53 protein-coding genes and 1 pseudogene (2 of these 54 cut by a window edge) are annotated in these 57,671 nt (G+C 50.1%); 32 read left to right on the forward strand and 22 right to left on the reverse strand.

The features are described from left to right. Both GW590_RS00490 and GW590_RS24580 read left to right on the forward strand, forming a co-directional pair. Positions 1 to 1,159, forward strand: the 3' portion of a protein-coding gene (locus GW590_RS00490) for an efflux transporter outer membrane subunit (RefSeq protein ID WP_169401076.1). The gene continues 254 nt to the left of window position 1, outside the view; 1,159 of the gene's 1,413 nt are visible here — the last part of the coding sequence; its start codon lies off the left edge, out of view; it ends in the stop codon at positions 1,157 to 1,159. Between the two features lie 301 nt (positions 1,160 to 1,460). After that, positions 1,461 to 1,580, forward strand: a pseudogene (locus GW590_RS24580) (DUF1493 family protein); the annotation flags it as partial. A gap of 28 nt (positions 1,581 to 1,608) precedes the next feature. Here the strand turns inward: GW590_RS24580 and GW590_RS00495 are convergent. The 4 genes from GW590_RS00495 to GW590_RS00510 are packed head-to-tail and all read right to left on the reverse strand — an operon-like array spanning position 1,609 to position 10,714. Beyond that, positions 1,609 to 3,009 carry an efflux transporter outer membrane subunit gene (locus tag GW590_RS00495; protein WP_169401077.1) on the reverse strand — a complete coding sequence of 467 codons (1,401 nt, stop codon included), beginning with the start codon at positions 3,007 to 3,009 and terminating at the stop codon, positions 1,609 to 1,611. A gap of 54 nt (positions 3,010 to 3,063) precedes the next feature. Next, entirely contained in the window at positions 3,064 to 6,189 is a 3,126-nt protein-coding gene (locus tag GW590_RS00500) for a multidrug efflux RND transporter permease subunit (protein WP_169401078.1), read from the reverse strand. Next, on the reverse strand, positions 6,186 to 9,410 hold the full coding sequence (locus GW590_RS00505; RefSeq protein ID WP_169401079.1) for an efflux RND transporter permease subunit: 3,225 nt from the start codon (positions 9,408 to 9,410) through the stop codon (positions 6,186 to 6,188). Before GW590_RS00505 ends, GW590_RS00500 begins: the two co-directional genes overlap by 4 nt. Beyond that, positions 9,407 to 10,714 (reverse strand): MdtA/MuxA family multidrug efflux RND transporter periplasmic adaptor subunit, encoded by a 1,308-nt coding sequence (locus GW590_RS00510; protein WP_169401080.1) that lies wholly within the window; start codon positions 10,712 to 10,714, stop codon positions 9,407 to 9,409. Before GW590_RS00510 ends, GW590_RS00505 begins: the two co-directional genes overlap by 4 nt. A 446-nt stretch (positions 10,715 to 11,160) precedes the next feature. On the opposite strand from GW590_RS00510, the gene GW590_RS00515 reads away from it, so the two are divergent. The 3 genes from GW590_RS00515 to GW590_RS00525 all read left to right on the forward strand — a co-directional run bounded on the left by GW590_RS00515 (position 11,161) and on the right by GW590_RS00525 (position 13,619). Beyond that, positions 11,161 to 11,973 (forward strand): gamma-glutamyl-gamma-aminobutyrate hydrolase family protein, encoded by an 813-nt coding sequence (locus GW590_RS00515; RefSeq protein ID WP_169401081.1) that lies wholly within the window; start codon positions 11,161 to 11,163, stop codon positions 11,971 to 11,973. A gap of 3 nt (positions 11,974 to 11,976) precedes the next feature. Continuing rightward, positions 11,977 to 12,525 (forward strand): M15 family metallopeptidase, encoded by a 549-nt coding sequence (locus GW590_RS00520; protein ID WP_169401082.1) that lies wholly within the window; start codon positions 11,977 to 11,979, stop codon positions 12,523 to 12,525. Between the two features lie 206 nt (positions 12,526 to 12,731). Next, entirely contained in the window at positions 12,732 to 13,619 is an 888-nt protein-coding gene (locus GW590_RS00525) for a hypothetical protein (RefSeq protein WP_169401083.1), read from the forward strand. Positions 13,620 to 13,696: 77 nt separating this feature from the next. Here GW590_RS00525 and GW590_RS00530 read toward each other — a convergent pair whose 3' ends face one another. The 3 genes from GW590_RS00530 to GW590_RS00540 form a co-directional block, all read right to left on the reverse strand. Then, the gene (locus GW590_RS00530; RefSeq protein ID WP_169401084.1) at positions 13,697 to 14,719 is read right to left on the reverse strand and encodes an ABC transporter substrate-binding protein; all 1,023 of its coding nucleotides are present in this window, start codon (positions 14,717 to 14,719) and stop codon (positions 13,697 to 13,699) included. Positions 14,720 to 14,733: 14 nt separating this feature from the next. Beyond that, positions 14,734 to 16,842, reverse strand: coding sequence for a TonB-dependent receptor (locus GW590_RS00535; protein ID WP_169401085.1), 2,109 nt, complete (start codon positions 16,840 to 16,842; stop codon positions 14,734 to 14,736). A 207-nt stretch (positions 16,843 to 17,049) separates the two neighbouring features. Continuing rightward, positions 17,050 to 17,475 carry a DUF2000 domain-containing protein gene (locus GW590_RS00540; RefSeq protein ID WP_328803033.1) on the reverse strand — a complete coding sequence of 142 codons (426 nt, stop codon included), beginning with the start codon at positions 17,473 to 17,475 and terminating at the stop codon, positions 17,050 to 17,052. 127 nt (positions 17,476 to 17,602) lie between these two features. Here GW590_RS00540 and GW590_RS00545 point away from each other — a divergent pair, with 127 nt between their 5' ends. Beyond that, the gene (locus tag GW590_RS00545) at positions 17,603 to 18,076 is read left to right on the forward strand and encodes an Lrp/AsnC family transcriptional regulator (protein WP_169401087.1); all 474 of its coding nucleotides are present in this window, start codon (positions 17,603 to 17,605) and stop codon (positions 18,074 to 18,076) included. 180 nt (positions 18,077 to 18,256) lie between these two features. On the opposite strand, the gene GW590_RS00550 is transcribed toward GW590_RS00545, so the two are convergent. The 4 genes from GW590_RS00550 to GW590_RS00565 all read right to left on the reverse strand — a co-directional run bounded on the left by GW590_RS00550 (position 18,257) and on the right by GW590_RS00565 (position 22,045). Next, a complete protein-coding gene (locus tag GW590_RS00550) occupies positions 18,257 to 19,360 on the reverse strand; it encodes an amidohydrolase (RefSeq protein WP_169401088.1) in 1,104 nt (367 codons plus the stop codon). A 37-nt stretch (positions 19,361 to 19,397) separates the two neighbouring features. After that, entirely contained in the window at positions 19,398 to 19,865 is a 468-nt protein-coding gene (locus GW590_RS00555) for a YjiG family protein (protein WP_169401089.1), read from the reverse strand. Continuing rightward, positions 19,858 to 20,541 carry a nucleoside recognition domain-containing protein gene (locus GW590_RS00560; protein WP_169401090.1) on the reverse strand — a complete coding sequence of 228 codons (684 nt, stop codon included), beginning with the start codon at positions 20,539 to 20,541 and terminating at the stop codon, positions 19,858 to 19,860. The genes GW590_RS00555 and GW590_RS00560 overlap by 8 nt, the downstream gene beginning before the upstream one ends. 364 nt (positions 20,542 to 20,905) lie before the next feature. Then, on the reverse strand, positions 20,906 to 22,045 hold the full coding sequence (locus tag GW590_RS00565) for a M20 family metallopeptidase (RefSeq protein WP_169401091.1): 1,140 nt from the start codon (positions 22,043 to 22,045) through the stop codon (positions 20,906 to 20,908). 134 nt (positions 22,046 to 22,179) lie between these two features. Here GW590_RS00565 and GW590_RS00570 point away from each other — a divergent pair, with 134 nt between their 5' ends. Together GW590_RS00570 and GW590_RS00575 are read left to right on the forward strand one after the other, a co-directional pair. Continuing rightward, positions 22,180 to 23,079 (forward strand): LysR family transcriptional regulator, encoded by a 900-nt coding sequence (locus tag GW590_RS00570; protein ID WP_211186602.1) that lies wholly within the window; start codon positions 22,180 to 22,182, stop codon positions 23,077 to 23,079. 139 nt (positions 23,080 to 23,218) lie between these two features. Further along, positions 23,219 to 23,836 carry a hypothetical protein gene (locus GW590_RS00575; RefSeq protein WP_169401093.1) on the forward strand — a complete coding sequence of 206 codons (618 nt, stop codon included), beginning with the start codon at positions 23,219 to 23,221 and terminating at the stop codon, positions 23,834 to 23,836. A 554-nt stretch (positions 23,837 to 24,390) separates the two neighbouring features. On the opposite strand, the gene GW590_RS00580 is transcribed toward GW590_RS00575, so the two are convergent. Further along, a complete protein-coding gene (locus GW590_RS00580) occupies positions 24,391 to 24,945 on the reverse strand; it encodes an RNA polymerase sigma factor (protein WP_169401094.1) in 555 nt (184 codons plus the stop codon). 399 nt (positions 24,946 to 25,344) lie between these two features. Here GW590_RS00580 and sctV point away from each other — a divergent pair, with 399 nt between their 5' ends. The 10 genes from sctV (at position 25,345) to GW590_RS00630 (ending at position 34,596) form a co-directional block, all read left to right on the forward strand. Further along, entirely contained in the window at positions 25,345 to 27,456 is a 2,112-nt protein-coding gene (gene sctV, locus GW590_RS00585) for a type III secretion system export apparatus subunit SctV (RefSeq protein WP_169401095.1), read from the forward strand. Next, positions 27,449 to 28,336, forward strand: a complete 888-nt coding sequence (locus GW590_RS00590; RefSeq protein ID WP_169401096.1) for an FHA domain-containing protein — start codon at positions 27,449 to 27,451, stop codon at positions 28,334 to 28,336. Before sctV ends, GW590_RS00590 begins: the two co-directional genes overlap by 8 nt. Next, positions 28,327 to 29,691 (forward strand): FliI/YscN family ATPase, encoded by a 1,365-nt coding sequence (locus tag GW590_RS00595; protein ID WP_408014895.1) that lies wholly within the window; start codon positions 28,327 to 28,329, stop codon positions 29,689 to 29,691. Before GW590_RS00590 ends, GW590_RS00595 begins: the two co-directional genes overlap by 10 nt. Beyond that, positions 29,684 to 30,127, forward strand: a complete 444-nt coding sequence (locus GW590_RS00600) for a hypothetical protein (protein WP_169401098.1) — start codon at positions 29,684 to 29,686, stop codon at positions 30,125 to 30,127. The genes GW590_RS00595 and GW590_RS00600 overlap by 8 nt, the downstream gene beginning before the upstream one ends. Positions 30,128 to 30,222: 95 nt before the next feature. After that, positions 30,223 to 30,744, forward strand: coding sequence for a hypothetical protein (locus GW590_RS00605; protein WP_169401099.1), 522 nt, complete (start codon positions 30,223 to 30,225; stop codon positions 30,742 to 30,744). After that, positions 30,744 to 31,778: a FliM/FliN family flagellar motor switch protein gene (locus GW590_RS00610; RefSeq protein WP_169401100.1), complete on the forward strand. Its 1,035-nt coding sequence runs from the start codon at positions 30,744 to 30,746 to the stop codon at positions 31,776 to 31,778. Before GW590_RS00605 ends, GW590_RS00610 begins: the two co-directional genes overlap by 1 nt. After that, complete coding sequence (gene sctR, locus GW590_RS00615; protein ID WP_169401101.1) at positions 31,775 to 32,431, forward strand: type III secretion system export apparatus subunit SctR; 657 nt, start codon at positions 31,775 to 31,777, stop codon at positions 32,429 to 32,431. The genes GW590_RS00610 and sctR overlap by 4 nt, the downstream gene beginning before the upstream one ends. 7 nt (positions 32,432 to 32,438) lie before the next feature. Further along, complete coding sequence (sctS, locus tag GW590_RS00620; protein ID WP_169401102.1) at positions 32,439 to 32,699, forward strand: type III secretion system export apparatus subunit SctS; 261 nt, start codon at positions 32,439 to 32,441, stop codon at positions 32,697 to 32,699. Then, positions 32,700 to 33,497: a type III secretion system export apparatus subunit SctT gene (gene sctT, locus GW590_RS00625; protein ID WP_169401103.1), complete on the forward strand. Its 798-nt coding sequence runs from the start codon at positions 32,700 to 32,702 to the stop codon at positions 33,495 to 33,497. 4 nt (positions 33,498 to 33,501) lie between these two features. Next, positions 33,502 to 34,596, forward strand: a complete 1,095-nt coding sequence (locus GW590_RS00630) for an EscU/YscU/HrcU family type III secretion system export apparatus switch protein (protein ID WP_169401104.1) — start codon at positions 33,502 to 33,504, stop codon at positions 34,594 to 34,596. 125 nt (positions 34,597 to 34,721) lie between these two features. Here GW590_RS00630 and GW590_RS00635 read toward each other — a convergent pair whose 3' ends face one another. Next, positions 34,722 to 36,095 (reverse strand): hypothetical protein, encoded by a 1,374-nt coding sequence (locus tag GW590_RS00635; RefSeq protein ID WP_169401105.1) that lies wholly within the window; start codon positions 36,093 to 36,095, stop codon positions 34,722 to 34,724. Positions 36,096 to 36,305: 210 nt separating this feature from the next. On the opposite strand from GW590_RS00635, the gene GW590_RS00640 reads away from it, so the two are divergent. From GW590_RS00640 to GW590_RS00675, 8 genes are all read left to right on the forward strand, one after another. Continuing rightward, a complete protein-coding gene (locus tag GW590_RS00640; RefSeq protein WP_169401106.1) occupies positions 36,306 to 36,491 on the forward strand; it encodes a hypothetical protein in 186 nt (61 codons plus the stop codon). A gap of 71 nt (positions 36,492 to 36,562) precedes the next feature. Beyond that, positions 36,563 to 36,925 (forward strand): EscI/YscI/HrpB family type III secretion system inner rod protein, encoded by a 363-nt coding sequence (locus tag GW590_RS00645; RefSeq protein WP_169401107.1) that lies wholly within the window; start codon positions 36,563 to 36,565, stop codon positions 36,923 to 36,925. Further along, positions 36,909 to 37,736: a type III secretion system inner membrane ring lipoprotein SctJ gene (gene sctJ, locus GW590_RS00650; protein ID WP_235955822.1), complete on the forward strand. Its 828-nt coding sequence runs from the start codon at positions 36,909 to 36,911 to the stop codon at positions 37,734 to 37,736. The genes GW590_RS00645 and sctJ overlap by 17 nt, the downstream gene beginning before the upstream one ends. Continuing rightward, complete coding sequence (locus tag GW590_RS00655) at positions 37,717 to 38,322, forward strand: hypothetical protein (protein ID WP_169401108.1); 606 nt, start codon at positions 37,717 to 37,719, stop codon at positions 38,320 to 38,322. Before sctJ ends, GW590_RS00655 begins: the two co-directional genes overlap by 20 nt. Continuing rightward, a complete protein-coding gene (gene sctL / locus GW590_RS00660; protein WP_169401109.1) occupies positions 38,312 to 38,947 on the forward strand; it encodes a type III secretion system stator protein SctL in 636 nt (211 codons plus the stop codon). The genes GW590_RS00655 and sctL overlap by 11 nt, the downstream gene beginning before the upstream one ends. Before the next feature lie 45 nt (positions 38,948 to 38,992). After that, positions 38,993 to 39,223, forward strand: a complete 231-nt coding sequence (locus tag GW590_RS00665) for an HrpF protein (RefSeq protein ID WP_169401110.1) — start codon at positions 38,993 to 38,995, stop codon at positions 39,221 to 39,223. Between the two features lie 122 nt (positions 39,224 to 39,345). Continuing rightward, positions 39,346 to 41,310, forward strand: a complete 1,965-nt coding sequence (gene sctC / locus GW590_RS00670; protein ID WP_169401111.1) for a type III secretion system outer membrane ring subunit SctC — start codon at positions 39,346 to 39,348, stop codon at positions 41,308 to 41,310. 63 nt (positions 41,311 to 41,373) lie between these two features. Beyond that, entirely contained in the window at positions 41,374 to 41,571 is a 198-nt protein-coding gene (locus GW590_RS00675; protein WP_169401112.1) for a hypothetical protein, read from the forward strand. 78 nt (positions 41,572 to 41,649) lie between these two features. Here GW590_RS00675 and GW590_RS00680 read toward each other — a convergent pair whose 3' ends face one another. From GW590_RS00680 to GW590_RS00690, 3 genes are read right to left on the reverse strand one after another with little or no spacing between them, the layout of a single operon-like run. Further along, complete coding sequence (locus tag GW590_RS00680) at positions 41,650 to 42,909, reverse strand: PTS ascorbate transporter subunit IIC (protein WP_169401113.1); 1,260 nt, start codon at positions 42,907 to 42,909, stop codon at positions 41,650 to 41,652. Positions 42,910 to 42,941: 32 nt separating this feature from the next. Then, positions 42,942 to 43,208, reverse strand: a complete 267-nt coding sequence (locus GW590_RS00685) for a PTS sugar transporter subunit IIB (protein ID WP_169401114.1) — start codon at positions 43,206 to 43,208, stop codon at positions 42,942 to 42,944. A 13-nt stretch (positions 43,209 to 43,221) separates the two neighbouring features. Continuing rightward, complete coding sequence (locus tag GW590_RS00690) at positions 43,222 to 43,665, reverse strand: PTS sugar transporter subunit IIA (protein ID WP_169401626.1); 444 nt, start codon at positions 43,663 to 43,665, stop codon at positions 43,222 to 43,224. A gap of 215 nt (positions 43,666 to 43,880) precedes the next feature. On the opposite strand from GW590_RS00690, the gene GW590_RS00695 reads away from it, so the two are divergent. The 3 genes from GW590_RS00695 (at position 43,881) to bglB (ending at position 47,975) form a co-directional block, all read left to right on the forward strand. Beyond that, positions 43,881 to 44,903, forward strand: coding sequence for a LacI family DNA-binding transcriptional regulator (locus tag GW590_RS00695; RefSeq protein ID WP_169401115.1), 1,023 nt, complete (start codon positions 43,881 to 43,883; stop codon positions 44,901 to 44,903). 331 nt (positions 44,904 to 45,234) lie between these two features. Further along, positions 45,235 to 46,827: an MFS transporter gene (locus GW590_RS00700; RefSeq protein ID WP_169401116.1), complete on the forward strand. Its 1,593-nt coding sequence runs from the start codon at positions 45,235 to 45,237 to the stop codon at positions 46,825 to 46,827. An 8-nt stretch (positions 46,828 to 46,835) separates the two neighbouring features. Then, positions 46,836 to 47,975: a beta-galactosidase BglB gene (gene bglB, locus GW590_RS00705; protein WP_169401117.1), complete on the forward strand. Its 1,140-nt coding sequence runs from the start codon at positions 46,836 to 46,838 to the stop codon at positions 47,973 to 47,975. 47 nt (positions 47,976 to 48,022) lie between these two features. Here the strand turns inward: bglB and yghU are convergent, their stop codons facing one another. Next, positions 48,023 to 48,862, reverse strand: coding sequence for a glutathione-dependent disulfide-bond oxidoreductase (gene yghU, locus GW590_RS00710; RefSeq protein WP_169401118.1), 840 nt, complete (start codon positions 48,860 to 48,862; stop codon positions 48,023 to 48,025). A 162-nt stretch (positions 48,863 to 49,024) separates the two neighbouring features. Between yghU and GW590_RS00715 the strand changes: the two genes are divergently transcribed. Together GW590_RS00715 and GW590_RS00720 are read left to right on the forward strand one after the other, a co-directional pair. Continuing rightward, entirely contained in the window at positions 49,025 to 50,134 is a 1,110-nt protein-coding gene (locus tag GW590_RS00715; protein WP_169401119.1) for an AI-2E family transporter, read from the forward strand. A gap of 360 nt (positions 50,135 to 50,494) precedes the next feature. Then, the gene (locus tag GW590_RS00720) at positions 50,495 to 51,394 is read left to right on the forward strand and encodes a sugar phosphate isomerase/epimerase family protein (protein WP_169401120.1); all 900 of its coding nucleotides are present in this window, start codon (positions 50,495 to 50,497) and stop codon (positions 51,392 to 51,394) included. Positions 51,395 to 51,487: 93 nt separating this feature from the next. Here GW590_RS00720 and GW590_RS00725 read toward each other — a convergent pair whose 3' ends face one another. The 5 genes from GW590_RS00725 to rpiB all read right to left on the reverse strand — a co-directional run bounded on the left by GW590_RS00725 (position 51,488) and on the right by rpiB (position 56,658). After that, a complete protein-coding gene (locus GW590_RS00725) occupies positions 51,488 to 52,423 on the reverse strand; it encodes a 2-hydroxyacid dehydrogenase (protein ID WP_169401121.1) in 936 nt (311 codons plus the stop codon). 59 nt (positions 52,424 to 52,482) lie between these two features. Then, complete coding sequence (locus GW590_RS00730) at positions 52,483 to 53,805, reverse strand: MFS transporter (RefSeq protein WP_169401122.1); 1,323 nt, start codon at positions 53,803 to 53,805, stop codon at positions 52,483 to 52,485. 376 nt (positions 53,806 to 54,181) lie between these two features. Continuing rightward, positions 54,182 to 55,027 carry a sugar phosphate isomerase/epimerase family protein gene (locus GW590_RS00735; protein WP_169401123.1) on the reverse strand — a complete coding sequence of 282 codons (846 nt, stop codon included), beginning with the start codon at positions 55,025 to 55,027 and terminating at the stop codon, positions 54,182 to 54,184. 157 nt (positions 55,028 to 55,184) lie between these two features. After that, positions 55,185 to 56,165 carry a transaldolase gene (tal, locus tag GW590_RS00740; protein ID WP_169401627.1) on the reverse strand — a complete coding sequence of 327 codons (981 nt, stop codon included), beginning with the start codon at positions 56,163 to 56,165 and terminating at the stop codon, positions 55,185 to 55,187. Between the two features lie 13 nt (positions 56,166 to 56,178). Then, the gene (gene rpiB / locus GW590_RS00745) at positions 56,179 to 56,658 is read right to left on the reverse strand and encodes a ribose 5-phosphate isomerase B (RefSeq protein ID WP_169401124.1); all 480 of its coding nucleotides are present in this window, start codon (positions 56,656 to 56,658) and stop codon (positions 56,179 to 56,181) included. Positions 56,659 to 56,991: 333 nt separating this feature from the next. On the opposite strand from rpiB, the gene GW590_RS00750 reads away from it, so the two are divergent. Continuing rightward, a protein-coding gene (locus tag GW590_RS00750; RefSeq protein WP_169401125.1) for a dihydroxyacetone kinase family protein crosses the window boundary here: on the forward strand, positions 56,992 to 57,671 show its start. 1,081 nt of this gene lie beyond the right edge of the window; the window shows 680 of its 1,761 coding nt (coding positions 1–680); its start codon is at positions 56,992 to 56,994; its stop codon lies beyond the right edge, outside the window.

Raw genomic sequence — 57,671 nt, forward strand, 5'->3', positions numbered from 1 at the left:
CGATACCGCCCGCGCCACCTTCCAGATCGATCGCGCGGCACTGTTGCCAACCCTTGACGGTACAGCGGGTGAAACGGCTCAGCATCTGCCGGGCAATCTCTACTCGACCAAAGCCACGGGTCCGGCAACCTACCAACAATATAGTGCCGGTGTTGGTGTCAGTTCCTATGAGCTGGATCTGTTTGGTCGTGTGCGCAGCCTGCGTGATAAAGGTCTGGAGACCTATCTGGCCACCGCCGCAACCCAGCGCGCCACGCAAATTACGCTGGTCTCTGAGGTCGCCGAAGGTTACCTGAGTCTCGCCGCCGATAACGATTTGCTGAAACTGGCGATCGATACAGCCAACAGCCAGAACCACTCTTATGAGTTAACCAAACGCAGCTACGATCAGGGCGTGAGCAATACTCAGGATCTGGTACAGGCTGAAACCACGGTGCGCAGTGCTCAGGCCGATATCGCGCAATATACCCGCCAGGTTCGTCAGGACGTTAATGCCCTGACGCTGCTGGTTGGTGCGCAGATCCCGGAAAAACTGTTGGCTAATGCCAGCCTCGATAATAACTGGAGCTTCCCGGCAACGCCTGCGGGTCTGCCTTCCGACCTGTTGACCCGTCGCCCGGATATTATTGCCGCCGAGCATACGTTAAAAGCGGCCAATGCCAATATCGGTGCCGCCCGCGCCGCTTTCTTCCCGCGTATTACCCTGACCGGTTCCGCCGGGACAGAGAGCGGCAGTCTGAGCAATCTGTTTAGTGGCGGTTCCGGTTTCTGGAGCTTTGCCCCGTCGCTAAATATTCCGATCTTCGACGGCGGCGTTAATCAGGCCAACCTGGATATTGCCAAAGACACCAAAAAGATCGAGATCGCCAACTATGAAAAAGCGATCCAGACAGCCTTTAAAGAGGTTTCTGACGGTCTGGCCGGTCAAGCTACTTATGGCGATCAGTTGAAATCCATTCAACTGGAAACCGCAGCTAACCAACGCAACTTCGATCTGTCGCAGATGCGCTTTAAAGGCGGTATCGACAGTTATCTGAACGTACTGGTGGCGCAACGCTCCCTGTATGGCACGCAGAAAACGCTGATCTCCACCAAACTGGCGCAGTTGAACTCGGATATCACGCTGTTCAAAGCGCTGGGCGGCGGCTGGAAAAAGTAATTCTCGTTGCAAAGCCAATAAGTTGTTAACTATAACGCCAGCGCAAGCTGGCGTTTTTTATTGGCTATTTAAATAATGCGGCCAAGCAAAACATGACTGGGAGTTATACTTTTCGCTTAATCAAGTAAATATATTATCCAACTACGCAGGCATCACTTAGATACCAGACTTTCAACGATTACTTTAAAACATTTAATATTGATCCTGCCGAATTCGATGTGGATAAATATTGGCACGTCGAAACCGGCGTTATCCCTAACTTTTTATTTCCCAAATCGATGAGAGTTTATAAGGTCGAACCACCCTACATATGCTAGCTGAATCGGCGAAAGCAGATCGCTGGCTTTACGATGAACGCCAGCGATCGTTACCATTGTCTCCGCGGGTATCTGGCAAAATAATAAATGCCAGCTTGCAATGACGAGTATTACCCCGCCCTACTCACTCTTTTATTTTATACCTTGCCAACCACCACCCAGCGCCGCGATTAGTTTCACGCTGGTAACCATTTGCGTACTTAATAGCGATAATACACTCTGTTGCTGACTCAGGCTGGTGTTCTCGGTGGAGGCAACATCAAGATAATTAATCATCCCGGCCTGATACTGATTGTAAGTCACCCGCGCCGACTCTTTGGCAGCATCCGCCGCGTTCTTTCTTGCCGCCATTTCAGCGTCCAGCGTATGCAGCTCAACCAAATAATCTTCCACTTCGCCCATGGCCGTCAGTACGCTTTGGCGATAGGCAGCAACGTCGGCATCATAGGCGGCTTCGGCTTCGGCGACCTTGCCTTTGGTAGCGCCAAAATCCAGCACTGTCTGACTTAACTCCGGCCCCAATGACCAGACGCGATTAGGCAATGAGAACAGATTGTGGAAGGCCGAACCGGCGTAGCCGCCGCTGGCGCTAAGGGTTAAATCAGGGTAATAGGCAGCAGTAGCAACACCTACAGCGGCGTTGGCCGAGGCCATGGTACGTTCTGCGGCGGCGATATCCGGACGACGCTGCAACAGCTGCGATGGCAAAGCTGCCGGCACCGCAGGCAGCGTCAGTTTAACCGGCTGGGCCGCCAGAGAAAATTGTGCTGGTGCCTTGCCTATCAGGATGGCAATGGCATGTTCCAGCTGCGCGCGCTGCCATTGCAGATCCAGCGCCGATGCCTTGGCGCTTTCCAGTTGAGTCTGCGCCTGGGCCAGAGTGGCTCGTGAAGTATCGCCGCCCTGATACTGGTGCTCAATCACCGCTAAATAACGTTGATAAGCGTCGATACTGCGCTGATAGAGGGCAATTTGTTGATCCATCACCCGCAGTTGGAAATAATCCTGCGCCAGTTCAGACTGGGCGCTCAGGGTGGCGTTGGCCAGATCGGCGGCACTGGACTGGGCGTTGGCTTTCTGCTCTTCCACCGTACGGCGTAGTTTGCCCCAGATATCCAGTTCCCAGCTGGCGCCGAGACTGGTTGATTGCTTGTTGCTGACCGTGCTGGCCGACCCGCTACGGGTACTGTCCACCGTGGCGGTAACCTGCGGGAAGAGTTCTGCACGTGCCTGCGTAACCAATGCCTGCGCCTGACGATACTGCGCGGCATACTGCGCCACGTTCTGATTGGAAATCTGCACCTGGCTAAGCAAAGCCGACAGTTGCGGATCCTGATACACCGCCCACCAGTCGCCTTTATTCTGGCTCTCTTTCGGAGCCGCAGCCGTCCAGCCTTTGGCTTCTTTAAACTCGGCTGGCATGGCGACCGCCGGACGATGATAGTCAGGGCCAACGGCGCAACCGCCGAGCCACAATGCCAGCGCCAGCGGAGCCAGACGAAACAGCCGAGAATTCGCGTTAGGAAGGGTCATGACCAGCTTTCACTTGTATTGGGTAATTGAAGAAAAAAAACTGCCAGATAAAGATTATTCATCAGGGTGCGCTCCCGCTGGTGTCGCATGGGGATAAAGACGCTGCCACAGACGTTTGCTGGCACGGCTTGTTCGGTCCATATACAGATAGATCACCGGCGTGGTAAACAGTGTCAGGATCTGGCTCATGGCCAATCCACCGGCGATCGCCAGTCCCAATGGACTGCGCAGATCCGCATCCCCCCCGCTGCCCAATGCCAAAGGCAAGGCACCAAAGAACGCCGCCAGGGTGGTCATCATAATAGGTCGAAAGCGCATCAGACAGGCCTGATAAATCGCCTGCTGTGGCGTCAGTCCCAGTCTACGCTCAGCGTCGAGGGCAAAGTCGATCATCATTATGGCGTTCTTTTTCACAATGCCGATCAACAGCAAAATACCGATCAGCGCGATCACCGTCAGTTGGGTGTGGGTCAGCAGCATCAGCAACAACGCCCCCAACCCCGCCGAAGGCAGCGTGGAGAGAATGGTCAGCGGATGAATATAGCTTTCATACAGCATCCCCAACACAATATATACCGCCGCCAGCGCCGCCAGGATCAGCCAGGGCATCTGCTGCGCCAGCGCCTGGAAAGCCTGGGCGGTACCGGCATAGCCGGTCTGGATGGTGTCCGGCAGAGCAATTTTTGCCATGGCGGTTTTCACCGCCGCTTGTCCTTCTTCCAGCGAGACGCCGTCGGAGAGGTTAAAAGCAATGGTGGTGGTCGCCGACTGCCCCTGATGCGCCACCGAGAGCGGTGCATTGGCGCTGCTAAATGAAGCGAAAGTCGACAGCGGGATCTGTTTGCCAGCCGCAGTGATCACATACAGCTGATTAAGCACCTCGGGGTTACTGGTGTAGTCAGCCGTCAGATTCATCACCACATGGTATTGATTCAGCGTCTTGTAGATGGTCGCCACCTGGCGCTGACTAAAGGAGTTATTAAGCAGGGTATCAATGGTTTTGACACTGACGCCCAGCTGGCTGGCGCGATTGCGGTCAATATTCAACATCACTTCCTGTCCGCCGGTCTGCGAGTCAGAATCGACGCCGGTCAACTGAGGTAACTGGCTCAATGCCTGCTTCACTTTTGGTCCCCAGTCGCGCAACAGTGTCAGGTCATCCGCCTGCAAGGTCATCTGATACTGCGAGTTGGCGCTGCGTCCGCCAATACGCAAATCCTGTGCCGCCATCAGAAATAGCTGCGATCCTGGCAGTTTGGCGGTCTCCATCATCAGTCGATTGGCAATCTGATTAGCCGTGGCTTTACGTTGGTCATAATCTTTCAGACGTACAAAGAACATCGCGGTATTACGCGAGCCAAAACCACCGCTGCCCGCTGAGCTCATTACCGCCGCTACATCGGGATCGCGTTGAATAATCTTGGCGTAATCGATCATTTGCGGCTGAATCGACTGGAAGGAGGTGGTCTGGTCAGCACGCAGCATTCCCATCAGCATGCCGGTATCCTGATCGGGGAAAAAGCCCTTCTCCACCACGGTATACAAATAGCAGTTCAACACTACGGTCAGCAATAAGCCGAACAGGGTGATTAACTGATGGCGCATCACCCAGGTCAGGCCATTGGCATAGGCCTGCAACAGACGATTTAACCCGCGTTCGATCCATTGATAAATCCGCGGCTGGCGCTGTTCTTTCGGCGGCTTGCGACGCAGAAACCGCGCACAGAGCATCGGTGTCAGCGTCAGCGACACCAGCATGGAAATGATCAGCGAGATGGTCAAGGTGACGGCAAATTCGCGGAATAAGCGGCCGACAATACTGCCCATTAGCAGGATCGGGATAAATACCGCAATCAGCGACAGGGTCATGGAAAGCACGGTAAAACTGACTTCGCGCGCGCCGCGGATCGCCGCCCGCAATGGACTCAATCCTTCCTCGATATGACGGGTAATATTTTCCAGCACCACGATGGCATCATCGACCACAAAGCCGGTGGCAATAATCAGTGCCATCAGCGACAGATTGTCGAGACTGTAGCCCAGCAGATACATGATTGAACAGGTACCAATCAGCGACACCGGCAGCGCCAGCGCCGGGATCACCACCGCCCGCAGATTACGCAGAAAGACAAAGACTACCGCAATCACCAGCAGGGTGGCTTCCAGCAGGGTGGTTTCCGTATCACGCAGCGAAGCGGAAACGGTGGGTGAACGGTCCAGTGCCAGGTTGAGTTTGACATCCCCCGGCAGTTCCTTTTCCATTTCCGGCAGGGCCGCCTTAATATCGCGGATGGTGTCGAGCATATTGGCACCGGCCTGACGGGTGACGGCAATCATCACTGACGGGGTACCATTGAAATAACCGACGTTGTATTTATCTTCCACCGAGTCATAGACATTGGCGATATCGCTCAGGCGGATCGCCATGCCGTTTTTGTAACTGACAATCAGCTTGCGGTACTGGGCGGCGGTGCTTTGCTGACCGTTGCCTTCAATCATCCACGACTGGCTGGCACCTTGCAGTATGCCTTTAGGCAGATTGGTGGTGCTGGCGGCAATCGCCGTGCGCACCGTATCAAGGGAAATGCCGTACGAGCTGATGGCCTGCGGACGCAAATCGATGCGCACCCCCGGCAAGGCACTCCCGGTCAGGGCTACCTGGCCGACCCCGTTAATCTGCGCAATACGCTGCTGCAACTGACTGGAGGCAATATCGTACAACTCACCGTTACTGCGCGTTGACGAGGTCAGCGCCAGCATAACGATGGGTGCATCCGCCGGGTTGGCTTTGCGATAGGTCGGCAGCGACGGCATGCTGCTGGGTAACAGCGAGCGCGAGGCGTTGATCGCCGCCTGCACATCGCGCGCCGCGCCGTTAATATCGCGGTTTAAATCAAACTGCAACACGATGCGCGTCGAGCCTTGTGAGCTTGACGAGGTCATTTCGTTAACCCCGGCAATCTGCCCCATCGCCCGTTCCAGCGGGGTAGCGACGGTGGCAGCCATGGTTTCCGGGCTGGCCCCCGGCAGGCTGGCAGACACCATCACCACCGGGTAATCCACCTGCGGCAACGGTGCCACTGGCAACAGGCTATAGCCGAGTAACCCCAGCAGAACAATCGCCGAGGTTAATAACAGCGTGGCCACCGGCCTGAAAATAAAGAAACGGGAAATATTCATTCTGCTTCCCGCACTTTACGGCGAGCAGGACGCCAGCGCGTCGCCAGTCGATCAAACATCAGATAAATCACCGGCGTTGAGAACAGGGTCAATACCTGACTAAAGATCAGCCCACCGACGATCACCAGTCCCAGCGGCTGACGCAACTCCGCGCCGCTGCCGCTGGCCAGCATCAAAGGCAACGCCCCCAGCAGTGCCGCCATCGTGGTCATCAGGATCGGTCGGAAACGCAGCAGGCAGGCCTGATGGATAGCATCCCGTGGCGACATATGATGCTTCTGCTCCGCTTCAAGGGCAAAGTCGATCATCATAATGGCGTTCTTTTTAACGATGCCGATCAGCAAGATCACCCCGATCAGTGCGATCAGGCTGAACTCGGTGCCGCTGAACAACAGCGACAACAGCGCCCCCACCGCCGCTGACGGCAGAGTAGAAAGGATGGTCACCGGGTGAATAAAGCTTTCATAAAGGATCCCCAACACCACATACATGGTTAGCAGCGCGGCAAGGATCAGCCACAGCGTATTGCCGGTGGCGCTTTCAAAAGAGGCTGCCGCCCCTTGATAACGCAGCTCAACGCTGTCCGGCAAGCCAATGTCCTGACTGGTTTTGGTGATTGCCGCCTGCGCCTGTTCGATGGAATAACCCTTGTTGAGGTTAAAGGAGACGGTCACCGCTGCCAGTTGATTCAGTCGCGCCTGTAACAACGCACCGGTGCGCATATGAATTTTGGCAATCGAGGTCAGCTTAATCATCCCACTGGTCGAACTGGTGGTTGCACTGCTGCTTGACGTCGAGGTAGTCGAGGCACTGTTACTGTCCGTAGTGGTGGTGGTAGTAGAACTCGAACTGCTACTGCCGGACGTTGTACTGCTGCTCGAACTTGAACTGCTGCTGGCTGCCAGATAAATATCATCAAAGGATGCCGGCGATTGCTGATACTGCGGTGCCACTTCCAGTACTACGCGATACTGGTTGGACTGAGTAAAGATGGTCGACACCAGACGCTGACCGAAAGCGTTATACAGCGCGGTATCAACATCCGAGGCGGTAATGCCATAGCGCGCCGCAGCATCACGGTTTAGCTCAACGTATGCCACCTGCCCCTGCTGCTGCAAATTGCTGACAACATCGCTAAATTCCGGCTGCTGTCTGAGTTTATCCAGCAATTTTGGCGTCCAACTGACCAGACTTTCGCTGTCGGTATCGTCGAGCGTAAACTGGTACTGGCTTGGCGTAACCTGATCGTCGACGGTGAGATCCTGTGAAGCCTGCAGATAGAGTTCGATACCAGGTATCGATGCGGTTTCCTGCTTCAGTCGGGCAATCACCGCGGGCGCGCGATCGTCACGCTCGCCAATAGGTTTCAGGCTAATTTGCAGACGACCGCTGTTAAGACTGGTGTTATTGCCATCCACGCCAATGGTCGACGCCACGCTGAGCACGTCTTTATCCTGCATAATCACTGCCGCCAGCGCCTGCTGTCGACGCCCCATCTCACCAAAGGAGACATCCTGCGAGGCCAGGGTGATCCCCTGGATCATGCCGGTATCCTGCGACGGGAAAAAACCTTTCGGTACAATCAGATAAAGCAAAGCGGTAAAGACCAGCGTCGCAGCAGCCACCAGCAGCGTTAAGCGCTGATGATCGAGCACTACGTTGAGCATGCGTTCGTAACCAGCGATCAGCTTGTCGAACACCTGGCCACCCTTGCGGTAAAAACGGCTCTGCTTCTCTTCGGGAATATGACGCAGCAGATAGGCGCAAAGCATCGGTGTCAGAGTCAGCGAGACCACCATCGAGACAATAATCGACACCGCCAGCGTAATCGCAAATTCGCGGAACAGACGGCCGACCACATCGCCCATAAACAGCAGCGGGATCAATACCGCAATCAGCGAGAAGGTCAGCGAGATAATGGTAAAACCAATCTGCTGCGATCCTTTCAGCGCTGCCTGCATTGGCGTCTCGCCGTCCTCCAGCCGCCGGGAAATATTTTCCACCACCACAATGGCGTCATCAATAACAAAGCCGGTAGCAATAGTCAGCGCCATCAATGACAGATTATTGAGGCTAAAACCGCACAGATACATCACGCCAAAAGTGCCCACCAGCGACAGCGGTACGGCAACGCTGGGGATCAGGGTGGCGGCAACATTGCGCAAAAACAGGAAGGTGACCATCACCACCAGGGCGATCGACAGCAACAATTCAAACTGCACATCGCTGATAGAGGCGCGAATGGTTTGCGTACGGTCAGAGAGAATACTGACGTTGATCGACTCCGGCAGTGATGCCTGCAATTTGGGCAATTGCGCCTTGATGCCATCCACCACGGCGATAACGTTGGCGCCCGGCTGACGCTGGACGTTAATGATAATCGCCGGTTTATTATTCGCCCAGGCGGACAGATATTCGTTCTCCGGCGCTTCGCTCAGGGTGGCGATATCTTTTAAGCGCAGCGCCGCGCCGTTGCTGTAGGTCACGATCAGATTGCCGTACTCGGCGGCAGTACGTAGCTGATCGTTGGCATCAATGGTGATCGAATGGTGTTTACCATCAAATCCGCCCTTGGAGCCGTTGACGTTGCTATTGCCGATCAGCGTATTGATACTTTCCAGCGTCAGGTTATACGCCGCCAGCGCCCGGGGATTGACCTGTACACGTACCGCAGGCTGATGCCCACCGGCCAGCGATACCAGACCGACGCCGGAAATCTGCGACAGTTTGAGCGCAACGCGGGTATTAACCAGATCCTGTACTTTGGTCAGCGGCAGCGAATCAGAGGTTACTGCCAGGGTCAGAACCGCGCTGTCGGCCGGATTCACCTTTTTATAGGTCGGGGGATTAGGCAAACCACTGGGTAGCAGGCTGTTTGCCGCGTTGATCGCCGCCTGCACTTCCTGCTCGGCGACATCCAGCGACAGCTCCAGAGAAAACTTCAGAGTAATGATCGACGAACCGGTTGAACTGGTGGAGTACATCTGGCTAAGGCCAGCCATTTGTCCGAGCTGACGCTCCAGCGGCGCAGTCACGCCAGAGGCAATAACATCGGGGCTGGCACCGGGATACAGCGTGGTAACCTGAATGGTCGGGTAATCCACCTGCGGCAATGCCGAGGTGGACAGCATATTGTAGGCAAAAATACCCGACAACAGCACCCCGACCATCAGCAAGATAGTGGCAACCGGCCGCAGGATAAACAGGCGTGATGGATTCATTTTGTCCCGCTGTCTTTGCCGGTGGTGGCGTTATCTACGCTGGTTTTATCGGTTTTTTTTCTGCCGGCGTCGCCCTTGCTCCCTGCGGCGGCAGCTTCGGCACTGGCAGCGGTTACCACCTGTACCTTGGCACCATTGGTCAGGCGATCGATACCGGTGGTGACCACCTGGTCGCCTGGCGCCAAGCCCGACAGCACGGCAATCTGGTCATCAGCGTAACGGGGACCGGATTTTACCGGTTGGCGCATCACGCTGTTATCGGCCTTGACCACATAGACAAAATCACCGTCAGAGCTGAGCTGCAGCGCGGCCTCAGGGATCACCGTCGCCTTCTCCAACAGGCCAATCTGCAAACGGGCATTCACAAACTGGTTAGGGTAAAGGGCTTCATCATTATTATCGAAAATAGCCTTCAACTTGACGCTGCCGGTGGTGGTATCAATCTCATTGCTGATAAATTGCAATTTGCCCTGCGCCAGGGTCTGGTTACCGTCCTGATCGAAGGCGGTGGTGGGCAATGTCTGGCCGCTGCGTAACGCTTTGAGAATAGTTTGCAGATAACTTTGCGGTACGCTAAAGGTGACGGCGATCGGCTGTGTCTGGGTAATGGTAACAATGCCGGTGGTCGAGCTGCTGCTAACCATATTGCCCGGGTCAACCAGACGCAAGCCGACGTGACCACTCACCGGCGCAGTGATGCGGGCAAATTGCAGATTGAGTTTGGCGGCATCAATTTGTGCCTGATCGGCCTTCACCGCCCCGCTATACTGCCCGGCGGTGGCGATCTGGCTTTCCAAATCCTGCTGTGACAGCGAGTCCTGCGCATAGAGTTTGCGATAGCGCGCCAGCGTCAGCTCTGCGCTTTTCTGCAATGCCAGGTTTTGCGCCAATGCGCCCTGATATTGTTCCAGCGTCGCCTGATAGCTGCGCGGATCGATTTGCGCCAGCAGTTGTCCCGCTTCTACCTTCTGCCCTTCGGTGAAATAGACTTTCATCAATTGACCATCGACACGGCTGGTGACCGTCACCGAGGCATTGGGTATTACCGTACCCAGCGCTCGTAAATAAACCGGCACATCGGCCTGGGCGGCAACCCCCGCCTGCACCGGCGTTGCGCCACCGGCACCCGGCATACCACGCATGCCGCGCATACCGCTGCGATGAGGTTGTTTATCAGCGCCAGTAGTGGTGGAACTACCAGAGTGAAAGATAAAAAACCAGGCCAGGAACGCCAAGAGGATAACAGCGAGAATAAACCACAATCTGGTGCGGTTCTTGGAACGAAATGAGGCAGTTGGCAGCATAAATTTCTTAAGTTCGCACTTTTGATAGGAAGAAAACAGCTGAAAAAGTCCTTCAACCAGAGAATGCTATTATCCAGAATTTACAGGTAGACTGTTTTGAGGACAACGCAAAGGTTTCGTAAGCAATCATAACGTGATAATTCAGCAGACCCAATAATTTACCTGTCAATCATAGAGGATAAACTTTGCGGGTTACAGGGGTAAAATCAGGCAAAAATGCTGCTGTTAATCAGTTTAAACCGCGATCTCCTCTGGCCAGTCATTAAATTAAATAATAATTAATATTAACCTGACCTTCACCATTGATATCTGAAGAAATTGAATTTATATATAGCCAAGGCCGTTGCCTTGAGGGTGAGCTATCACCGTTGTCGCGGCGGCCCGGTCAGGTATATCGATAATAACGCGGCGTTATTGCCCATTCACAAGGCGAAAAGCGAGTCATTATGAGCATTACCTCTCATTCAAGACCAGTTATCGGCGTGACATTAGACAGCGAAGAAAGCGGCGGTTATGCCGATTCCCCCTGGTATGCACTGCGTCAAAACTATATGTCCAGCCTGGCAGAGCTTGGTGCTGTGCCCTTGGCATTACCGCATATTGGCGAATTGGCCGACGAGTTTCTGGCCTTGTGTGACGGCATTATCGTCACCGGCGGCGCATTCGATGTGCCACCCGAACTGTTTAATGAACAACAAAGCAGCGATCAGATTCGTTTGAAACCGGCACGTACCCAGTTTGAAACGGCAATCGTTAAAGGGGCGATGATCCGTGATATGCCGTTATTGGGCATTTGCGGCGGCGAACAATTGCTGGCGGTGTTAACCGGCGGCACGCTGATCCAGCATATCCCCGATGCCTTACCCGCGGCCCTTGAGCACAGTACTACCCTGGATACAGAAAACGCCGGCGGTAAAATACGTGCCCGCCATCAGGTAGAGATCCTCGAAAATACCCAGCTTGGCAAGTTAGTTAGCACTCGCAATTATCAGGTGAACAGTTCACACCATCAGGCAGTAAAAACCCTGGGACCAGGCTGTCGTATCAATGCCCTCGCCGCCGACGGGGTGATTGAAGGTATTGAGTGTGACGATTACTTCTTTTGTATGGGCGTGCAATGGCACCCTGAATATTTGCAGCATGAGCAGGACCGCCAGCTGTTGAGCGCCTTTATTGCGGCCGCCAGCCACTATAGAGCAGCACGACGCTCTTCGGGGAAAGCAATGGCTCAGGCCATGAATCAGTCGCACGGCAACTAAGCGATGATATCTGCGGCAGATAACCGCCAGCAAATTAGCCGCTGGCTAGCGGAACTGGGCATTGACAGCGAAGTGATTGCTCACCGCACATTGCCATTTTTTAGCGAAGCAGATGAAAAGATGCTGGTCACCGCCGAAACCAACGGCGAAGGCAAAGCCTTTCGTCTGCTGCCTGCTGCCGCTGCTGCCTGGTGGCAGATGCAGCACCAGGCCCGCGTTGATGGTATTGAACTGTATCTGGTTTCTGCCTGGCGCAGCGTAGCTTACCAAATGGCGCTGATTGCCGAACAGCAGCAACAGGGCATCGCGCCGGAAATATTCTTCACTTATCTCGCCCCGCCAGGCTGTAGCGAGCATCACACGGGTTGTGCGGTGGATATTAATACCCCGGAATGTGATGAAGTCAGCGGCGTTTTTGGTGACACCCCGGCTTTTCGCTGGCTGCGCCAACATGCCGCTGGCTTTGGTTTTGTGATGTCTTTCGCTGAAAATAACCCCTGGGGATTTATATATGAACCCTGGCATTGGTGCTGGCACGCGCCTAAATCCTGAACGCAACCCGGGATATTAATATCTGAGGTTGTCAGTAAATATTACGATAAAGTTTAAACGGTAGTATTAATATAAACAGTCATCCCAATATTCCCTCCCCGTTATTTTGCTCACCACAATATCATCGCCATCGCATTTTTAAATTGCGAACCATTTTCGGTCAATAGACACTAAAAAAAGGATATTTTATTTCACAAGGAAAAATAATGAGTATTCCCATCAGTGTTAATCTATCTACTAATAAGTCGTTATCCCCCACGCTAATTCAGCAAACAACCTTCCCACCAGCCAAAAACGCCACGAATCAGATTGCAGATCCTGGTCGTCAAATTACCTATATCGATAAGCCGATCTCAGCGCCCAGGCGAGTAAAAAGGAGTGTTTTTGATCGTCTTTCACCGGCCAGCAGGCTCATAGTTGCCGGTCCGCTGGAGTTTGTACCGGGACTACGCAAGATCAATCCAGTGGGATTGCTATTGAGAATGATTTTTAGCGATCCCCCGGCCGCAAAGCCAAAAAAGAAAAAAAATCCAACACAGACCCAATGCCCCAATAATGCCCTACATCGTTGCGCCTATCGGGGAGAGAACAGAGTACAAATTTTCGTCCGCGGTGAAGCTGGCCCCTATTTTATTTCAAGCGCCACAAGTCGCGATAATCTTTATACCGCTTACCGGCGTAATCCCAACGATCCGCAAGGCAATCTGCAACCGGCATTCCTGGTTTATAAGAACCCACAGGGTCAATGGCAAAAAATGGGATTAAGGGGCGGCAGCGATCGCAATAATTACAGCGAACATCGGCAAATGGATGTCCGAATACAGGCCATATATAATCGACTTAATTCCCTTTTTGCCGCGACTCAACGCAGTATAAATCAACTCAACCATCCAGGTGAGCAGAGCGCCAGCTATGAAAATCTGACCAATTCAATTAGAGAACTTGAGTCGCGCAGAGGAGAATTAAATAATATCAGATCTGAGCTAAATCGCTTACCGGAAAGTCAATATCGTAATGACCGACGTCGGGAAATTGTCTTAACCCTGTGGCAAATAAATGAACGAATTTCGCTGATCAGAAACCATCTGCAATAGAGGCCGCGCCGGACACTGGGCACACCAGCGTCCGGAACGAACTATCTCAGCTTGCCACCCCGACTACCCAGGCAGCATCAGCGGCTTGCCGGTGGTAATGCTGCCAAAATGCGCTTTGCCTGTTCAGCGGTCAAAGCATAGTTAAAGAAACGTCGGTAAAAATCTTGCGTTACCGCCACCATATCCACCTCGGCAAAAAGGTCAGGATGCAGTTTTTGTGCTGCCCACTGAATTTGTAACGCCGCCTCGGTGCCATATCGGTCCCAGGGAAAAACCCCCGCCGGATTTTGCCAAACCTGATGCCGCTGGACGGCCTTCAAGACGGGCAAAACCTTGGCGTACTCCGCAGTATTCAGGCTACCTGCGCCCTCACCGAGGATAATGACGTCAGGTTGCCAGACCAGAAGTTGTTCCGGCGACACCTCTTTCATATTGCCCTTCACCTCGGCGGCAGCATTGATGCCGCCAGCCAACCGGATCCAGGTATCGATCAAGGTATCGCGGCCATCGACTTTTAAGGGATGCGTGGCAACAATATGCAGTACACGCGGCCTTTGCACGTCGGTCAGGTTACGGGTTTTCGCCGCAATGGCGGCAATATGGCTATCGAGATACTGGTTATATAGCGCCGCCTGCTGCCGGGCCAGCGCGGTACCCAGTACCTCGGCGGTGGTCAGTAACGCCTGTTGCATTGAGGGAAAATCGGTAAACTGCATTTCCACAGTGGGGATCTGCGCCTGACGATAAGCCGCAACGTCGCCGTTGCCCCGGGCAGTAAACAGCACATCGGTGTGAGCGCCCACCAACATTTCGCTATTAAAGGTGGTTCCCGGCACGGCCAGAGCCTTTTGCAGCGAAGGCTGTACCAGAAACATCCACGGCCGATCCTGCTGATGATTAACGGTGGCGATAATCTTGTCTCCTGCCCCCAGGGTCATCAACAATGAGTGATGGGCATACCAGGCATCGGCGATACGCACCACCTGGTCAGGTACGGTTACCTGAGTTCCCGCACTGTCCACTACCTGCCGCACTGCCTGTGCCGGTAGTATCAGGCTTAGCCACAGCGCCAATCCGCCGGTCCAGACTGCCTTTTTCATCCACTTATCCATCATTAAAAATCAATCTGCATAGAAAGTTGCGCCATGCGTGGGCTGCCTAACTGGGCACTGGCATAGCCGCTACCGGTATACCCCGTTAATGCCCCGGGCACGATATTGGTCCAGTAGTGACGGTCGGTCAGGTTGGTTACATCGAAACGGAAGGTAGTGGCGGTACCAAATAACTGCGTGTGATAGCTGCTGCCCAGATCAAAGGTCGCGTAACTGCCGACCCAGCTGCTATTGGCATTATCGGTGGCGCGACGGCCGACATAATGGACGGCACCACTGACGTCGGTGTTACGTACAAAAGGCAAGTCATAGACCATCAGCAAATTACTGGTCACGCGCGGCAGTCCTACCACCTGCTTATCTTGCGTCGCGGCACTGCCGGTATCACGCAGGCGCGGATCAAGCCAGGTGACACCCCCAAAAATATGCAAATCGGAACGCAGATCGCCATCGGCCATCAGCTCAAGGCCATGGTTACGCTGGGTGCCGTCAACGGCATAGTCACCGTTGCTCAGCGTATAAGCATAAGGTCGCTCAATCTGAAACAGTGCTGCCGTCAGCAGCGTTTTGCCGACCGCCAACTTGCTGCCTACTTCTATCTGTTTGCTGCGATACGGTGACAAAATTGCCCCGGCATTGTTGCTGCCGCTGGGTGCGACATCCCCCTGCTGCAAGCTGTCGGCATAGGTGGTGTACAGCGTCAGGTTGTCTATCGGCTTGTACATCAGGCTGGCCGAACCGCTGGTTCCGCTATCGTGAGAGTCGCTGGTGCGGCTGCCGGTCTTGGCATAATTGCTGGAAGTCAGAAAGTTTTCACTTCCGGCCAATAACAGACTCCATTGCGGGTTAAAGGTCAGAGTATCCCCGACCAGGAACGACTGCTGCGTGCTACTGGCGGAATGGTAGCGATCGGTAAAATCAGGATAATTGGGTTCGGCAAACGCCTGAGGATTGGCAAGATTCGATGAACCCAGGGTCGTGGTCCCACCGCCCAACGGATTATAGTTTTTCCAGACAAATCCGCGCATCCCCAGCGACAGATCGTGGCTTAGCCAGCCCGTATCGACGCGTCCGGTCAGATTGGCCAGATAACTGTTGATGGTAAAACGGCTGGCGGTAGCGCTGGATACCGTCGACGTATAAGCGCCGGAATTATTGGTCAGTGTATTGGTCACGCTTGTCGATTCTCGATCGGCGATCTGCCGCAGCACGCCAATTTCTCCCAGCCAGTTACCGTCGAAATCATATTTAAGATGAACGCTGGCGGTAGTGGTGCGGTTGTCATCACCGGCATAATATTGCCCATAACGACCGTCGCTGGCATCCATCGCTGTTGGAAAGACGGTGCCTTTTGCCAACGCAAACTTGGCCGGCAGCCCTTTTTGATAAAAATGGTAATAGCTGAAGTTGGTCTGCATGGTCAGCTTATCAGTCAGCTGAAAATCCAGACCCAGGCTGGCTAGTTGCCGACGGCGCGTACTGCCGCTGGTATAACCTCGCCCTTCATCATTTAACAGGTTCAGGCGATACTTCACCCGATCGCCACTGTCCAACGGACCGCTGAGTTCGGTGGAAAATAGTGTGCCAGTGCCGGTTCCAGTGCCAAGGGTCACGCTGTGCCTGGGCGTATCTGTGGGACGTTTGGAGACAAAATTAAAGATCCCGGCGGGATTGGCCGGTCCATAAAGCGCCCCCGCCAGTCCATTAAGCACCTCAATTTGCGAAAACTGTTCGGCGGCATAATCCGTGGTAGAAACCACATTCAGCCCATCGATCATCGAATTCTGCACCACGCTGCCCTGCATACCACGCGACTGCGGTCGGGCACCGTCCCCCTGCACCGAAGGCAGATAGCGATACAGGTCAGTGACGCTCTGCAACTGCTGGCGTTTAATCAGCGACGTCGGCAAAACCTCTACCGCATAGGGTGTATTGGCAATTGAACGCTTGCCCAGACTGCCCATGGTTGCCTGCTTGTCGACAGCGGCAGGTTCCGATGCCGTGCTGGCACCTGGTGCATTAGCGTTGACCACCAGGGTGTCTTCAGCCTGAACACAAGAGGAAATACACAAATAAGACACGACGCAAGTAAATAAAATTTTATTATTCATAATAATTTGGACAATAGATCCCCTACTGCAAATTAATGTTGCAGTTATGTTTCTTAATTTAGGGAATAAAATTAACGAGTTAAATAATGCTACCATCGATATATAACGATGTATACAACGAAAAACTTATGCTTTCGAATAATACATAATTAATTTAGGTGATTAATTATTTTCTGTTGTCCAAATAATTGGCGTCGCCATCTGGTTTTAATCGCGTAATAACTTCAGCGATCCCGTCAAGGATTTCACCCATTTTTCCGGACCGGCCAGCCCCAGGCCGTCGAGCATTTCGCCACTGAGACTGCATTGCGAAAATGCCTGCGCATAATGGTCAAAACTATGCATTGCGCGCGCAAAAGCCGGGAAAGGCACAATGGCGACTGACTCTGTCGATTTTAATGCCTTCTGTAAAATATCGTTTATTTGCGTCGTGGTGGCCTGCAAAATCGGTACTGGTAATTTACTGCTTACATCAATCGTTTTACCCTCGGCATCCACCAATTGCTCCCCTGCCAATACCGGGAATCTGGCTGCCAGTCCTATCGCTATCACGCTGCTGGTATTGGCCAACAAACCTCGTGAAAGTTCTGGGTTAACTATTACTGCCACGCGCATCGTATCCGTCATAAATATATTCCTTGGTCACAGGTTTATGTACAAAAATCATAACGATATTCAGCGGGAAAGTGCTTTCTTTTATTCGCCATAATGGCTTAAATTAGGTAAGTCCTACCTAATAAGAGAATACAAAGGGAAAATTATGCCTTCTCGCCTTTTTTCAACCAGCGATATCAAAATCCTCAGGCAACTGCAGCAGGCTGGACGCATCACCAACCAGCAATTGGCCGACAAAGTGGGCATGGCCACCTCGCCATGCTGGCGACGGGTGAAACAACTGGAAGAAAGCGGCGTGATTACGGGTTATCAGGCGGTGTTGGACCGGAGAAAACTGGGGCTGGGGATCCTGGCATTTATCCGCGTAAAAATTGACAGCCACAGTGAAGAAGAAGCGCAGCATTTTGAACAGCAGGTTGCCGCGCTGGAACCGGTAATAGCCTGCTTCGCCGTCGCCGGAGACGCCGACTTTCTACTTCAGGTGGTTGCCGAAGATCTCGACAGCTTCTCCACCTTTGCCATGTCGACCATTCGCCGACTGCCGGGGATCAAAGAGATGCAAACCACGCTGGTACTGCGCGAAGTGAAACCCCTGACGCCATTGCCGGTGGCGCTTTAGCGGCTAAAAAAACCTTATCACCGTGATCAGACGACGGACAAAGGCTGTTTTTAGGAAGAGCACACCGTTGGGGTCCTGCCGGGCTTACCCGCCGGAGCGCCCTTGGGTGTGCAATCATAAAGACAACCTGGTCAGCAAACGTATAACACAGGTTAAGGACGTGATTTCACCCCGCTGACTTTACCCCAACACCTTCGTTACACACTGCTTAAACACCCGCACGCCAATCGCCAATGCCTCAAGATCAAAGCGCATCTCTGGGTGATGAAGCCCTGGCGTCAGATTGCAACCCAGTCCCCAGAAGCCCGTTTTCACTTGCGGGCGCTGACGCGGGTAATGGAAGAAATCTTCACTGCCTGGCGTAAACTTGGCTTCGGTCAGTCCCTGCTCGCCCAGTACCTCAACGATAGACTCGGCAATCAACGCCGTCATCTGCTCATCGACAATCGCCGCCGGCATCTCTTTCATCACGCTGATTTCGGCGCTGGCGCCAATCGCCGCTACGCTATGTTTAATTGCAGTAAGCACTTTGGCTTTCAACTCGTCCATAGGCTCATTGTATTGCGAGCGCAGATCCCAACAGACCCGAGCTTCGGCCGGTACCGAATTGGTCACCCCGGCATCACACAGCAAACGCGTGGCTTTGACGCTCCAGGTCAGATTGGGTGCCAAATGAATACTGTTCACCGCCTGAACCGCTGCCACGGCGGCATCCAGGGCATTAATCCCCAGATGTGGACGGGCGGCGTGTGCCGGTGATCCGCTAATCACCGCTTCAACGGTAGCGCAGGCTGAGTAGAGCATGGCTGGCACCGCTTTTCCCTTCGCACACTCTTCAAGCGGACGCAGGTGGAATCCCAGCAACATATCGACATCATCCAGCGCGCCGCCCGCCACCATAGCCAGTGCGCCAGTGCCCAGTTCTTCAGCCGGTTGAAACAGGATCTTCAGGCGCCCATGGCGAACAATACCTTCCTGCATCACCTCTTGCGCGGTCGCCAGCACCACCGAAGAGTGCCCGTCATGACCACAAGTATGGCGGGCCACCAACTGACCATCAATAATATGGCCGAGCGCATCCATATCAGCGCGCAGTGCCAACACCGGTCCCGGCTTACCGCTGTCTAACTCGGCAATAATGCCGGTGGTGCCATTGACGTTACGGGTTACTTTAAAGCCGGCGGTTTCCAGTCTCTGGGCAATATAGGCCGAGGTTTTAAACTCGACCAACCCCAACTCGGGGATAGCGTGCAAATGTTGATAATGTTCCAGTGTTTTCGACACGAGCAATGTCTCCAGTCAAATGGCCGACGACCTGGGATCAGGCAATCACGCGCATAATAATCATCGAAATAATTGAGTTGAGGATGCTGGTCAGCATCAACAGCGGCCAGTATTTTTTCGGCACATCGGCAACGCCCAACAAACGCCCCATATACTGCAATTGTGCGCCCATCAGAAAAATCGCCGGTGCCAGGATGGTAATTTGCGCCGCATCCAGCGTGCCTTTGGTCAGCAAACTGATCGCCACCCCGGTGCCCGCAGAAGAGGACAACCAGGCGGTCAGCAACACTGTCACCGCCTGCCCCGGCAGCCCCAGTAACCCCATTAGCGGTGCAAAGAGATGGCCAATCAGGTTCATCACCCCCAGCAGATTGAGCATCTCTGAAATCACATAGGCCATGACCACATTGGGCATCAGATTGTTGATGGCAATATTGAAACCTTTACGGGCACCAATCACGAAAATATCAAAGGGATTATGGCTAACCTTGGCGATATTACTCATTTTCAAAGTCTCTTTTATAAACAGTATTCAACACAAAGCGGACAAACACCGCGCCGACAAATTTCATCACAAACATCACCAGCAGCGGAATAATCACCGGGATGGTTAGCGAGGCAAACATCGCCGAACCGATGGAGAAATAGTTATTAATCAAGCCGGCACCGGAATACTGCCATGCTCCCATAATTACCACATCCTTCTGGGTGATCTGTTTGTTATCGAACAGCTCTTTACTCAAGGCGGCACCGGCATCGGTACTTTGCAAATCGGTGATTAATGCCAGACCGGTATGACCAGGGATGCCTAATATCGGTTTTAACAAGGGGGTTAATAATTTATGCGCGGCACGGATAGCGCCATAGTGGGTAAATATTTCCAGCATGCCCAGCGCCAGCATCACCGTTGGCACCAGCGATAAAGCAAACATAAAACCGGCTTTGGCACTCACGCCACCGGCACCCAGAAAGGTATTACTGGCCGGATCTTTCATGGTGCCAAATGAGCCACCAAGGGTGGTAAAGTCAAAAGCGCCCAGCCAGGCCATGCCATCAACTTTTAAAAAGGCACCGGAGAACAGCAAGATAACAGCAACCAGCGACACATAGGCGCCTTTGCCAACTTTCCATTGATCGGTATCCGCAGCAGGGGTCTCTTCAGATATTCGCGTGTCGCTCATGGTCTTTCCTTCTTTGCTATAACTTTAAAAAAGCAATCATCGTCAGTCGGGGATCCATTAGCAGTGAGAAAAACAGATCACTGGTCATGTCACCCTGGGTTAGGGTTTGCACTAAAATAATATAGGCAGGAACCGTGCCAGTTTTAATAAATAGAAATAAAAAGAATAAGTGGCTATTTTGACGAAAATAACAACAAAAAAGAAAAAACAATAAATACGAAAAAACCACCCTTAGATAAATAAAGGTAAAAAAGCTGAATTGCACCTGCGGGTAAAATACTGAATATCTTATTGCACCACACTGCAATAATTCGCACCAACCTGGTGCGCAATATTTTACTTATTTGTTCTGGCTAGGGGCTAATCATATTTCCCGCCCCTGATCACCGAGAATGATTTCAGCCAACAACGCAGTTCGTAAGGTAATATCAGCGATAACGATATGCTCATGTTTGGCGTGAATACCCGATCCGGTGGCCCCCAGACCATCGAGAGTGGCGATCCCCATCGCAGAGGTAAAGTTACCGTCACTGCCACCGCCAACAGCTTTCCCCTGCAACTCGACACCGAGGCGTTTTGCCGCCTGCTGTGCCTGACGAAAGAGCGCCAGATTAGCGGCAGTCTGCTCCATCGGCGGACGGGACATTCCGCCAGTCACACTGATCGCCGCGCCGGCAAGGTAAGGCTGACAGGCGTTAATCGCCGCCTCAACCCGCGTGGCCTCGGCGAGATTGGTTACGCGTAGATCGACCCCCAGAATTGCCTCGTCGGCGACGACGTTAATCTTATTGCCGCCTTTGGCGAACCCAACGTTTACCGTGGTGCCGACCTGCGGAGCATTTAAACCATGCAGGTAAAGAATTTGCTGCGCCATCTCCTGTACCGCGCTTATCCCCTCCTCGGGATTGTTGCCGGCATGGGCTGCGCGACCGCTGATCCTGACTTCAAAACGTCCACTGCCCTTGCGGGCAATCTTGGCTTCATTACTGTGGGCAACGGCAGGTTCCGCCACCAAGACTCGCGAGGAGGAGGCAGACTGTTGTTCGATCCATTGACGCGAACTCGGGCTGCCTAACTCCTCATCCGACGGACAAATCAGGCGAATACTATGTTGCGCCAGTCCACCGGTTTGCATCAGTGCGCGAATGGCCCAGATGGCCTGGACCAGGCCACCTTTCATATCCAGCACGCCAGGGCCAAACAGCTTGCCGTCTTTTTCCAGCATCGGGATCTCATCAATATCCCACACCGTATCAAAGTGGCCCAAAATGGTCGTGATCTGCGGTCCCTCACCGATGCAGAACAGCAAATGGTTACCCAGCGTTGGCTGCTCGCATATTTGCGCTCTGACCCCCAGGCGTTCAGCAACAATGCCTTGCAGCACTTCACCGCAGTGATCTACTGCCGCTTTATTCAGTGAAGGCGACTGAGCCTGAACCAGGCGTTTTATATCTCTGAGGATTAACGCGGCATGTTGTTGTAGATAGTGATAGGCAGTTTGCATATAGGCTTCCGGGCTTATGGCGATTTCATCATCATTTTTGATTATCTATAAGCCATCACTTAATATAAATGTCGTTTTAATCACTGTATTGTTGACCTACGAGCAACAGTCAAGAGCCAGCCGCGATGAGCCAAATGTTCCACGAAAAACAGATCAGTTATCTCTATGAAGTCGGTATCCAGGGCGGTATCCGTCGTGCTGCAGATATTCTGGGCATCAATGCCTCGGTGATCAGTCGACAAATTGCCCTGCTGGAACGTACCCTGCAGTTGCCTTTACTTGAGCGTAAAGGACGTACGGTGGTGTTGACCGAAGCAGGCAAATTGCTAGCGGATGATTTTTTTGAAAGCCGTTTACGCCGAGAAAAGCTGGAGCGCCACTTAAAAGATCTGCGCTATATGAAAGGTGGTGCAATCACCATCCGCGTAGGTGCCGGGCTGGTTGATACCTTTGCCGAGCATGTACTGAAAACCTTTGCCGCATCTTATCCCAATGTTTTTGTGGAAATTGTGGCAGGAAATATGCAAGAGACGCTGGCGGCGATCGTCCAGGGTGAAGCGCATATGGCGCTGGCATTTGGGCCAATAGGCAATCCGGAACTGAAAAGACACAGTTTTCCCTGGGGACCAATTTGCGCAGTGGTCAATCCGCAACATCCTATTGCCCATTTGCCAAAAGTCTCCATTGAGGAATTAAGCAAGCATCGGCTTATTTCGCTCAGTGAGACCTTTGGCCTGCAGCGCCATATGAATGCCATGTTTCAAAGCCAGGGTTATCTGTTTACCCCCGCCTACCGTTGTAACCTGTTTTCTACCGCCATGAGCCTGAGCATTTCCGGAATGGGGATATCATTTATGACGGCGCAGGCAGCGGGAGAACGTATCGATCATCATATTCTGGTGGCCGTCCCCATCGACCATCCGATTGCCACCGAAGCGCAATGTCACCTGTTACGCAACTCGGACCGCCGTTTCACCCCGGCAGCCCATCATTTGTGGCAACTATTACTTAATTTTTTCCAGCAAAAACAATAATCACTTTTGGTTTAATATGGGAACTCTGTGGCAGGTTTATTTACATAGCTAGTACCCCCATAAAACAAAAGGAGAGAAGTAGAAAGCTGATAAGAAATGATCCTTCTTCTTTTCAGCGGGATAGCTTCTGTAGTTATTTATGCAAATTAACCTTTCAAATAATCAAATTTATAATCCAGCTCAATATGATCCCGCAGCTACAACTCTCAGTATAACTAACAGTCTGCCGGGCAATAAAAACGCTAAAATAGTAAACAGTAAAATGCAAATTACTGTAAATTGCGGCAAGCCTCTGTTACCTCCCAGTCATAATCAGCCATCGGATTGTGCCATCAGGAATGTTATAAAAAATGTATTGCGATCATTATTGAATTTTATAAAAAGCATCTTGGGCAATCATTCATCCTGCCATCAACCCCAGCCACCATGCATCGGTCAACCCGGCCAGCCTGTTCAGCCAGGTTTGCCTGTTGAACCGGGTTTGCCTATTGCGCCAGGTAAACCAGAGCAAGGACATCCCTGCGTGCCGCGTCCACCTCATAAACCGGGGAATGGTGACGCCTGTCTGCCAACCCCGCCGAATAAACCGGGTAACGGCGATATCTGCGTCCCTGGCCAACCTGGTAATGGACACCCGTGTCGTCCAAAACCTCCTGGGCATCATCATCCCCACTCCCCGGCCACCACCATCCCGGTACTCAACAGGACACCGCCATCTGGCATAATTGCTATGGCCGATAATATCAAACACAAATAAAAACAGACCCAACGGAACATATAGCCAGTCAATTAAATAATTGCCTGAGATAACTAAATGGAGGTGTTCCATGAAAATTTATCACTCGCCAATCGATGCGAGAAGGCTGGAATATGAATTGAAAAAATTAGAAAGATATGCAAAAACACAATTAACCGAGGGGATCTGTCACTCTTTTCATACGTCATTAAATAGTAATAGCAGGATCAGATTTGACTATCACCGAGGAAAAACCCCCGGCAGATAGACATTATCAACCTGTAACAACAACCCGTTAAAAATAACGCCCAGTCATTTATTTTAAATAAGTGGCTGGATGTTTCATTGCCACTCACTGCATCCTTATCAACCTGCAAAGTAAATATTACCATTCAAACGGGTATTGGCATTTCACAAAGTACAATCTTCCGACGCCTCCCCCGCGCATATTATTATAAAACACCTCAAAAAAATAGGAAGTAACAGATACCTCTTTTAAGAACCACGGCAATAGCACATGGTTCTTATATTAAAGAGTATGAAATTTGATAGCTGTGAAAAAACGTTCTTGGCAGTTAGTCGTCTGGAAAAACTTTTTGCTTTAGAAGATCACGTGCTCGCGACAATCGGGAACGAACCGTGCCAATCGGGATTTCCATGCTAAGCGCAATTTCTTTGTAACTGGAATGTTCATTTATTAACATAACAAAAATATCTTTTGTTTCGTCAGGCAATTGAGCTATATGTTTTACCACCTCCTGAAGCAGATTTGATTCCTCAACAGAATAGGAAGGCACCTCTTTATAATCACTTTCAATTGACTCCTCAAAAGCGAACACACCTTCACTCAACGAATACATATTACAATTTTTTTTATTGGTTTTGTAATAATTTTTAATCAAGTTAATTGCTATGCCAAAAATCCATGTTTCCGGTTTTGAGGCGCCGGTAAATTTATTACTATTTATCAACGCTTCAATACAGGTCATTTGGGTTAAATCTTCGGCATCGGCATTATTTGACACTCTCCTTTTTATGAAATTGAATATTTTATCATACTGGTTACATATTACTTCATTCCAATCAACATAAGAGTCATATACTTTTTCCCCGAATGAAGAACTCACCATATAATTTCCTCCATATTGTTTAAGCCTTCCTGGCTCGATATAGTGTAATAACGATATTGCCACAACAAAATCAGACTAATTAATTTAAATATCAAGATAAAATTGCAAAAAAAAATATTTTTTTTGATGTTACAACCAATATGAGTAACAGCGAATTTAATTTAGGCGGCCACTTCATCATTAATAAAAAAATTACGCAGCAACATGGAACCCGACATAAAAAAATGACACTAAAAACTTAATGGCACGATTGAAACAGAAAATACAGGAGACAAACATCAGCAATGGTAACCCGGTGGATCTCAACTGCAATGTAAAATAACGTCAGCAACGGGCACGACAATATAAAAGGTCATCATTAATTTTTAAAATCGAACAAGATGAAATAGAAAAAATAAAATGAATAATTTACTTCAAGTATTGAACAATATTGCTTTGAGTGCGGTAAACCGTTCAGAGATAATTGGTGCCTTCTTTGCCTTTGCAATTATTTTCATGCTTATTATCCCATTGCCCTTGGGGTTGATAGACTTTTTAATTGCGTTAAATTTTTGCCTATCGTCATTGCTTATTGTTTTAGCCATGTATTTACCCTCGCCATTGGCTTTCTCCAGCTTCCCCGCGGTTTTACTGCTGACCACGATGTTTCGTTTGGCGCTGTCTATTTCGACAACGCGTCAAATATTGATCCAGCACGATGGCGGCCATATTGTTGAGGCCTTTGGCAGCTTTGTGGTTGCCGGAAATCTCGCCGTTGGTCTGGTGATTTTTATGATCCTGACCATCGTCAACTTTCTGGTTATCACTAAAGGCTCCGAGCGCGTAGCCGAGGTGGCCGCAAGATTTACCCTTGACGCCATGCCTGGTAAACAGATGTCAATTGATAGCGATCTGCGTTCAGGAATATTAACCGTTGAACAGGCCAAGAAAAAACGCATTGAATTGGCAAGAGAAAGTCAGCTGTTTGGTGCCATGGATGGCGCAATGAAGTTTGTTAAAGGTGACGCCATTGCCGGATTGGTGATCCTGTTAATCAATCTGATTGGCGGGGTAAGTATCGGCGTGCTGCAACAGAATATGGAGGTGGCCGATTCTCTGCATGTCTATTCTATCTTGACCATTGGCGATGGCCTGATTGCGCAAATCCCTTCATTACTGATCTCACTGACTGCCGGGATGATCATTACCCGTGTCTCCTCGGCCACGGAAAATGATGACAGTAATATCGGACGGGAAATAGCGGTACAACTTGCCAGCCAGCCAAAAGCCTGGCTGCTGGCCTCATCAGGTATGTTTGCCTTTTCATTATTACCGGGAATGCCGGCCATTATCTTTCTGGTGCTGGCGCTGCTCACCTTGTCGATTGGCGGCTTTAATTTATGGCGAGTAAAGCGAAATGCTCTTGATAGTATGCAAGATGCGGTCACCGTTGAGCAGGAGTTTAATGGCGAAGAAGACCTGCGAGAATTCAATCCAACGCATCTCTATTTATTGCAATTTTCCACTGACAATCAGTACAACCCGTCCTGTGTGGAATTTATCAAGGATATTCGTCGTCTGCGCAATAAAATCATTTATAAATATGGTTTTACGCTACCGGGGTTTGAAATTGAATATAGCGATAAAATTGCCCAGGATGAGTTTATCTTCTCTGTTTATGAGATCCCCAAGGTGAAGGGTACCTTTAATAGTGAGAAAGTGGCCATAGAAAAAACGCGACTCGACGTAAGCGATACTTATGCAGACGCTATCAGCGTTGGTACGGCGGAACGTCAAGAAGAAAACTGGCTCTGGCTCGACCGCGCCCATCCTTTGCTTAAAGATGAAGCATTACCCTACCAAAGCTCACAACAGCTATTGCTGCCCAGAATAGAAAATGCCTTGCATGACAGTAGTCCGCATTTTATCGGCTTGCATGAAACACACTCATTAATTAAATGGCTTGAGTTTGAACAACCCGAACTGGCTGAAGAGATCCAACGCGTTATTTCCCTGTCGCGCCTTTCGCTGATATTACAGAACCTGGTGGCAGAGCGTATCCCCTTACGTTCGGTGCGTGAAATTGCCGAAGCTATTGTCGAACATGCCAATTATGAAGAAGATATCAATATCCTGGTTGATTTGGTACGCATCTCATTAAAAGACCATATCTGTTACACCTATTCTCAAGATCAGCGCCTTGATGTCTGGTTATTGGATCCAGAAACGGAAGAGCTGTTGCGTGACTCACTGCAACAACATAAAAACGACATATTTTTTCAGTTGCCACAAAATGATATCCATAACCTCTTGCAGCAATTACGCCAGCATCTGCCCACTATCGTTAATCACTCACAGGTGCTGCTGGTCATTCAGGAATTGCGCGGCCCCTTATTTAGGCTTATTCGCGATGAACTTCAGTTTGTCCCTGTTCTCTCTTTCTCGGAATTAAAACCCTACTTATCGATCAATGTGCAAGGTCGCATTGCTATAACCGAAAATATCGATGATATGAGGGACTTCAGTGATTGAATTACGGGTATTAAGTGGATTACACCAGGGGGCAGCACTGCCGTTATACGGTAGCAGTTGGACTATTGGCAATGGCGAAGAAAATGATCTTTATCTTAGTGATCCGCAAATCTCGGCTTCGCATTGCCGATTATTTTATGAACATAACACCTGGTGGATCCAGCCGGTTGAGGGCGAAGTTTCACAGAGTAACGGCGCGCAGATCGCCATGCCCGCGCAACTGTTATTAGGCCACTATTTTTTTGTCGGCGATCTGGCGTTGTGTCTCGATGCGGCTGAAAATTTATGGGACTACAAAATTCCGGCAGCGGAGGGATCACCCGCCAGCGCTGCCCCCCCACTACCGATGACGGAGACAAAGAATAGTCATCAGAAAAAAAACAAAACCGGGCTTGGCCTGTTGGCTATTGTTGCACTTGTGCTGTTTTTTACCCTCAACAGCCTGTTAATTACTAAAGAAAACGTAGCCGCTGGCCAAAGGATCATTCCCGTTAATAAAACCGATACCGAAGACAGACTACGCAAGCAACTCAGAGATCAGGGCTTGACTCTGCGCGTTAGCGTCAATAAATCCGCAAATGAATTAATCGTAAAAGGTAATCTCAGCAAGGAAGAGTTTTTTATAGTTCAACGTATTATTAATAAAATACAACAAGAAAAAGATCCCCGTTACCAAATAAAAAATGAAACACGTATTTATCAGCCAGAGCTGCCGTTTAGAATTGTGCAAATCTCACAGGGAAGCACGCCCAATATTGTAACCGACACCGGTCAACGCATATTTATTGGCGATGAGATAGCCGGGCTAAGGTTAATGGCCATCACCAATACTCAGGTTGAGTTTGCAGGGGATGAATCAATCAAGGTGAATTGGCAATGAATAACTGGCAACCCGCGTTCGAAGACTGGTGTAAAACTCAACTGAACAGGTTAGAAAATAGCTCGCCGGTCACGGTTTATGGCCGTATCAAGGGAATAAAAGGCATTTTGCTGGAAAGCTATTTGCCACAGGCACGTATAGGCGATCTCTGCAAGATCCAAGGTCATCAACGCGAGGCTCTGCTGGCCGAGGTCGTTGGCTTTAATCCGCAATACGTGCTGCTTTCTGCTCTCGGACCACTTGACGGGGTAGCGCAGGAGGCTCTGGTGGTACCTTTGTATCTTCCTCACACCATCAAGGTCTCCGCACACCTGCTGGGTAATGTATTGGATGGCTTTGGCCGCCCGTTGGAAGCCACGGGGACAGGTGCCTTTGTGATCAACAGCAATACACCGGGGGCGGTCAAAGTCTTGCGACCACCGATTATGGCCAGCGAACGTCCGCGTATTGACAGCATATTAACCACCGGTTTACGCGCAATTGACGGTATGTTGACCCTGGGCATCGGCCAGCGCATTGCGGTGTTTGCCGGTGCCGGCTGCGGCAAGACTACGTTGCTGGCCGAGCTGGCGCGCAATGCATCCTGTGATGTGATTGTCTTTGCTCTGGTGGGAGAACGTGGCCGCGAACTGAGGGAATTCCTGGAGCATGAATTAGACGCCGCTCTACGCAAAAAAACCGTTGTTGTCTGTGCCACCTCCGATCGCAGCAGTATGGAGCGTACTCGCGCGGCCTTTACCGCCACTGCCATTGCCGAAGGTTTTCGCGATGAAGGTAAAGACGTCTTGCTGATTATCGATTCGCTAACACGCTTTGCCCGAGCGCAAAGGGAAATAGGCCTGGCGCTGGGTGAACCTCTCGGCCGTGGCGGGTTGCCACCGTCGGTCTATACCCTGTTACCCGATTTGGTCGAACGCGCGGGAAGAGCACCGCAGGGGTCGATTACCGCCATTTATTCTGTGCTGATAGAACAGGATTCAATGAATGACCCGGTGGCCGACGAAGTACGATCCTTGATTGATGGCCATATCATCCTTAGTCGGCGTCTGGTGCAAAACAGCCACTTTCCTGCCATCGATATTTTGCAAAGCCTGAGCAGAATTATGCCCAATATTGTCAACCAGCAACAAATCGATCAGGCCAATATGGTACGTCGGATGATGGCTGCGCATAATGAAGTCGAATTACTGATCCGCCTGGGCGAATATCAACAGGGTAATGATAAATTCACCGATAATGCCATTAACGCCCAGCACCTAATAAATGACTTTTTGCGCCAAAGCCTGCGAGATCCTGCCGATTTTACTGAGACTTTAGATTCATTGGAAAAGGTGAGCCAATATGGTTATGAGTAACGACCAGCCTTTTGTCGATGACGATCTGCCTGGTGACCCTATGGATAAAACCCTGGCAACGTTGCGCCAAATCCGAAACCACCGTTTAGCAGCCAGCAAAAGAAAACTCTTTAAAGAAAAGACATTATTACAATATCTGGAAAAATCATTGCGCCATGAACAACTGACGGCAGATACCCAATATCGGCACTATCAAGCCATCAGGCGCAGTTTTGTTTACGACTTGCAAAAAAGCAACAACTATAAACAGGAGCTGGCAGTCAGGCTGGATAATGAATTAGCCGAAAAAAGAAGGCTGGACAGTATAAAAGAAAATATTCTCGCCATGGAACAGCAAAAAAAGGCACAGCATGAAAGTTTAAAATTAATAAGCAACCAGGTACGCCAGCACGAGATTAAAGTAGAAAAACTTGACTACTTGTACCCCAGACTATGACTGCTATGTCGCAATAGTTCTCTATACCAGATAAAACCTGATCCAGTTGCAGTGGCCAAAGCCACGGAGTTAATTATTTAACACGGAGACCCCCTATGCAGATCGCTCCCTCTGCCCAGCACAATAACGCCGCCAGACTGGCTGAAGCCGATAAAAACCAGGCGGCGACTAACCAAGGGAAAAGCAGGCAGCAACATATTGATTTAAATTATGATAATGAGCTTTTTAAAAAATTGCTGCAACCCGTATCGTCAGCGCTGTTTATCTGTCCCCAGTTGCCTTCGACCGCAACGATTCAGGACACGGCAGCTGGGTATTTATCTACCACGCAGACCATGAAAAATAATATGCAGCAATTGTGTAGCGAGCTCCAGCAACTCATTGGAGATCAGCAATGGTCAGCCAAACTATACCTGCCAGAAATGGGCGAAGTTAATATATTGATTAAGCAAGCAGCGCGCAGTGAACTGAATATCATTTTAACCTTTAACCCCAGTATTATAGCCATGGTAAAACCACACAGAGAATATTGTCGACAAACGCTTACTCGACGGTTAAACAAAAAGATCAGGCTGCATTTCCGTCAACCAGACGAAAAAAGCCAGGAAACTGACTGATGAAACCACGCATTCTTAAAAAACAATCGCGAGAAGAATATAACTGTCGCCATATTATTGGCAACGGTATTACCTACCACTACCAACTGGGTGATGAACAGGGAAGATTAACCTTAACCTTTAGCGAAAGCCCCTTTCCAGAAAAATATCATTCAGTGCAATGTGCCTACGGCGTTATGCACTTTTCAGCGCTGGAACCGGTGCTTAACCTGTTGGCTGACTGCCCGGGTTTACTTCTGCCGCTGGCCGAGAATGACTGGTATTGGCCATTGTTTAATCACGCGATAAGTCGCGACCTGCAACCTTTGCTCGGTGAGCTCTGCCTTATTGAAGATATACGCGCAAATCGGCAGGTAATACTCCATCTGCAGCTATCGCTGGGACAAAATAAAACCAGCAGTCTGCTATCACTGTCGGTCAACACCCTGGCATTACTGATCCATCAACCTGGCTGGCGGGCAAATACTTTGGCCATCAATAAGGACCTCAATTTAGCCTGTCCACTGCTGCTGGCCAGAGTCACGCTGTCGAATGGACGGTTACAGAGTATTAAAGCTGGCGATTTTATTCTCTTTACCAGCCAGCATATTGCCACCTCGGGTCAGGGTGAGATCTGCCTTGGCAATATGCGGCTACGGGGAAAGATACAGTCGAGCCAACCAAATATGAAATTCGCCATCAGCCATGTCGACTGTGTATCGCCCAGCCCAGGCCACCACCACGAAGACCCCGGCGATATCGCCTTTACTTTAGAAAATGAGATCAACCACATGGAAAACAATACCTTTTCGGAGCTGCCGTTAGAACTCACCGTACGATGCGGCACCTTCAACGTTACCCTGGATGAATTAAAAAAAATCGGCGTTGGTTCCTCACTGCTGATTAGCCAGGCACAGCTTGACCAGGCAACGTTATATTATCAGGACACCGCGCTGGCCCGAGGTGAACTGGTGGATATAGAAGGCAGTCTGGGTTTGCAAATAAAATTGATTATGCCGGGATGGCAGCATAACGAGAGCAGGAATATCAAATGACCAGCGTTGAGCAATTTAATCCACTTATCCTCACTTTATTTCTGGCAGGTTTAACACTACTCCCCATTTTTATGATTATTTGCACCTGCTTCTTAAAAATCGCCATGGTGCTGTTATTAACCCGTAATGCGCTTGGTGTTCAACAGATCCCGCCCAATATGGCATTGTATGGTATTGCCCTGGCCGCAACGATGTTTGTAATGGCACCCACCTGGAATAATATCTCCGACATTATGACGGCGGCACCGCCGGATCTGCAATCTACCGAAAAATTGAAGTATTTCTATAATGAAGGGCTGGCACCGCTAAAACACTTTATGTCGACCAATACCGATCCGGCGATTGTTGATCGCATTATCGAAAGCAGTATGCGCATCTGGCCAAAGGAGATGCATATCAATAGTGACAAACAAAATATATTCATTATCGTTCCTGGTTTTGTGCTTTCCGAACTACAGAGTGCTTTTAAAATAGGTTTTATTATTTTCATTCCATTCCTGGCTATAGACCTAATTGTATCGAATATATTACTGGCGCTAGGGATGCAAATGATATCGCCAATCATGGTTTCCTTACCCATCAAGATCCTGTTATTTGTCGCTGTCAATGGCTGGACGCGATTACTTGAGGGGTTATTTCTTAACTACCAATGAGACTAAAATGGATATTATCTATTTTCTAAAAGAAGCCATGTTATTGATCGTGATATTATCAGCGCCAGCACTGATTGTAACTACCGTCGTCGGCCTGGTCGTTTCCATGTTTCAGGCAATCATGCAGTTACAGGATCAAGCACTGCCGTTTAGTATCAAGGTATTGGCCATCACCATTACCTTGTTATTAACCGGTCGCTGGATGGGGGAAGGAGTATTACAACTCTGCCAAACCGCGTTCACCATGATAGAAACGGTAGGTCATTAAATGGAGAGTTCGCAATTTGATGATATTATGCCCTATCTTTTAACTCTCTCATTATCTGCCGCACGGATTTTCCCCTGTGTTCTGTTAATCCCGGCACTCTCGATGAATGTGTTAAAAGGGGTAATGCAAACCGCAGTAGTGATGGGGTTATCGCTTTTTGCTGTTCCCATGCATTTTCAGCAGGTGAGCCAGCTTAATTATGATTTTTTCGCCTGGTGTTTTATTTTTATTAAAGAAATTGCCGTGGGTCTACTGATTAGCCTGTTTATGAGTATCCCTTTCTGGGTTTATGAATCAGTAGGAGCGCTGATTGATAATCAAAGGGGGGCCTTGATGGGTGGGCAAATTAACCCGCAACTTGGACCGGATGCAACGCCAATTGGTTATCTTTTTAAACAGTTAGCTATCTTATTTTTAATCGTCAGTATTGGCTTGCCAATGCTGCTGCAATTTGTCTGGGATAGCTATAAACTATGGCCGATCGCCGCCACTTATCCGTTTCCAGGTAGCGAAGGTTTTGAAATATATAACAGCTACCTGCAAGCCGGTTTTATTAAAATGGTGTTATACGCCGGGCCGGTGGTCGGCTTGCTAATTCTGATTGATTTTTGCTTTGCGGTTATCGGCTTATATAATCCGCAATTGCAGGCCACTATGGTGGCGATCCCGCTTAAATGTCTGATTGCGCTATTTCTTATCCTTCTATATCTGGGTATTCTTCAGGACTCTTCAGAATTATATTTCTTCGAATTTATTAATTTAAACAAAATACTTTCCTCTGTGGTAAATAAAGGTTGAAACTATGAGTGAAAAAAACCAAAAAGCGACACCACAAAAACTAAAAGAATCGAGAAAAAAAGGTCAAGTACAACAAAGTCAGGATATTCCAAAATTATTTATTTTTGCCGGCATTATGGAAACTTGCTTATTTCTGGTTGACAGCAGTGTCGACAGGCTACAATCGGTAATTACGTTCTCCCTCGATCGCATGTTAATCAACAATAATGCTGTTTATGAAGAACTGCTATGGAATAGTCTGCTTGTCCTCGCACCCTTGGTGATTATCCCTTGCGCTATCGCTTGCTTTTTAAGAGTATTGGGTGGTTGGGTACAGTTTGGTCCGCTTTTTTCAGTGGAGGCATTAAAACCCAAAGCAGAAAACATGAGTCCCATGGGACAGTTAAAGAAAATGTTTGCCGGTAAACAGTTTGTGCAACTGTTGATCAATTTTATTAAAGCCGTTTCCATCGCGGGTATTTTCTATTTATGTTTATATCCGCAGTTAAATACCCTGGTACTGCTAATCCATGGCACTTTAGATGAGTATTGGCATGCTATTTTCACTATACTCACACATTTATTACGTTGGATCCTGCTGTTATTGGTCGTCATTAGCGTAATAGATTTTTTTATCCAACGTTACTTTTTCCTTAAGCAGCAAAAAATGAGCCGTGAGGATATTATGGATGAGTATAAAAAATCTGAAGGCAGCCCGGAGATCAAAAATGCCCGGCGTTCCATTGCTTACGAACTCAGTCAACAACCTGGCAATAACCAGACGAAAACCAATATGAAAGACGCGGATGTGCTACTGGTTAATCCTACGCATTTTGCTGTCGGTCTGCATTATCGTACTGGCATAACGCCATTGCCCAAACTGTTGTTTAAGGCCAGCGGGGCCAATGCGCTGGCCTTGATCGACCAGGCGCAGAAATCCAAAATACCGGTAATTAAAAAAGTGTGGCTGGCACGTAAACTCTATCACACCAGTAATGAAGGGGACTATATTCCGCGAGATTGCTTACGTCCGGTGGCAGAAATCTATAAACTTTTGCAAACCCTGGAAAAAAATCTCGTGCTCAAAAACGAGCCTTCTACCCCGCCCGGCAATGACTAGTGTGCCGCGATACTATCATGGCACATCACTTCAGCAAGTTATCTGGCAAGCAAAAGCTTGCCCGGGCAAGAGATCGGTCATATGGCTAATGACGGAGAGTCGCCTGGCAATGAAAGCCCGTTAAATTATATTTTATTAAAAATATCCCAGGATTTTGCCGCTCTGGAAAGCATAAGCTGGCTTACTGCGCTGTCTGTTTCAAAAAACAGTGCAATAACCTGCTCCTTGGTGAGATTACAATACTGTTCTCCGTCGTCCCCCCCTATAAATATCTTGGCAAAAGAAAACAAAAGGTCATCAATCTGCTCATCAGCAAAATCCCCGATCTGTAAATCTTCAATAAAACGGATTAACTCATTGCCGAAGTAGATCACCGATTTTTTGGCCATCGCTTTAAGATTATCTTCACTTTGTGCACAGCTCCCTGCCGGGATGACATCAATCCCCAGAGTGATCACCGAGGAAGACTTATAGGTTTTATATAACCCTGAACGATCGCAACGGCTATTCAAATAGGAAATACTCCGCCGAAAACTCGAGTTAAGAGCCTCCTTTACCTCATCGAGAGATTGAAACAGTGTCAGGGTCGCTTTGGCGATCCCGCACTCGGTGGAGATCAGCAAAAAGGCACTTTCACCATCAAGGGTGCCTTTAACAATAAAATCGTTATCCAGCGGGAGCTTGATACTCCGCAGTTGCGCATCTCTTTTATTTTTCTGCGATGGACCTTGTGCCTTTATTCTGACATTGCGATAAATTACATAGGGGATAAAAAAGCTTAATTCACCATCAGTAAACAAAGAACACTCTTTATACGCCAATTGGCTTATTGTTGACTCGATCCGGGCTTCATAAAGTTTCTTGAGGAAAGGAAAAATATAGCGTCTTATCTGCTGGACAACAGATTTTATCCTTTCATCAAAGTCAGCGCTATTACCATAAATCGCGATAATATTACTGAGTAATAAATCATTGCTGATGATAAGATGGCCCAAAACATGCTGACAGAGTATCTCCATTAAACGGTCAGGAATTTCAACCGAGAAGTGTTGAATACTGTCGATAGCCATTATCGCCTGATGCAGGCTAATAACCGATTTCACAGCACGATCCTGCTTTTTGAGCAACTTTTTCAGGCGCTGCAGGTGGATTTGATCACAGTGTACCGCACCGATATGTTTCTCTTTCACATGTTGCGATAATTTATTAATCATATTAATGAGTTCGGCTCTTTTCACTTCCCATGCCGATTGACTCATTACCGGCTTTCCGCCAGCACATAGCTGATACTCTTGATAGCTGAGACTTACGGAATAGATAAGATCTTCGATGGTAAAACTGGCCTGTTGCAAATCATCACTGCTGATGGTGTTTTTTGATCGAAAAAGCAGCTCTTTATTTAGCAGTTCACTGAAACCTGCCGTGCTACTCATGATTATTGAACAATCGGACAGTGTATTTATTTCCACTATTCGGCCAGGATAATTATCACGTTCCATTTTTCCGGTTAACCTCACCCATTAATTAAATACAATAAACGCTAAGTCATATGGTAATAAGTATTATTTTTTCGCAACAGGTTCCATTTAGACAGTTCAAGGCAGGATCTTCTTTTTAATCCTATCATCTGGAACTACTTAATTGTTTTCCCCACATAATTTTGACCCTAGCAGTCAACTATTTTTATAAACCAATCCAAGGAGAAAATAATGAATCCTATCGGTATGATCAGCGGTGCAGGATTTGAGGGCGGCATGCAGGCTATTCAGGCAAAAATGCAGGCAGACCAATTACAAAAAGCGATGCGCGATGCAGAAAACGCCAAAATTAATGGTATCGCAGACAGCGCAGCCAAAGCCGGTTCTGCGGCATCACAAATTAAAGTCCAGTATTAATCGTTAAGCATCTCCACCGTGCGGACCGACTCTGCGCGGTGGAGATCCTGCCAACTCAGGATATTGCAGCCATGAAAATTTCGCCGCACTTCGTCGCTCAGTCATTGATGAATTTCAGTCACCAGCCGCGACCCACATTAACCCCGCCTTCAACAGCCGATGCCCAGTGGTTTGCTGCACAGCTGTCACCAACCAAGACCGTGGTGGACAGCGCAGACAAGCCTCTCTCGCGTATGGCAGCAGGTATTGCACAATACGACAAGAAAAGTGGCCAAGTGCTGCACGATCTGGATGTTGCTTCCCGTTCGTCGGATATGATGGATTTCAGCCGGGCCAACGCCGAACTCTCCGACTTTTATATCCAGAACCTGATGAACTCCAAGGTTATCAACAAATGTGTGCAAGGGATAAACAAACTTGTTTATATGCAATAACATGATGACAAGGCACTTATTAAAAACTTTATTCGCACTGCTATGGGTGATATCAACCGCAGGCTGTAATGGTGATACGGTATTAAATAGTCAGCTTGAGGAGAACGAGGCTAATGAAATTATCGCCACCCTCAATAAAAATAATATCAGCACACGAAAACTGTCAGAAAAAAACGGTATCGCCATTGCCATCAACAAAAGTGATATTGAAGATGCGGTGCTTATTCTTAATGCTGCCGGGTTACCGCGCAAAGAGAAAACCAACCTTGGGGCTGTTTTCCATAAAAGCGGTATGATCTCCAGCCCAATGGAAGAACGCGCACGCTATATCTATGCTCTCTCTCAGGAAGTCGAGTCAACCCTATTACAAATCGACGGAGTAGTCACCGCCCGAGTCCACGTGGTATTACCCGAACGTATTGCGGCCGGAGAACCTGTGCAACCGGCATCGGTTTCGGTGTTTATTAAATATCAACCCAGTCTGGATCCGGACAACGTTGAGTATCGCATCAGAAACCTGGTTTCTAAAAGCATTCCGGGTATTACGGAAAAAAACTCCGACAATATTGCAATAACATTTTTCCCGGCGCAGCACTATGAAAGAAAAGTATCTTTTCTGGAAGTGGGAGTTTTTAAATTTACGTACAATCAGTTAAATATTTTTGCCTGGTTTGCCCTTTGTAGTTTGATACTATTTATTGCCTGCTATTTATTAGGGATAAACCTCAGCAAAATTACCGCACTGCTTAAATTTAATCGTTCTCGTGCAGATAAATCTTTAGGTCAAGATCATGATGCCAATCGACAATGAGCTACTGGCCAGCGAAACAGCTTTAAGTTGGGTGCGTTGGTGTACTCGTGATTACTGGCAATATGCTGATGAAAGCTGGCATCAGTATGATTTTTTTCAACTCGCCTTATCCCGGCAGCAAGTTATCGCCAGACTGTCGCCCTCGGCCCTGCAACGCAGCCTGCAAGTCAACGAATTGCTGCCTGGGTCGCCCGTGCCGATGGCCATAGCAATCAGCGCGCTGTCATCGGCCAAACGGCTTGATATGTTGATATTGGTGAGCGAGATTTGTTTTCCTGGCAGTTATTGCCATCAGTTACTGAATGAGCCACAAATCTGGTGTCGGCGCATCGCCAGAGCACTATTTTCAGATAATAAATATCCGATTAAACAGCTGGCAGAACCGTCACTGGCCGAAGGACTGATTATGCTCCGCGCCTTATATCCTGACTGCTGGAGTCGCCTGCGGCTGCTGTTTCCTCGCTCCCTGACCCTTGAGGTCGATCCCCTGCCCCTGACGGAGACACCGTCCGGCAAATTACTCTCCCTTTGGCATGCAGTGATATGGCAATGCCAACAGCCTGGGAAATTACGCTATGTGGATTAAAAAGAAAATCAGACTGCCGTTGGACAATTTTATCCTGGCGGGACCCATCCTGCATGCCCCTGACATCGAGGCATGTCAAAAAGCGCTGGCCATTGAAAAACAGGCCAAAGCAAACGCTAAAAAGATTGGCGAGCGCGCATTAAAAAAAGCCGAGCAGAGCATTGAGGAGAAAATAAAGCGGCAGGAAAGCCTTTTCTGCCAGCAAACCCGGTTTTTTTTTCAGGACTGGGAAAAGCAACGGCATCAGTGGCAGGAAGACTTACTTAGCCAGGCAGAGCAGTTCATTAGCCAGGCACTGTCTGTGATCCTCGATGAAATAGCGCCACGCCAGCGTATCCCGGCAGTATTGCGTCAGTTACTCCGTTTTCAGCCAAGCCAGCATGCAGCCACCCTCTACTGTTGCCCTGCGCAACTTGAGGAAGTCAAACAGGGTCTGGCCGAACAAACGCATCTCAATTGGCAGGTACAAGGGGATCCCGGCCTGGCGGCCGACCATTTACTGTTAACCACTGACCGGGGCGAGTGGCAAACCAGTTGGCCAAAAATAGTGGCTTATTTATTACCGTCCCCACCTTGCGCAAATGAATCGCCGATAAATATGCCGTCAGACAACGGAACTGATTAACAACAATCTGTCACTCAGCAATATAACTCGACCGGAGAAATAGCCATGAGATTATTAGACCCTACCCAGGTCCGTTTATTTAGCCAGGTGAATCGCACCTACAATAATTTATATCAAACGGCGAAAGAGAGCAGTAATAAACCTTACAGTATGTCTGATATGTATGCTTTCCATAATATGTTGATGGACGTTTCCAATGCCAACTGGGCCAACGCGCAATATACACAATTTAAACATGGCCTAAAAAAAACCATTATTGAATCCTCGAATGGATAATGAGATTCGAAGGCAACATCATCTTTTACTGCGAGATTGGCGAGCAGCCAGCTACATCTGGTCAACAAGTTATATTAGGCCTCAGCGAGGAAATACCATTGCGAACTCTTATGGCGTCAAGAATGCGGTTGCTTCGCGCTACGCTGTTTAGCCTCTCTTGTTTCGCTGCCAATATACCGGCAGCGTTCGCCGAGATCCCCGATGAGTGGAAAAAAGGCGCCTACGCCTACTCTGCCGAGAGTACACCGCTGACGGTGCTATTGGCAGATTTTGCCGAGACCTATGGTGTAGTACTGGATATGGAACCGCTTGAGGAACGTCTGGTCAGCGGCAAGTTCCGCGCCGAAAGTGCGCAGGACTTTATCTCGCGATTTGCTATTGAGTATAATTTTCAATGGTTTGTGTACAATGACACTCTGTATATCAGCCCGCAGTCGATGCAAACCTCACGACGTTTTGAAATTACCACCGACTCGGCACTTGATACCCGCCAGGCGCTAAAAGGTATTGGCTTACTGGATCCCCGCTTTGGCTGGGGCGTATTACCCAGTGAAGGAACAGTGCTGGTTTCTGGCCCGCCGAGATATATTGAGCTGATTGAGGGTTTTATTAAGAAAATAACCAAACCCGCTGAGCTGAAAGAAGAAGTGATGGTGTTCCCGCTTAAATACGCCTCGGTGGCCGACCGCACCATCAAGTACCGCGAACAGACCCTGACCATCCCTGGAGTGGTGACGCTGCTTAACGAACTGTTTGGACTGGGTAACGTTCCTTCTGCCGCCGGTAGCGAAGATCTGCGCTCAGGTCCCGGTAAAAATATGGCCAACCAAGCGCAGGCAGAAAGCAATAATGTGATGACACAAATGGTCTCACGCAATAATCATTTTAAAAAAGAAGCCGACAGCTTTGCTGCCAGCACCACCTTCTCCGCCGATATTCGTAATAACAGCGTGCTGGTGCGCGATGACAGTCGCCGACGTCCGGAATATAGCGCGTTGATCGCCTCGCTGGACAAGCCGCAAAAGCTGGTGAGAATTGACGCGGTGTTTATTGATATCGATCGCGACGAACTCAATCGCTTGTCTGCCGATCTGGCCGGAAAAATCGGCAATATTGTTACCGGCTCCAGTATGGCCGGCGGTGCTACCAATCTGTTTTTAACCAATTTGCACAGTTTTATGGCCAAGGTTCAGGCGCTGGAAGGAAAAGGTTCGGCCTCTATTGTCGCCAATCCATCAGTGCTGACCCTGGAGAATCAACCAGCGATTATTGATTTCAATAATATGGCCTTTGTCACGGCCATAGGGGAACGGGTAGCAGAGATCAAAACGCTGACCGCAGGTACCAGTCTGCGGGTAACACCGCGGGTAATGACCGATAAGGTCACCTCGCCGATCCAGCTAATCATTGATATTGATGATGGAAAAATCAAAGAGGACGACGACGGCAAGGCCAAGGGTACCAAAAATGCCAGCCTCAGCACTCAGGCCCCGGTGGACACCGGACGTTCGCTGGTTATCGGCGGCTTTAATGTGGCAGAAAATGGCGATCATACTCGCCGTATCCCGGTGCTGGGCAGTATTCCGCTGATTGGTACGCTGTTTCGTTCGACACAGCAGGAAGCCTCCAGGCGGGAAAGAATATTTATCATTACGCCGCATCTGATTGGCGATCAGGATAATCCCTCACGCTATGTCAAAAAGGAGACTGCGCCTGACGTCGCTGAACACCCTGGCATTTCCCCCGCAACACCCGGCGATAAAAAGCAACTGATCACGGATATTATGCTCAGTCTGATTAATCACCGCGTGCCGGCAAATATGAGTGCCGAAAAATTCGGTCCCGCGCTCAGCGCTTTTTGTGAAGTATCACTGAGTTTTGCTATCAACAATGAAAACACCAAGTGGTACAAAAATGAAAATATGCTGGTACTGGAAAGCAAAATCTCCAATTACCTGAGCGCAGAACAAAAATTCAATATTAAGAATTGCAATAATCCGCGAATTCTTGGCGCGTCACTATGGCCCAATAAGCCCCTGAAATCGGGAGAGTCGGCCAAAATCTATCTGGTGGTAGCGAACCATTAAAAAATACGGCAAGAGATCCATTTAGCGAGTTTGGGGTATCGTTCAAAATAAAGGAGGTTTTCTTTGCAAGGACAACGACTAAAACCTGCGGCCATCTGCTCGGTATTAATGCTTTTGGCCATGGCAGGATGCGCCAACCGCCCCTCTGAGCAAAACGGCTGCACGGCAGACAATGCGCAACAGCTGTCAATCTGGTGGGGTCAGCAAGTCGCCGATAAAGAGCACGAGTTCTCTTGCGTCAATCTGGCAAACCCGGGTTAATAACGTTGAGATGGCTTGCCATAAAACAACGCAGACCAACATTAGCTGGCCTGCGTTTTATCTTGTCGCGGTGATCTATTAATGGAAGAGGGTCATCAGCTTGCCTAAAATAATGCCCATCACGCCAAAGTCGGCATCACCGAAGGTGGTGGAATTTGACAGTCCGCCCAGCACCGACAGCAAAATCGCCGGCAGGAATGAAATAATCAAACCGTTGACAAAGGCACCAATAATCGCGCCACGACGTCCGCCGGTCGCATTACCGTAAACCCCGGCAGTGGCACCACAGAAGAAGTGAGGCACCAGACCGGGAACGATAATGCTTAAGCCAAGCATCGGGAAGAAGAACATGCAGATCAGCCCGGCACAAAAGCTGCTCAGAAAGCCGATGATCACCGCATTTGGTGCAAACGGAAACACCGTTGGGCAATCCAGCGCCGGTTTGGCATCTTTGACTACTTTATCGGCAATGCCCTTAAACGCAGGCACGATTTCGGCAATCACCATACGCACACCGGCGAGAATGATATACACCCCGGCAGCAAAGGTAATCGCCTGGATAATAGCGAAAATAATATAGTTCTGTCCGCCACTGACCTGAGTTTCGGTAAAGGTCTTACCGGCCACCAGCACCAGGATCACAAACAGAATAGTCATGGTTAACGCGATGGCAATCGATGAGTCATGTAAGAACTTCAGGTGTTTTGGCACCTTGAACTCTTCCGTCGAGCGGCTGCCTTTCCCCACCAGCTTACCCACCAGCGCGGCGCAGAGATAACCCGTAGAACCAAAATGGCCCAGGGCAAAGTCATCGCTATTGGTAATTTTGCGGGTAAAGGGCTGTAAAATCGCTGGTGAGATCACCATTAAGGCACCCAAAATTACCGAGCCAACCAAGACCAGCGTAAAGCCGCTCAGTCCACCGGTGGTCAGGATCACCGCCAACATGGCAGCCATATAGAGCGTATGGTGACCAGTCAGGAAGATATATTTTAGTGGCGTAATACGCGCAAAAAGAATATTGAACAACATGCCCAATATCATGATCATCGCCGTCGAAGTACCAAAATTCTTTTGGGCGATTGCCGAGACAACGTCATTATTAGGCACCACACCCTGAATATTAAAGGAGTGGACAAATAATACACTGAAGCTGGTCAGCGTGGTGGCAATTACCCCGGCACCGGCAATCAGGATCAAAAAACCCATAATGGTTTTCAGCGTGCCGGAAATGGTGTCGGAAAATGATTTTTTTTGCAGAACCAGGCCAATTAATGAGAAAAGCCCCACCAGAATCGCGGGTGTCCCCAGCACATCATTAATAATAAAGCTAAGCATAGACAGCTCCGGGTAAAAGAGATTATTTATAGTTATAAGTTGTTGGCGAGGATTTCTTTTATTTTCGCATTATCCAGCAGATTGGTTAGCCCAAAGACCTTACGATTGCCGTCGTCAAGATTGGCAATAATTTCCGTGGAGCCAATATAAATATCTGCCGACTCTGACTTGGCCGAACTTAAATCGGTATGGCTGACATCGGCGTCTTTTCCCAACTCTTTAATGATTTTCTTGACGTTCATTTCAACAATAAAGCTGCTGCCAAGACCATTGCCACAAACAATCAGGATCTTTTTCATATCACACCTTCATTTAGTATTTATTGATAAGGGCATTCAGTGCCGGGTAAGAATCGGCAGCAATCAACGCCTTGAAGTCATCTTCATTGCTAAACAGCTCCGCAAGACGGGAAATCATTTGCAGATGTTCATCGCCATTGATGGCACAAAGCATCAACACCGCATAAACCGGATCATTCTCCGCGCTGTCAAAGTGCACGCCCTGTTTGACATACAACAGCGACAGGCCGGCAGCCTTGACGCCTTCTTCCGGCCGCGCATGGGGCATGGCCAGACCAGGGGCAATAACGTAATAAGGGCCAAGGCTCTGGTGCGAAGCAAAAATAGCCTCCACATAAGCCGGTGAGATCGCCCCGTCGCGCAGCAAGGGTGCAGCGGAAAGGATGATGGCTTCACGCCAGTCTTCTACTCGCTCTACGATATTTATTCTGTTCTCTGGTAACCATTCGGCGAGCATAAGCACCTCGTTCATATAATGTTTTCAGGAGTATATGTGAAGCATCTGGCTATTTTCTGTGACGAAAATCGCAAAAACTGTTAGCGCTAACATGACATGCGATAACATGATGTTAACGCTAACAATTATACTGACTATCGACTATAATCGCCGGCAAGCGTACAAAGGGGAAGGCGCAACAGATTGAATTGGCAGGATGAACCGTAGAGGAATCAATGAAGGCAAAACCACGGCGTAACTCAGGTAAGAGTACACTGGCTGATGTGGCAAAAATGACCGGCGTCAGCACCATGACCGTCTCCCGGGCACTGAGAGAACCCGACAAGGTTTCGCCGCAGGTGCGCGACAAAATTGAGGCGGCGATCAATGAGTTAGGCTATGTGCCCAATCTGGCGGCCAGCAATCTCGCCTCCTCTACGTCGCGTCTGATCACCATGATTGTACCTTCCCTTAACACACCAGGCTGTGCGCCTTTTTCACAAGCGCTGCACCAGAGTTTAAAGCCCAAAGGCTATAATGTGATCCTGGCAGAAGACCACTACACCTCAGCCAGCGAATCTCGACTGGTTGAAATGATGCTGTCCTATAATCCGGCAGCGATGGTGATGTTTGATTTTGACTGCTCGGAAGATTGCAATAATCTGCTGCTAAAAACCACGCTGCCGGTGGTGCAGGTTGGCGGGGTAATGATCTCCCCTATTGGCGTAAATATTGGCATCAATTACGGCCTGGCCATTAAACAATTAATCAATGCGCTGGCACTGAAAGGCTATCAAAATATCGGCCTGCTGTGTGGCGCCCATGAACACCATGTGGTGCAGCAGATCCTTAGCGGCTGGCACTCCGCCATGCTCTCGCTAAACCAGTCACCCCATCGCATTGTCAGCAGCTCTTTACCTCCTGATATCGACAGCGGACAAAGCCTGTTACCGGAGATCCTGTTGACCTGGCCCGAGCTTGATCTGCTGATCTGCACCTCAGACGAACTGGCCTGCGGTGCCATTGCCGCCTGCCATAAAAAAGGCATTGCCGTGCCCGCCCAATTGGCGATCACCGGCCTGGGTGACAGCAATATGGCGCAGATCTGCTCACCGGCGCTGACCACGGTCGCCATCCCCTATAAGCAAATGGGCAGCCTGACGGGAAAATATATTCTCGATGTGCTGGAAGGCAAGGAGATGGCCGAGAATCTCACCCTGCCAACCCAGTTGATGATGCGCGGCAGTACGTTGCGCTAATCTCTGTAAGCGCGACGCAATCTGCGGCGCGCTGTTATATTGGTTTTTTACGCGGTTATGGCCGACTTCGCTGCCCCTTGCACAACCAACGACTCACCGCCTGCTTTCGTTCCCCGGTCAAAATCTCCCCACCTGTCACAATTAAAATAAAACATCGTTTCATAAATTAGAATCTGGTGAGGCTGCTCTTGGTTTTTTGGCCATATTTCCGCTAATAGTGGCCAAATCACCAAGGTTTAGTTGCCTGACTCGCTCTACTGTCAATGCCAATCCGTTTGAGTTGTCCGGAGCACGTTGTTATTTGCCACTGTCTCGATCGGGGAGTTTTCGCATGATCTCTCGCAAGATTGGATTGGTTCACTATCTCGCCTATGGTGCCGGGGACTTTCTTGGTGCGGGGACCACGGCGCTCACTGCCGCTTGGCTGCTCTATTTCTACACCACCTTTTGTGGTCTGACGCCGATAGAAGCCACCTTTATTTTTGCCCTCGCCCGCGTGCTGGACGCGGTGATCAGCCCGTTGATGGGTTTTTTGACCGATAACTTTGCTTCCACCTGGTTAGGTAAGCGTTTTGGCCGCCGCAAGTTCTTTATTTTACTCGGTATTCCCTGCGTTTTCAGTTATAGCCTGATGTGGGTCGGGCAGATGGGTTATCTCTATTATCTGCTGACCTACCTGCTGTTTGATATGGTCTACACCATGGTGCTGGTGCCTTATGAGACCCTGGTGCCGGAAATGACCGACGACTTCAAGAAAAAGACCAAGTTCTCCGGGGCGCGCATTGCCCTGGCGCAGCTGTCGGCGATCCTTGCTGCCTTTCTGCCTGGGGTTTTACTCGGTATCTTTGGCAAGAACAATGCTATTTCATTTTTCTACGCCAGCCTGGTGTTCTCGGTGATCTGCGCCCTGGTACTGACATTGGTCTGGTGCTTTACCTGGGAGCGTTCAGCGGATGATTTCTCCGCCGAATCGCGCCGTGCCGAAGCCGAAAAACGCGGGCTGAATCTGGTCCAGAGCCTGAAGCGGCTGGTCGTCGAGCTGGCTTCCACTTTCCGTATCGGTATTTTTCGCCAGCACCTGGGCATGTATCTCGGCGGCTATATCGCACAGGACATGTTTAATGCCGTCTTTACCTGGTATGTGGTGTTTGTGCTGATGCAAAGCGCGCAGATCGCCTCGGATCTGATGGGTACCATGGCAATCCTGCAATTTATCGCAGTGATGGGCATGATCCCCTTATGTATCCGTCTCGGGCCCGCTCCGGCCTACCGCCTGGTGGTGGCATTATTTGCCTGTAGCGCCCTGTCTTACGCCGTACTCTGGTACGCCGGAATGAGCAACAATTTCTCGTTGCTGCTGGTTATCTCGGCGGTCGCCGGGCTGGGACGCGGCGGCATCAACTATGTGCCCTGGAATATTTATACCTATATTGCCGATGTGGATGAAGCCATCACCGGACAGCGTCGCGAAGGCATTTTTGCCGGGATTATGACGCTAACCCGCAAAGCCTCACAGGCCGGTGCGGTAATGTTGGTAGGTATTCTGCTGCATCTCTCCGGTTTTATCTCGGGCAAGGCGGTACAGACTGAGGCCGTCACTCATACCATTATGCTGATCCTCAGCGGCGGCACCCTCTGTACGCTGGCGCTGGGTTTTATTATCTCGCTACGTTTTAAGCTCAATCTGCATACCCACCGTATCCTGCGCGAAGAGACGCTAAGAATGCGCCAGGCCGACCGCATTGTGCCGGAACAGTTATCGCCGCAGGCACGAGGTACGGTTGAAATGCTGACAGGTATGCCTTACGAAAACCTGTGGGGTAACAACAATATTGGTTTCCTTAATCGCAACAAGGCCCCGGCGTCTGCGTTGCCGGTGGCGCAATCCGGCATAACGCCAATCACTCCTCCGTTAAAAAGATAGGACATAACATGACGGTATTTCCGGTAAAACACAGTGCATTACTGCGCCAGCCTGAATTTCTGCTGCCGCGTGACCAGCTAAAGCAATTGATTGGCAAACTCCGCGATAATCTGGTGAATATCAGTGATGAAAGCGGTGCCTTTTTATTGCGTCTTGATGATGGCCGGGTAATTGATACCAAAGGCTGGGCGGGATGGGAATGGACCCACGGCATTGGACTCTACGGTATGTATCAGTTCTATCAGCAGACCGGTGATCAAACCACGCTGGCCATTATTGATGACTGGTTTTCCGCCCGACTGGCAGAAGGCACGCCAACCAAAAACGTTAATACCCTGTGCCCCTTGCTTACCCTGGCCTATCGCTATGAGGAAACGCGCAACCCCACCTGGCTGCCGCTGCTTGAACGCTGGGCAGACTGGGTGATCAACGAGATGCCGCGCACCCAGTGCAATGGCTTGCAGCATATTGTCTACAACAATGAAAATCACCAGCAGTTGTGGGATGACACGCTGATGATGTGCGTGCTGCCGCTGCTCAAGATCGGCAAGCTGCTGGACAGGCAGGACTATATTGCAGAAGCCAGCTACCAGTTTTTGCTGCACGTACAGTATCTAATGGACCGTAAAAGCGGGCTGTGGTTTCACGGCTGGAGTTTTGACGGTCGGCACAATTTTGCCGAGGCCCGCTGGGCGCGTGGCAACAGCTGGCTGACCATCGCCATCCCGGAATTTATTGAGCTGATGGCCTGGCCGAAAGATCATGCTCTGCGGCGTTTTCTTCTGCAGGTGCTGGATACTCAGGTGACGGCCCTGCAAGCCTGCCAGCATGACAGTGGTCTGTGGCATACGCTGCTTGACGATCAAGAGTCCTATCTCGAAACCTCAGCCAGCGCCGGTTTTGCCTATGGCATCATGAAAGCGGTACGTAAGGGGTATCTCTCCCGCGACCGCCTGGCCATCGCCGAAAAAGCCCTGCACGCGGTGATCCGCCATATCAATCCCCAGGGCGAACTGACCCAGGTATCATTTGGCACCGCCATGGGCAAGGATCTTGATTATTATCGGCAGATCCCGCTGACCTCGATGCCTTATGGTCAGGCTATGGCGCTGTTGGCCCTGAGCGAGTATCTGCGGACTTATCTATAACAGACTTCCTCATACCAGACAGGGTATGAGGAAGTGACACTGCGTGGTTATTTCGCCAGGTGATCAAAATCCGTAGCGTCATGCCGTTCGGCCAGCTGCTGCTCGCCCCAGGTGCGGTTAACGATGCGGCCACGCGCCACGGCCGGACGCGCGGCTATCTCGTCGGTCCAGCGCAGCAGATGGCGATAGGATTGTACATCGAGGAATTCACTGGCTTCGTACAGCAGCCCTTTTGCCAGACAGCCATACCACGGCCAAATGGCCATATCGGCAATGGAATAGTTATCACCGGCAATAAAGCGATGTGTTGCCAACTGCTTATCCAGCAGATCCAGCTGACGCTTGGCCTCCATGGTAAAGCGGTTAATGGCATACTCAATCTTCACCGGGGCATAGTGGTAGAAATGACCAAAGCCGCCGCCCACGTAGGGTGCCGATCCCTGTAGCCAGAACAGCCAGTTCAGCACTTCAGTGCGGGCAGCAAGTTCGGTGGGCAAGAAATGGCCAAATTTTTCCGCCAGATAGAGCAGGATAGCCCCGGACTCAAACACGCGGATCGGTTCGGCAGCGGAGCGATCGAGCAGCGCAGGGATCTTGGAGTTGGGATTGACCGCCACAAAGCCGCTGGAGAACTGATCGCCTTCACTGATGCGGATCAGATGCGCATCATATTCCGCGCCGCTTTCCCCCAACGCCAACAGTTCCTCCAGCAGAATGGTGACTTTCTGGCCGTTTGGTGTGCCCATCGAATAGAGCTGCAAGGGATGTTTGCCCACCGGCAGATCCCGTTGATGTGTCGCCCCGGCTACCGGGCGATTCAGCTTGCCCCAGGTGCCGCCAAGATCGCCGTCCAAGGTCCATACCTTGGGAGGTTGGTAATTTTCCATAACACTACCCTCTTTATTATTAATTGACTCAAAGTGTAGACCAGGCAGCGACAGGGGGATACTCAGCCAGTGCGGTCAACCACTTATCCCCCGGGCAGCAAGTTGCAAACTCTCAACTTCACTCTATAGTTCGAAGGTCACCCGCAGTTATAAGAGAGATGTATGAGATTAAATGGTATTTCCAAAGGATTTTTTATTCTGATCCTGTTTATTGTCACCATCGCCTTTCTGGATGTGCTGCAACCCTACTACTCATCGGTATTGTGGGCAGCGATCCTGGCGGTCATTTTCCATCCGCTGAAAACCCGGATCAGACAAACGCTGGGGGATAAAAACGGCGTTGCATCATTGCTGACTGTGCTGATTATCTGTCTGATTGTTTTTACGCCACTGGCAATTATTGCCTCGTCGCTGGCGATGGAATTTAACGCGATCTACAGCAAGCTGCAGGACAGCAATACTCAGTTGCCAACGATGATTGCCGAGGTAATGCACCATCTGCCACGCTGGGCGCAGCGTTTTCTGGGGGAGCATCATCTGGATAATGCCGCACAAATTCAGAAAGGACTTTCTGATGTCGCGATGAAAGGCAGTCAATATCTGGCAGGCAGCGTCTTTCTGATTGGCAAAGGTACCTTCAGCTTTGTGGTCGGCTTTGGCATTATGCTCTACCTGCTGTTTTTCCTGCTTAAAGACGGCTCATACCTGGTGAATCTGATCCTTGAAGCCCTGCCGTTATCCAAACACGTTAAACATCATCTGTTCCTGAAATTCGCCGCCGTCTCGCGGGCTACGGTTAAAGGCACCGTGGTGGTGGCTATCGTTCAGGGGGTGCTCGGCGGACTGGCATTTTATATTACCGGGCTGGACGGTGTGCTGCTGTGGGGGGCGCTGATGGCCTTCCTCTCGCTGATCCCGGCGGTGGGTTCAGCCATTATCTGGGTACCGGCGGCGATCTATTTCTTTGCATCAAACATGCTATGGCAAGGCATTTTCCTGGTGGGCTTTTTTGTGGTGGTGATCGGCCTGGTGGATAATATTCTGCGACCATTGCTGGTGGGTAAAGACACCAAAATGCCAGATTACCTGATCCTGATCGCCACCCTTGGCGGTATGGAAGTTTACGGTATCAACGGCTTTGTGGTTGGCCCGCTGATTGCTGCACTGTTTATCGCCTGCTGGAATATCCTCTCCGGCCGCGATAACCGGGAAAATATTGAAGAGATCGATGAAGATTTTATTGAAGAAGGTAAAGAACCGCCGTCATCCTGAGGCTCTCCCTGCCTGATTGTTCTGCTGGCCACCCCCGGGTCACTGAAGGAATTAACCTGCTTCAGTGACCTGGTTATCCCCCAATTCCTGCCACCTGATGTCGACTATTTCTCTCGCCGCTTATCCCCCCAGCCAAACGACTGCAGGTATCCAGAAAACTGCGATCCATTTCATATCTATTTCGCATATTTAATATATGCTGAAGCTATGTGTTCATATGTTCACATAGGTATAAATAGTTCATTTTTTTATTGCAGAACTCTCTGTCTGAACGTTTTATCCCTGGATCCTGCAACCGGACCCGGTAATCAACCCATACGCTGATTTTTGTTAATCATTTTAAGAGGTACAAAGAGAGCCATGAGCAATCAATTTTATCCTGGCGCACATATCGCCGAGCTTTTCTTCCCGCTAAGCAATAATGAGAACTCAGTCTTGCAGGTAATACAAAAAATCGTCGCCGGTGGCTATTATCGCGGTTTTGAAACGGGAATTATTCATCAGCCGGAAATAGCCAAAAGTATTCGCGAACTTGCCGAGCAAAATAAAATGCATGTCACGCAGTGGCTTACGTTTGAGTTATTAAAAGATAACCTCAATCTTGGCAGCCTGGATAAAATGCTGCGTGAGACCTCAATAAAACGAGCCTGCGAACTGGTCCATCTGGCTGCAGAATGCGGTACCAGCAAGCTGTCGCTGGTCAGCGGCAGCGATCCTGGCGCAGCCCGGCGCGAAGAGGCTAAAGAGGGTTTCGCGGAGGCACTGATCCGCATTGGTGAAGTCGTGAACCAATATCCGGGGATGTTGATGCAGGTAGAACCGCTCGATCGTTTCGCCCATAAGCGCCAACTTATTGGCCCGACCGGAGAAACCGTAACATGGATGACTCGCCTGCGCGCCGATTGCCCGCATCTGTATCTGGCCTGGGATAGTGCGCACGTCGCTCTGAACGAGGAAGATTTGGCAGAGTCGTTGCGGCTGGCGGCACCTCTGATTTCGCAGCTTCATCTGGCCAATGCCATCCTCGATCCCCAGGCACAGGGTTATGGCGACTACCATATGAAATTTGGGGAACCCGGCTTTCTTACCGATGCCACAGCGGCGCATATTGTCGCCACCGCGAAGGACTTACCGTTACCGCCAGAGCTGGGTGAAATCTCCATTGCCGTGGAAATGCGCACCACCGCCGATGACGATTTATGGGATAACGAAAGCCAGTGCCGTGCCTTTTTGCAACGCGCGCTGGCAGCTGCGCAATAAGTAATAGCTTCAGGGGCAGCTTGCCCCTGAAGCTATGGTATTGTTATCGCAATGGAATATTACGGCCTGTTGTTTTGCTGAAAACCCCACCGACTATTTGGTTACGGCGGTCAGTAAGGGCGTATCGGCATAAAATGCAGCGATATTATCGATCACCAGCCTGGCCATCGCCGCTCGAGTGGCGCGGGTGGCGCTACCAATATGCGGAGTAATCACCACATTATCGCGATTAAGCAGTGCCGGCGGGACATTGGGTTCATCGGCGAACACGTCCAGACCGGCACCGGCAATACGCTGATGGCTAATGGCCTCCACCAGCGCAGCTTCATCCACCACGCTGCCGCGGGCAATATTAATCAGAATACCTTGTGGACCCAGCGCTGCCAGCACATCGCTATTGATCAGTTTTGCGCTTTGCGGTCCACCGCTGGCACAGACCATCAATACATCGCTGTCGCGGGCTAATTCAAGCAGATCGGGATAGTAAATACACGCCTCATTATCGGAACGATATTTATCAAAGTAGCCAATGCGCATGGCAAAGCCCTTCGCCCGCTGCGCAACTGCGCGGCCAATACGACCGAAGCCGACAATGCCCAGCCGCCCGCCACTGACCTTGGTGGTTTGCGGGTAGTTGCCCCTGTGCCAGTCACCGCGTTCAATAAACTTCTGCGCACCGATAATTTGTCGTGAAACCGCCAGCATCATTGCCATACTTAAATCGGCAACGTCATCAGTTAATATATCCGGCGTATTGGTTACCTGGATATTGCGCTGAAATGCGGCGTGGATATCCACGCCGTCATAGCCAACACCAAAAACGGCTATCAGTTTTAACGCAGGTAATTGATTGATCAGCGAGGCGGCAACTTTGGATTCCCCGCTGGCCAGAATTACCTGTACTTTCCCGACGATGGCGCTAAATTCTTCAACACTCAATTTTTCATATTCATATAGCGTATAATCATGGGATAATTGTTCCGCCAGCACCTCGGGAACCTTATCCACCCTTAAAATAATATTTTTCATTTTATATCCTGCAAGGCATTTTCTAAATGTATTAGCAACATCCTGATTTATATTTTTAATTACTTCTGAAATGACAACTGCCCGCTTTTAACCGGTAATTTATTAAAGTTAATACACAACGTACCAAGAGTGTAACAACCGGCGCAAATGGCAAAATAGACTAAAACGCTTTCGTAACTTCCCGTGGCCTGCAAAATGACGCCGACCATAATAGGGACCAGAATACCGGCACAGCTATTGGCCATATTCATCAGTCCACCAACCATACCCACGCGATCTTTCGGTGCCAGAATCGCAGGGAAACTCCAGTAAAGGCTGCCAAACATCATAAAAAATGCCGCCACTGACAATAGACCCACAGCAATAACCGGGTTGGTAATAGTCGATAAGGCATACAGGGTCAGCAGGCCGACAATACCGGATAAAGACAACAGGCTCTTTAAGGCTACGTTGTGGCTGACGCCTTTTTTCACCAGATAATCGACAAAAAAGCCGCTAAATAAACAACCCGCAGTACCCATAATAAAGATCAGAAAGGTCGAATTACCGATAGACGCCAATTGCAACCCTTGCGCCTGTGCCAGATAGCTTGGCCCCCAGGTCAGCAGTCCCCAATAGACCATCCCCCAGGATGCACGCCCCACCATAATGGCAATCATGGTTAACCAGCTGATACCCAACCCCTTGGTCGGGACTGACTCATCAATGCCGGTTGCGCTGATACGATTACCCGCCGCAATATATTCCACTTCTTGCGGATGCACGCTAGGGTGCTCCGCCGGACGGTCACGCAAAACTCGCCAGGCGACAAAACCCAGTAACATGGTGAAGACACCGACCACGATAAAAGTGACACGCCAGGAGTCAAACCACAGGATCAGGTGGGCAACAATAATCCCGCCAATCGCCACCCCCAACGGACTACCGGAGTCCATAATTACCGCACCGCGCCCTCTTTCTGACTGGGTAAGCCAGGTAGAGCTCAATTTGGCACCACTGGGTGATACCGGCGCTTCCATCACGCCTAAACCAATGCGCGAAAGGATCAGTGACACCCCGCCGGTTGCCAGGCCAATAACCGCCTGAAAGATCCCCCAGCCGACCAATGCACCGGTGATCACTTTGCGCGGGCCAAAGCGATCCAGCAACCAGCCGCCAGGCACTTGTAATAATGCATAAGACCAAAAGAAACTGCTGAGGATCAGCCCTTGCATGGTAGGTGAAAGATTAAATTCTCCTTTTATATAAGGCATACCGATGGATAAAGTAATTCTATCCATTAGGTTTACGGCTAATAAAAAAAACATGGTACCAAAGATAACCCAGCGGAAACTCTTCGCTTTTGGTATTTTTGATGAGGGAGCCATTGTAGAGTCAGACATAATTAACCTTCAGTGTAATAGGGATCGTTATATAAGAAATCAATGTATTTAACGAATGAAGCTTAAGTACTCTATGAACTTTAGTGCTTATTTTTTTATTTTAATGAACAAAAGAACGCGCAATGAACTTTTGATGGAGCTATAAAAACATAATTAATTACCACTATGTGCGACGCTAATCACATATCGCAGAGAATAAAATAAAGGTTTTGTTACCCTCTGCTGCCAATAAAATAAAGCTGTTGCTTAGCGTCTTCGTCAACGGAAAATATTCAGGGGCTGCTATTTCCATATAAGAAATTTGAGCAATAGCCTTCCCATGCATTGCGGTCAATGCAACAGAGAACAGATTAAAAAGCCATCGCGCAATATAATCTTAAAGCGAATAACCCAGCCATTTTTCCAGCTTCTCGCGGGACTGGATCAACACCTCAAGGCTGACCGCCGGATCAACAGGCACAGCGGCACGCTGCGGATAACTGTCCCGTTGCCGATGCATGCGCAGTGGGATCTCCAGACTACAAGGAATGGCGTGTGCCGCCAGCGCTTCCAGCATCGGCAGGTAGTTCAGTTCCCCCTGCCCCATAGGCGTAAAGAAGATCTCGCCGTCACGATGCTCAAGATCTTTCAAATGACAGTGACGAGCGCCGGGCAGCATAACGATCGCTTCGGCAATGGCATCCTTGTCAGGGCACAGCGAGACAATATTGCCGGCATCAACATTAAAAGCGACTGCCGAACTGCCGACCTCTTCCAGTAAGGCAAAGCCGTCCTGCGCCAGAGCAAAGACGTCATAATTGGGATCGCCGCCATTTTCCAGGCAAATCACGCACTGATGATCGCGAGCAATGGGGGCCAGCTCGCGCAGGTTGGCAACAATACGTTGGCGATCTGCCCGTTTTCCGACGCATAAGTTGATCCAGGTAGCGCCAATCAACTGGGCAAAACGAATGCGCTGGGTAAACTGGGCAACCGCATCTTCGCTACCCATATTCATGGTTGCCCCCAGTGCCTGGCTACGCAGTTGATATTTTTCCAGCAACTCGCGGATATGACGCGCATTATTTTCGCTAAAAAGATCGGGGGAAAGATCGCCGACATAGCCCTGATTATAGGCCAGCTCCACATAACGAAATCCCGCCTGGTGAATGGTGCTAAAGGCAACATCGGTGTCCAGACCATCGAACATGGCGGTGTTAACCCCAATAACTAGCTTATTCATGCTGACTTCCTCTTTTACCTGATTAGCGGCCTACGCTCTGTTTCGCAGGCGGCGTGTTAGGGAACCTTGTCATCATAGACGGCCTGAGGTATAGCGACTCGCTGGAATTGCCGCCAGAAAATACTTGCTTGCCTTTATGCCGTAATGACTCAAGCCCCTACGCAAGGACATTGGATTTCTCCACCTGCCGCAGCTGTTCCATTATCAGCGATTCAAGTTTTTCCTGGTCGCGAGCAAACAAGCGGATACCTTCTGCCAGCTTATCTACCGCCATCGGGTCCTGATTATGCAGCCAGTAAAACTCGGATTCCGTCAGCGGTGACGGCGCATTCTCAGCCTCGCTCGGCGGGGTCAAGGCGCGCGGCAGATCCCCTTGCTGCTGACTGAGCTCTTCCAGCAACCCGGGAGCAATGGTCAAGCGATCGCATCCGGCAAGGGCAATAATCTGTTCCACTTTGCGAAAGCTGGCCCCCATAATCACCGTTGGATAGCGATGCTTTTTGTAATAATCATAAATCTGCCGCACCGACTGCACGCCCGGATCCTTGGCAATAGTTTCATCGCTGAGTAAATTATGCTGGCGATACCAGTCATAAATACGCCCGACAAACGGCGAGATTAGCCAAACCCCCGCTTCGGCACAGGCACGCGCCTGGGCAAAGGAAAACAGCAGCGTCAGATTACAGTGAATACCTTCACGCTCCAGTTCTTCGGCGGCTTTGATCCCCTGCCAGGTAGCAGCCAGCTTGATCAATACCCGCGAGCGATCCATTCCGCCCTCTTCATAGAGACGGATCAGCTTACGCGCTTTAGCCACGCAGAGACCGCGATCGAAAGACAAACGGGCGTCTACCTCGGTAGACACTTTGCCCGGCACCAGGCGTAACAATTCCAGACCGATGCTGACTGCCAACTTATCGCTGGCGTTGATCAGCCGGGTGGTCTGCGTCCCACCCTGTTCGGTTGCCCAGGCAATGGCCTGCGCAATCAGCGGACGATACAGCGGTTGCGCAGCAGCTTTCAGGATCAGCGAAGGGTTGGTGGTCGCGTCTTGCGGATGATAGGCGCTAATGGCAGTAATATCTCCGCTGTCGGCGACTACGGTAGTGATTTCTCTGAGTTTTTCCAGAATGCTCATCACATTTCCTCCTCTATTTTTCTGCACTGGCGGCAGAGGCAGGATGAACAAGGTTTTCATAATATTCGATGCGTTTAACCTTGGGCTCGGAGCGCCCGGCCTCGAATTCGGCATTAAGCCAGGTATCGACCAACATTAATGCCAGCTCGCTGCCAACCACTCGTGCGCCCAGGGTCATGATTTGCGCATTATTACTTTTGCGTGCGCGCTCGGCGGAATAGACATCGTGACATTGTGCCGCCCGCACGCCGGGCACTTTATTGGCCACAATGGCCATACCAATGCCGGTACCGCAGAACAGTAGCCCGCGCTCGAAAGTCCCTTCCCGAATGGCCGAAGCCAGATTAAAAGCGACATCCGGATAGATCTGCTCATTACCGGCAACGTCATGGCTAAAATCCACCACCTCTATCCCCTTATGCTGCAAATGTTCTTTTACCTGATTTTTAAGTCCGGTAGCGGCGTTATCCGCACCGATCGCGACTTTAAGCATATTGATTCCCTCACAGATGACAATGGCCGCACTGAACTTATGCTCTTAACGTGAACGTGTGATGGGTTCAAGCTGAGACCTAAGGCCGGTTAATCGAACAAAAGCTCACTGCGCGTTCTTATGTATAGATCATTAGCAGGAAAAATGTGGCGAAAAAAGCGACTTAAACAGAAATCAGTCCTTATATAACCAAATTAAGAAGGTGATCACATTTTCACCTCGCGAACATTTGATTGATTCATGTGATCTGATAGCGTTCATTTGTGATGGGTGTAAACCGGGTTACTGTCCTGGCGGCTGGGCAACAATACAAAACAATCTGGAGAAGGAAAAATGACCTGGATTTTTAACAGACCGTCAGACTTTGCCAAAGAGATGGTGACGGGTTTTGTCAGTGCACATGCCTCACAAGTCCGCCAGGTGCCGGGCGGCGTAGTGCGTAATACCAAAAGCCGACCTGCCAGCGTGGCTATTGTCGTAGGCGGTGGCTCCGGCCATTACCCGGCCTTTTGTGGCCTGGTGGGACAAGGGTTGGCGCACGGCGCAGCCATGGGCAATCTGTTTGCCTCACCGTCATCACAACAAATCTGTTCCGTTGCCCGCGCCGCCAACAATGGCGGCGGCGTGCTGCTGATGTTTGGCAACTACGCCGGGGACGTGCTGCATTTTGGTCTTGCCTGTGAGCGGCTGCGCTCGGAAGGCATTCCCTGCGAAACGCTGGCCGTTACCGATGATATTTCCAGCGCTTCCCTGGCGGAAAAAGAAAAGCGCCGTGGCGTGGCCGGGGATTTGGTGGTGTTTAAAGTAGCGGCGGCTGCCGCAGAACGCGGCGACTCGCTGGCCGAGGTGCTGACTATCGCCCGACGGGCAAACGAACGCACCCGCACTCTGGGTCTGGCATTTAGTGGCTGCACCTTCCCCGGTGCAGAACATCCGCTGTTTAGTGTACCGGAAGGCAAAATGGGCTTCGGTATGGGCATCCACGGCGAGCCGGGGATCAGCGAACTCGATAT

Source organism: Rouxiella aceris (genome assembly GCF_012933545.1).
Classification (GTDB): domain Bacteria; phylum Pseudomonadota; class Gammaproteobacteria; order Enterobacterales; family Enterobacteriaceae; genus Rouxiella; species Rouxiella aceris.

Bases quoted from the DNA above. Each gene is read 5' to 3' on its own strand.
- GW590_RS00635 (WP_169401105.1), bottom strand. From the start codon at position 36,095: ATGGAACGTGATAATTATCCTGGCCGAATAGTGGAAATAAATACACTG.
- yghU (WP_169401118.1), bottom strand. From the start codon at position 48,862: ATGGAAAATTACCAACCTCCCAAGGTATGGACCTTGGACGGCGATCTT.
- GW590_RS00640 (WP_169401106.1), top strand. From the start codon at position 36,306: ATGAATCCTATCGGTATGATCAGCGGTGCAGGATTTGAGGGCGGCATG.
- sctS (WP_169401102.1), top strand. From the start codon at position 32,439: ATGGATATTATCTATTTTCTAAAAGAAGCCATGTTATTGATCGTGATA.
- GW590_RS00580 (WP_169401094.1), bottom strand. From the start codon at position 24,945: ATGGTGAGTTCTTCATTCGGGGAAAAAGTATATGACTCTTATGTTGAT.
- GW590_RS00610 (WP_169401100.1), top strand. From the start codon at position 30,744: ATGAAACCACGCATTCTTAAAAAACAATCGCGAGAAGAATATAACTGT.
- GW590_RS00520 (WP_169401082.1), top strand. From the start codon at position 11,977: ATGATATCTGCGGCAGATAACCGCCAGCAAATTAGCCGCTGGCTAGCG.
- GW590_RS00655 (WP_169401108.1), top strand. From the start codon at position 37,717: ATGATGCCAATCGACAATGAGCTACTGGCCAGCGAAACAGCTTTAAGT.
- GW590_RS00510 (WP_169401080.1), bottom strand. From the start codon at position 10,714: ATGCTGCCAACTGCCTCATTTCGTTCCAAGAACCGCACCAGATTGTGG.
- sctV (WP_169401095.1), top strand. From the start codon at position 25,345: ATGAATAATTTACTTCAAGTATTGAACAATATTGCTTTGAGTGCGGTA.
- GW590_RS00605 (WP_169401099.1), top strand. From the start codon at position 30,223: ATGCAGATCGCTCCCTCTGCCCAGCACAATAACGCCGCCAGACTGGCT.
- sctT (WP_169401103.1), top strand. From the start codon at position 32,700: ATGGAGAGTTCGCAATTTGATGATATTATGCCCTATCTTTTAACTCTC.
- GW590_RS00495 (WP_169401077.1), bottom strand. From the start codon at position 3,009: ATGACCCTTCCTAACGCGAATTCTCGGCTGTTTCGTCTGGCTCCGCTG.
- GW590_RS00600 (WP_169401098.1), top strand. From the start codon at position 29,684: ATGAGTAACGACCAGCCTTTTGTCGATGACGATCTGCCTGGTGACCCT.
- GW590_RS00725 (WP_169401121.1), bottom strand. From the start codon at position 52,423: ATGAAAAATATTATTTTAAGGGTGGATAAGGTTCCCGAGGTGCTGGCG.
- GW590_RS00545 (WP_169401087.1), top strand. From the start codon at position 17,603: ATGCCTTCTCGCCTTTTTTCAACCAGCGATATCAAAATCCTCAGGCAA.
- GW590_RS00695 (WP_169401115.1), top strand. From the start codon at position 43,881: ATGAAGGCAAAACCACGGCGTAACTCAGGTAAGAGTACACTGGCTGAT.
- rpiB (WP_169401124.1), bottom strand. From the start codon at position 56,658: ATGCTTAAAGTCGCGATCGGTGCGGATAACGCCGCTACCGGACTTAAA.
- GW590_RS00680 (WP_169401113.1), bottom strand. From the start codon at position 42,909: ATGCTTAGCTTTATTATTAATGATGTGCTGGGGACACCCGCGATTCTG.
- GW590_RS00530 (WP_169401084.1), bottom strand. From the start codon at position 14,719: ATGAAAAAGGCAGTCTGGACCGGCGGATTGGCGCTGTGGCTAAGCCTG.
- GW590_RS00730 (WP_169401122.1), bottom strand. From the start codon at position 53,805: ATGTCTGACTCTACAATGGCTCCCTCATCAAAAATACCAAAAGCGAAG.
- GW590_RS00555 (WP_169401089.1), bottom strand. From the start codon at position 19,865: ATGAGTAATATCGCCAAGGTTAGCCATAATCCCTTTGATATTTTCGTG.
- GW590_RS00570 (WP_211186602.1), top strand. From the start codon at position 22,180: ATGTTCCACGAAAAACAGATCAGTTATCTCTATGAAGTCGGTATCCAG.
- sctC (WP_169401111.1), top strand. From the start codon at position 39,346: ATGCGGTTGCTTCGCGCTACGCTGTTTAGCCTCTCTTGTTTCGCTGCC.
- GW590_RS00715 (WP_169401119.1), top strand. From the start codon at position 49,025: ATGAGATTAAATGGTATTTCCAAAGGATTTTTTATTCTGATCCTGTTT.
- sctR (WP_169401101.1), top strand. From the start codon at position 31,775: ATGACCAGCGTTGAGCAATTTAATCCACTTATCCTCACTTTATTTCTG.
- GW590_RS00645 (WP_169401107.1), top strand. From the start codon at position 36,563: ATGAAAATTTCGCCGCACTTCGTCGCTCAGTCATTGATGAATTTCAGT.
- bglB (WP_169401117.1), top strand. From the start codon at position 46,836: ATGACGGTATTTCCGGTAAAACACAGTGCATTACTGCGCCAGCCTGAA.
- GW590_RS00575 (WP_169401093.1), top strand. From the start codon at position 23,219: ATGCAAATTAACCTTTCAAATAATCAAATTTATAATCCAGCTCAATAT.
- GW590_RS00560 (WP_169401090.1), bottom strand. From the start codon at position 20,541: ATGAGCGACACGCGAATATCTGAAGAGACCCCTGCTGCGGATACCGAT.
- GW590_RS00630 (WP_169401104.1), top strand. From the start codon at position 33,502: ATGAGTGAAAAAAACCAAAAAGCGACACCACAAAAACTAAAAGAATCG.
- GW590_RS00735 (WP_169401123.1), bottom strand. From the start codon at position 55,027: ATGAATAAGCTAGTTATTGGGGTTAACACCGCCATGTTCGATGGTCTG.
- GW590_RS00515 (WP_169401081.1), top strand. From the start codon at position 11,161: ATGAGCATTACCTCTCATTCAAGACCAGTTATCGGCGTGACATTAGAC.
- GW590_RS00685 (WP_169401114.1), bottom strand. From the start codon at position 43,208: ATGAAAAAGATCCTGATTGTTTGTGGCAATGGTCTTGGCAGCAGCTTT.
- GW590_RS00690 (WP_169401626.1), bottom strand. From the start codon at position 43,665: ATGCTCGCCGAATGGTTACCAGAGAACAGAATAAATATCGTAGAGCGA.
- GW590_RS00720 (WP_169401120.1), top strand. From the start codon at position 50,495: ATGAGCAATCAATTTTATCCTGGCGCACATATCGCCGAGCTTTTCTTC.
- GW590_RS00505 (WP_169401079.1), bottom strand. From the start codon at position 9,410: ATGAATCCATCACGCCTGTTTATCCTGCGGCCGGTTGCCACTATCTTG.
- GW590_RS00565 (WP_169401091.1), bottom strand. From the start codon at position 22,045: ATGCAAACTGCCTATCACTATCTACAACAACATGCCGCGTTAATCCTC.
- GW590_RS00535 (WP_169401085.1), bottom strand. From the start codon at position 16,842: ATGAATAATAAAATTTTATTTACTTGCGTCGTGTCTTATTTGTGTATT.
- GW590_RS00525 (WP_169401083.1), top strand. From the start codon at position 12,732: ATGAGTATTCCCATCAGTGTTAATCTATCTACTAATAAGTCGTTATCC.
- GW590_RS00665 (WP_169401110.1), top strand. From the start codon at position 38,993: ATGAGATTATTAGACCCTACCCAGGTCCGTTTATTTAGCCAGGTGAAT.
- tal (WP_169401627.1), bottom strand. From the start codon at position 56,165: ATGAGCATTCTGGAAAAACTCAGAGAAATCACTACCGTAGTCGCCGAC.
- sctL (WP_169401109.1), top strand. From the start codon at position 38,312: ATGTGGATTAAAAAGAAAATCAGACTGCCGTTGGACAATTTTATCCTG.
- GW590_RS00500 (WP_169401078.1), bottom strand. From the start codon at position 6,189: ATGAATATTTCCCGTTTCTTTATTTTCAGGCCGGTGGCCACGCTGTTA.
- GW590_RS00700 (WP_169401116.1), top strand. From the start codon at position 45,235: ATGATCTCTCGCAAGATTGGATTGGTTCACTATCTCGCCTATGGTGCC.